This window comes from Streptomyces sp. NBC_00158 (assembly GCF_045160885.1).
In the GTDB taxonomy this organism is placed as follows: Bacteria; Actinomycetota; Actinomycetes; order Streptomycetales; family Streptomycetaceae; genus Streptomyces.
In genome coordinates, this window is sequence record NZ_CP108161.1 from 5,533,463 (window position 1) to 5,590,529 (window position 57,067).

50 protein-coding genes (1 of these 50 only partly in view) are annotated in these 57,067 nt (G+C 73.6%); 32 read left to right on the forward strand and 18 right to left on the reverse strand.

What is annotated here, in order from left to right; genetic code table 11:
- A protein-coding gene (locus OG553_RS25480) for a DUF3068 domain-containing protein (RefSeq protein ID WP_405981210.1) crosses the window boundary here: on the forward strand, positions 1–204 show its end. It extends 768 nt beyond the left edge of the window; only the last 204 of its 972 coding nucleotides appear in the window; the start codon falls outside the window, past its left edge; it ends in the stop codon at positions 202–204.
- On the opposite strand, the gene OG553_RS25485 is transcribed toward OG553_RS25480, so the two are convergent.
- Both OG553_RS25485 and OG553_RS25490 read right to left on the reverse strand, forming a co-directional pair.
- Positions 191–2,950 (reverse strand): ATP-dependent RNA helicase, encoded by a 2,760-nt coding sequence (locus OG553_RS25485; RefSeq protein ID WP_405981211.1) that lies wholly within the window; start codon positions 2,948–2,950, stop codon positions 191–193. The genes OG553_RS25480 and OG553_RS25485 overlap by 14 nt on opposite strands.
- A 4-nt stretch (positions 2,951–2,954) precedes the next feature.
- Positions 2,955–3,785, reverse strand: coding sequence for a class I SAM-dependent methyltransferase (locus tag OG553_RS25490; protein ID WP_405981212.1), 831 nt, complete (start codon positions 3,783–3,785; stop codon positions 2,955–2,957).
- A gap of 373 nt (positions 3,786–4,158) precedes the next feature.
- On the opposite strand from OG553_RS25490, the gene rpsA reads away from it, so the two are divergent.
- The 4 genes from rpsA to OG553_RS25510 all read left to right on the forward strand — a co-directional run bounded on the left by rpsA (position 4,159) and on the right by OG553_RS25510 (position 8,002).
- A complete protein-coding gene (gene rpsA / locus OG553_RS25495) occupies positions 4,159–5,673 on the forward strand; it encodes a 30S ribosomal protein S1 (RefSeq protein ID WP_007263497.1) in 1,515 nt (504 codons plus the stop codon).
- Between the two features lie 232 nt (positions 5,674–5,905).
- On the forward strand, positions 5,906–6,844 hold the full coding sequence (locus OG553_RS25500) for a PAC2 family protein (RefSeq protein ID WP_007263496.1): 939 nt from the start codon (positions 5,906–5,908) through the stop codon (positions 6,842–6,844).
- A 78-nt stretch (positions 6,845–6,922) separates the two neighbouring features.
- Positions 6,923–7,525, forward strand: a complete 603-nt coding sequence (gene coaE, locus OG553_RS25505; protein ID WP_405981213.1) for a dephospho-CoA kinase — start codon at positions 6,923–6,925, stop codon at positions 7,523–7,525.
- A 144-nt stretch (positions 7,526–7,669) separates the two neighbouring features.
- On the forward strand, positions 7,670–8,002 hold the full coding sequence (locus OG553_RS25510; protein ID WP_405983130.1) for a tetratricopeptide repeat protein: 333 nt from the start codon (positions 7,670–7,672) through the stop codon (positions 8,000–8,002).
- Positions 8,003–8,010: 8 nt separating this feature from the next.
- Here OG553_RS25510 and OG553_RS25515 read toward each other — a convergent pair whose 3' ends face one another.
- Positions 8,011–8,283, reverse strand: a complete 273-nt coding sequence (locus OG553_RS25515; RefSeq protein ID WP_405981214.1) for a DUF6343 family protein — start codon at positions 8,281–8,283, stop codon at positions 8,011–8,013.
- Positions 8,284–8,352: 69 nt separating this feature from the next.
- The gene (locus OG553_RS25520) at positions 8,353–8,973 is read right to left on the reverse strand and encodes a hypothetical protein (protein ID WP_405981215.1); all 621 of its coding nucleotides are present in this window, start codon (positions 8,971–8,973) and stop codon (positions 8,353–8,355) included.
- Between the two features lie 195 nt (positions 8,974–9,168).
- Between OG553_RS25520 and OG553_RS25525 the strand changes: the two genes are divergently transcribed.
- The 3 genes from OG553_RS25525 to OG553_RS25535 all read left to right on the forward strand — a co-directional run bounded on the left by OG553_RS25525 (position 9,169) and on the right by OG553_RS25535 (position 14,900).
- Entirely contained in the window at positions 9,169–10,695 is a 1,527-nt protein-coding gene (locus OG553_RS25525) for a helix-turn-helix domain-containing protein (RefSeq protein ID WP_405981216.1), read from the forward strand.
- A gap of 123 nt (positions 10,696–10,818) precedes the next feature.
- Positions 10,819–13,698: an SNF2-related protein gene (locus tag OG553_RS25530; protein ID WP_405981217.1), complete on the forward strand. Its 2,880-nt coding sequence runs from the start codon at positions 10,819–10,821 to the stop codon at positions 13,696–13,698.
- A complete protein-coding gene (locus tag OG553_RS25535; RefSeq protein WP_405981218.1) occupies positions 13,695–14,900 on the forward strand; it encodes a hypothetical protein in 1,206 nt (401 codons plus the stop codon). The genes OG553_RS25530 and OG553_RS25535 overlap by 4 nt, the downstream gene beginning before the upstream one ends.
- Here OG553_RS25535 and OG553_RS25540 read toward each other — a convergent pair.
- A complete protein-coding gene (locus tag OG553_RS25540; protein ID WP_405981219.1) occupies positions 14,881–15,429 on the reverse strand; it encodes a hypothetical protein in 549 nt (182 codons plus the stop codon). The two genes, OG553_RS25535 and OG553_RS25540, sit on opposite strands and share 20 nt — an antisense overlap.
- Before the next feature lie 127 nt (positions 15,430–15,556).
- Here OG553_RS25540 and OG553_RS25545 point away from each other — a divergent pair, with 127 nt between their 5' ends.
- Positions 15,557–16,243, forward strand: a complete 687-nt coding sequence (locus OG553_RS25545) for a chaplin (RefSeq protein WP_405981220.1) — start codon at positions 15,557–15,559, stop codon at positions 16,241–16,243.
- Here the strand turns inward: OG553_RS25545 and OG553_RS25550 are convergent.
- Entirely contained in the window at positions 16,236–16,895 is a 660-nt protein-coding gene (locus OG553_RS25550) for a DUF2293 domain-containing protein (protein ID WP_405981221.1), read from the reverse strand. The genes OG553_RS25545 and OG553_RS25550 overlap by 8 nt on opposite strands.
- Before the next feature lie 123 nt (positions 16,896–17,018).
- Between OG553_RS25550 and OG553_RS25555 the strand changes: the two genes are divergently transcribed.
- Positions 17,019–17,393, forward strand: a complete 375-nt coding sequence (locus OG553_RS25555; protein WP_405981222.1) for a cupin domain-containing protein — start codon at positions 17,019–17,021, stop codon at positions 17,391–17,393.
- Positions 17,394–17,408: 15 nt separating this feature from the next.
- On the opposite strand, the gene OG553_RS25560 is transcribed toward OG553_RS25555, so the two are convergent.
- Complete coding sequence (locus OG553_RS25560) at positions 17,409–18,854, reverse strand: WGR domain-containing protein (protein ID WP_405981223.1); 1,446 nt, start codon at positions 18,852–18,854, stop codon at positions 17,409–17,411.
- Between the two features lie 93 nt (positions 18,855–18,947).
- Here OG553_RS25560 and OG553_RS25565 point away from each other — a divergent pair, with 93 nt between their 5' ends.
- The gene (locus OG553_RS25565) at positions 18,948–19,589 is read left to right on the forward strand and encodes a uridine kinase (protein WP_405981224.1); all 642 of its coding nucleotides are present in this window, start codon (positions 18,948–18,950) and stop codon (positions 19,587–19,589) included.
- Between the two features lie 391 nt (positions 19,590–19,980).
- Here OG553_RS25565 and OG553_RS25570 read toward each other — a convergent pair whose 3' ends face one another.
- Positions 19,981–20,898 carry a carbohydrate kinase family protein gene (locus tag OG553_RS25570; protein WP_405981225.1) on the reverse strand — a complete coding sequence of 306 codons (918 nt, stop codon included), beginning with the start codon at positions 20,896–20,898 and terminating at the stop codon, positions 19,981–19,983.
- On the reverse strand, positions 20,895–21,839 hold the full coding sequence (locus tag OG553_RS25575) for a pseudouridine-5'-phosphate glycosidase (protein WP_405981226.1): 945 nt from the start codon (positions 21,837–21,839) through the stop codon (positions 20,895–20,897). The genes OG553_RS25570 and OG553_RS25575 overlap by 4 nt, the downstream gene beginning before the upstream one ends.
- A gap of 82 nt (positions 21,840–21,921) precedes the next feature.
- On the opposite strand from OG553_RS25575, the gene OG553_RS25580 reads away from it, so the two are divergent.
- Together OG553_RS25580 and OG553_RS25585 are read left to right on the forward strand one after the other, a co-directional pair.
- Positions 21,922–22,707: a class I SAM-dependent methyltransferase gene (locus tag OG553_RS25580; protein ID WP_405981227.1), complete on the forward strand. Its 786-nt coding sequence runs from the start codon at positions 21,922–21,924 to the stop codon at positions 22,705–22,707.
- A 99-nt stretch (positions 22,708–22,806) separates the two neighbouring features.
- Positions 22,807–23,181, forward strand: a complete 375-nt coding sequence (locus tag OG553_RS25585; protein ID WP_405981228.1) for a cupin domain-containing protein — start codon at positions 22,807–22,809, stop codon at positions 23,179–23,181.
- Here OG553_RS25585 and OG553_RS25590 read toward each other — a convergent pair.
- The 3 genes from OG553_RS25590 to OG553_RS25600 form a co-directional block, all read right to left on the reverse strand.
- Entirely contained in the window at positions 23,171–24,382 is a 1,212-nt protein-coding gene (locus OG553_RS25590) for an MFS transporter (RefSeq protein ID WP_405983131.1), read from the reverse strand. The two genes, OG553_RS25585 and OG553_RS25590, sit on opposite strands and share 11 nt — an antisense overlap.
- Positions 24,383–24,656: 274 nt before the next feature.
- On the reverse strand, positions 24,657–25,220 hold the full coding sequence (locus OG553_RS25595; protein WP_405981229.1) for a methylated-DNA--[protein]-cysteine S-methyltransferase: 564 nt from the start codon (positions 25,218–25,220) through the stop codon (positions 24,657–24,659).
- 66 nt (positions 25,221–25,286) lie between these two features.
- Complete coding sequence (locus OG553_RS25600; protein ID WP_405981230.1) at positions 25,287–26,189, reverse strand: glycerophosphodiester phosphodiesterase; 903 nt, start codon at positions 26,187–26,189, stop codon at positions 25,287–25,289.
- Between the two features lie 247 nt (positions 26,190–26,436).
- Between OG553_RS25600 and uvrB the strand changes: the two genes are divergently transcribed.
- From uvrB to OG553_RS25620, 4 genes are all read left to right on the forward strand, one after another.
- Positions 26,437–28,587: an excinuclease ABC subunit UvrB gene (gene uvrB / locus OG553_RS25605; protein WP_405981231.1), complete on the forward strand. Its 2,151-nt coding sequence runs from the start codon at positions 26,437–26,439 to the stop codon at positions 28,585–28,587.
- Between the two features lie 84 nt (positions 28,588–28,671).
- Entirely contained in the window at positions 28,672–29,250 is a 579-nt protein-coding gene (locus OG553_RS25610; RefSeq protein WP_285346779.1) for a TerD family protein, read from the forward strand.
- A 45-nt stretch (positions 29,251–29,295) separates the two neighbouring features.
- Complete coding sequence (locus OG553_RS25615; protein WP_405981232.1) at positions 29,296–31,272, forward strand: TerD family protein; 1,977 nt, start codon at positions 29,296–29,298, stop codon at positions 31,270–31,272.
- A 259-nt stretch (positions 31,273–31,531) separates the two neighbouring features.
- On the forward strand, positions 31,532–32,518 hold the full coding sequence (locus OG553_RS25620; RefSeq protein WP_405981233.1) for a TerC/Alx family metal homeostasis membrane protein: 987 nt from the start codon (positions 31,532–31,534) through the stop codon (positions 32,516–32,518).
- A gap of 73 nt (positions 32,519–32,591) precedes the next feature.
- Here OG553_RS25620 and OG553_RS25625 read toward each other — a convergent pair whose 3' ends face one another.
- The 3 genes from OG553_RS25625 to OG553_RS25635 form a co-directional block, all read right to left on the reverse strand.
- The gene (locus tag OG553_RS25625) at positions 32,592–33,935 is read right to left on the reverse strand and encodes an MFS transporter (protein WP_405981234.1); all 1,344 of its coding nucleotides are present in this window, start codon (positions 33,933–33,935) and stop codon (positions 32,592–32,594) included.
- 127 nt (positions 33,936–34,062) lie between these two features.
- Complete coding sequence (locus OG553_RS25630; RefSeq protein ID WP_405981235.1) at positions 34,063–34,719, reverse strand: MBL fold metallo-hydrolase; 657 nt, start codon at positions 34,717–34,719, stop codon at positions 34,063–34,065.
- 9 nt (positions 34,720–34,728) lie between these two features.
- A complete protein-coding gene (locus tag OG553_RS25635; protein WP_405981236.1) occupies positions 34,729–35,424 on the reverse strand; it encodes a maleylpyruvate isomerase family mycothiol-dependent enzyme in 696 nt (231 codons plus the stop codon).
- A gap of 185 nt (positions 35,425–35,609) precedes the next feature.
- Between OG553_RS25635 and uvrA the strand changes: the two genes are divergently transcribed.
- Positions 35,610–38,561 carry an excinuclease ABC subunit UvrA gene (gene uvrA / locus OG553_RS25640; RefSeq protein WP_405981237.1) on the forward strand — a complete coding sequence of 984 codons (2,952 nt, stop codon included), beginning with the start codon at positions 35,610–35,612 and terminating at the stop codon, positions 38,559–38,561.
- 268 nt (positions 38,562–38,829) lie between these two features.
- Here the strand turns inward: uvrA and OG553_RS25645 are convergent, their stop codons facing one another.
- Positions 38,830–39,480, reverse strand: coding sequence for an NAD(P)-dependent oxidoreductase (locus OG553_RS25645; RefSeq protein WP_405981238.1), 651 nt, complete (start codon positions 39,478–39,480; stop codon positions 38,830–38,832).
- 66 nt (positions 39,481–39,546) lie between these two features.
- On the opposite strand from OG553_RS25645, the gene OG553_RS25650 reads away from it, so the two are divergent.
- Positions 39,547–40,152, forward strand: coding sequence for a TetR/AcrR family transcriptional regulator (locus OG553_RS25650; RefSeq protein ID WP_405981239.1), 606 nt, complete (start codon positions 39,547–39,549; stop codon positions 40,150–40,152).
- Positions 40,153–40,161: 9 nt separating this feature from the next.
- On the opposite strand, the gene OG553_RS25655 is transcribed toward OG553_RS25650, so the two are convergent.
- A complete protein-coding gene (locus tag OG553_RS25655) occupies positions 40,162–41,052 on the reverse strand; it encodes a carbohydrate kinase (protein WP_405981240.1) in 891 nt (296 codons plus the stop codon).
- Positions 41,053–41,143: 91 nt separating this feature from the next.
- Between OG553_RS25655 and OG553_RS25660 the strand changes: the two genes are divergently transcribed.
- Entirely contained in the window at positions 41,144–41,575 is a 432-nt protein-coding gene (locus OG553_RS25660) for a Rieske (2Fe-2S) protein (protein WP_405981241.1), read from the forward strand.
- Positions 41,576–41,587: 12 nt separating this feature from the next.
- Here the strand turns inward: OG553_RS25660 and OG553_RS25665 are convergent, their stop codons facing one another.
- Complete coding sequence (locus OG553_RS25665; RefSeq protein ID WP_405981242.1) at positions 41,588–42,529, reverse strand: hypothetical protein; 942 nt, start codon at positions 42,527–42,529, stop codon at positions 41,588–41,590.
- Positions 42,530–42,778: 249 nt separating this feature from the next.
- On the opposite strand from OG553_RS25665, the gene OG553_RS25670 reads away from it, so the two are divergent.
- The 12 genes from OG553_RS25670 (at position 42,779) to OG553_RS25725 (ending at position 56,985) form a co-directional block, all read left to right on the forward strand.
- Positions 42,779–43,408 carry a papain-like cysteine protease family protein gene (locus OG553_RS25670; RefSeq protein ID WP_405981243.1) on the forward strand — a complete coding sequence of 210 codons (630 nt, stop codon included), beginning with the start codon at positions 42,779–42,781 and terminating at the stop codon, positions 43,406–43,408.
- Positions 43,405–44,202: a hypothetical protein gene (locus OG553_RS25675; RefSeq protein ID WP_405981244.1), complete on the forward strand. Its 798-nt coding sequence runs from the start codon at positions 43,405–43,407 to the stop codon at positions 44,200–44,202. The genes OG553_RS25670 and OG553_RS25675 overlap by 4 nt, the downstream gene beginning before the upstream one ends.
- 367 nt (positions 44,203–44,569) lie before the next feature.
- Positions 44,570–46,573, forward strand: coding sequence for an excinuclease ABC subunit UvrC (uvrC, locus tag OG553_RS25680; protein ID WP_405981245.1), 2,004 nt, complete (start codon positions 44,570–44,572; stop codon positions 46,571–46,573).
- A complete protein-coding gene (gene rapZ, locus OG553_RS25685) occupies positions 46,570–47,550 on the forward strand; it encodes an RNase adapter RapZ (RefSeq protein ID WP_125817125.1) in 981 nt (326 codons plus the stop codon). The genes uvrC and rapZ overlap by 4 nt, the downstream gene beginning before the upstream one ends.
- Positions 47,547–48,611, forward strand: a complete 1,065-nt coding sequence (gene yvcK, locus OG553_RS25690; RefSeq protein ID WP_405981246.1) for a uridine diphosphate-N-acetylglucosamine-binding protein YvcK — start codon at positions 47,547–47,549, stop codon at positions 48,609–48,611. Before rapZ ends, yvcK begins: the two co-directional genes overlap by 4 nt.
- Complete coding sequence (whiA, locus tag OG553_RS25695) at positions 48,602–49,597, forward strand: DNA-binding protein WhiA (protein ID WP_030237199.1); 996 nt, start codon at positions 48,602–48,604, stop codon at positions 49,595–49,597. The genes yvcK and whiA overlap by 10 nt, the downstream gene beginning before the upstream one ends.
- A 170-nt stretch (positions 49,598–49,767) precedes the next feature.
- Positions 49,768–52,740 (forward strand): M14 family zinc carboxypeptidase, encoded by a 2,973-nt coding sequence (locus OG553_RS25700; protein WP_405981247.1) that lies wholly within the window; start codon positions 49,768–49,770, stop codon positions 52,738–52,740.
- 232 nt (positions 52,741–52,972) lie between these two features.
- Positions 52,973–53,977, forward strand: a complete 1,005-nt coding sequence (gap, locus tag OG553_RS25705; RefSeq protein WP_405981248.1) for a type I glyceraldehyde-3-phosphate dehydrogenase — start codon at positions 52,973–52,975, stop codon at positions 53,975–53,977.
- 141 nt (positions 53,978–54,118) lie between these two features.
- The gene (locus OG553_RS25710) at positions 54,119–55,330 is read left to right on the forward strand and encodes a phosphoglycerate kinase (protein ID WP_405981249.1); all 1,212 of its coding nucleotides are present in this window, start codon (positions 54,119–54,121) and stop codon (positions 55,328–55,330) included.
- Between the two features lie 6 nt (positions 55,331–55,336).
- Positions 55,337–56,122, forward strand: a complete 786-nt coding sequence (gene tpiA, locus OG553_RS25715) for a triose-phosphate isomerase (protein WP_405981250.1) — start codon at positions 55,337–55,339, stop codon at positions 56,120–56,122.
- 115 nt (positions 56,123–56,237) lie between these two features.
- Entirely contained in the window at positions 56,238–56,471 is a 234-nt protein-coding gene (gene secG / locus OG553_RS25720) for a preprotein translocase subunit SecG (protein WP_125594341.1), read from the forward strand.
- A gap of 178 nt (positions 56,472–56,649) precedes the next feature.
- Positions 56,650–56,985, forward strand: a complete 336-nt coding sequence (locus tag OG553_RS25725; RefSeq protein ID WP_007263454.1) for an RNA polymerase-binding protein RbpA — start codon at positions 56,650–56,652, stop codon at positions 56,983–56,985.
- Positions 56,986–57,067: the final 82 nt, after the last annotated feature.

The following is a 57,067-nucleotide window of genomic DNA, read 5'->3' on the forward strand; positions in this document are numbered from 1 at the left end:
CTGACCGCCTTCGCCGGACACGTCACCATGCGCGAGGACTACGCCAAGCACACCCTCGACCTCGTCGCCGCCAACCGTACGAAGGTCCTCGCGCTCCACACCTACGCCCCGGCCGGCCTCGCCCTGGCCGGCCTGGCACTGCTCGCCGCCGCCCTCTGGCTGGAGGCCCGGGGGCGGCGGACCCCCGGGGTCACCGCCCCCTGAGGCGGGTGTTGGTGTGCCGGGTGGGCTCGGCCGTCGCCGGGTCCTCGGGCCACGGGTGCTTCGGGTAGCGGCCGCGCAGCTCCGCCCGCACCGCGCGGTAGCCGCCCTGCCAGAAGGAGGCCAGGTCGGCGGTGACGGCCGCCGGCCGCCCGGCCGGCGACAGCAGGTGGACGAGTACGGGAACCCCCGCCACCCGGGGCGTCTCGGCCAGCCCGAACAGCTCCTGGAGCTTCACCGCCAGCACCGGCTGCTCGGTCGCGTAGTCCACCCGGATCCGGGACCCGCTGGGCACCTCGATCCGCTCGGGCGCCAGCTCGTCGAGCCGGGCCGCCTCACCGGTGGCCCAGGGCAGCAGCCGGTTCAGGGCCTGCCCCGCGTCGATCCGCCCCAGGTCGGCGCGGCGGCGGGCGCGCGACAGCTCGGGCTCCAGCCAGTCCCCGGCCCGCTCCAGCAGCGCCGCGTCGTCCGCCACGTCCGGCCAGGCGCCGCCGAGCCTACGGTGCAGGAACCCGAGCCGGGCCCGCAGCGCCAGCGCGTCCGGGGACCAGCGCAGCAGGCCCAGCCCCTCGGCACGCAGCCCGTCCAGCAGGGCCGCCCGCACCGGCTCCGGGGCCGGGTCGCGCAGCGGGCGGGCGACCAGCTCGACCGCCCCGAGCCGCTCGACGGCGCGGGCGAGCACGTCGCCGTCCTCCCAGCGAACCTCCTCGCCCTCGGTGCGCAGGTGGGCGGCGGCGGCCCGGGCGGTGTCCTCGTCGAGCACCGCCGCCAGCCGGACGCGGGCGGACGCCGCATGCGGGGCCCGGTCGGCGACCGCGACCGCCAGCCAGGGCGCGTTGCGCAGCGCCGAGCCCTCCCCGACCTCGGCCGCGGTCCCGGAGGCCATGAGGAAGGCCCCCGAGCCCTTGGCCCGTGCGACCCGCTCCGGGAACGCGAGCGCGGCCACGAGCGCGGCGGCGGCGTCATCGGCGGGGTGCCCGCCGGGGGAGAGCTCCCCTACCCGCCCTGCGCCCGTTCCCCGGGCTGCGCCCGGACCCCTCCCGGGGGCTCCGCCCCCAGACCCTCCCCCGGCTACCGCTGGGGGGACCCCCAGCGCCTCAAACGCCGGCGGGGCTGGATTCTCCAGCCCGTCCGGCGTTTGAGGACCGGGGTCCGGGGCGGAGCCCCGGGAGGGGGTCCGGGGCACAGCCCCGGTTTCGGGAAGGGGCGGGGTGGGGGAGAGGCCCCGCGCAGCGGACCCGGCACCCGCGGAGCCCACCGCCCGCTCCAGCCGGGCCGTCTCCGCGCGCCAGCGCCCCGCGTACGGATCGCCCCCGCGGCGCGCGCGCCGCCACGCGGCGGCCAGGTCGTCCCCGTACTCCCGCGGCGGCTCCTCGCTCAGCAGCGCCACCACCTCCGCGGCCCGGCGGGCACCCACCGCGGCGGACCCGTCCAGCAGGGCCCGGCCCAGCCGCGGGTGCAGCCCCAGCCGGGCCATCCGCAGCCCGCGCGGCGTCGGCCGCCCGGCCGCGTCCACCGCGCCCACCGCCACCAGCACCTCCCGCGCCGCGGCCATCGCCCCGGCCGGCGGCGGGTCCAGCAGCGCCAGCCCGGCCGCGCCCGGATCGCCCCAGCAGGCCGCCTGGAGGGCGAACGGCGCCAGGTCCGCGATCCGGATCTCCGGCGCGGGGAACGCGGGCAGCCGGACGTCCTCCGCCTCCGCCCAGCACCGGTACACCACGCCCGGCGCCTCCCGCCCGGCCCGGCCCGCACGCTGGCGGCCCGCCGCGCGCGAGGCCCGTACCGTCGCCAGCGCGCCCAGCCCCCGGGCATGGTCCACCCGGGGCTCGCGGGCCAGCCCCGAGTCCACGACCACCCGTACGCCCGGAACGGTCAGGCTCGACTCCGCGACGGCCGTCGACAGGATCACCCGGCGGTGTTCCGAGGCGGTCAGCGCCGCGTCCTGCACCGCGGCCGGAGCACGGCCGTGGACCTGGAGCACCTCCGCGTCCACCCCGGCCAGCTGCCCGGCCACCCGGGCGATCTCACCGACGCCGGGCAGGAAGCACAGCACGTCGCCGGAACGTTCCGCCAGGGCCCGCCGGACCACCGCCGCCACGTGCGCCAACTGCGCCGGATCCACCCGCATCCCGTGCGGCGGCCGCACCGGCCGGGCCGGCGGCGCCCACACCGTCTCCACCGGGTACGCCACCCCGGCGGCCTCCACCACCGGAGCGTCCCCCAGCAGCCGGGCCCAGCCCGCCGCGTCGGTCGTCGCAGAGGCCGCCAGCAGGCGCAGCTCAGGGCGCAGGGTCTCGCGTACGTCCAGCAGGAACGCGGCGACCGTGTCCGCGTCCAGGTGCCGCTCGTGGCACTCGTCCAGGACCACCACGTCGACCCCGGCCAGCTCCTGGTCCCGCTGGAGGCGCTGGAGCAGCACGCCGGTGGTCACCACCTCCACGGCCGTGTCCCGGCCCGCGACGCGCTCCCCGCGCACCGTGAAGCCCACCGAACCGCCGACCGCCTCGCCCAGCAGCCACGCCATCCGCCGCGCCGCCGCCCGGGCGGCGATCCGCCGGGGCTCGGCGACGACCACCCGGCGCCGCGGGCCCCCGCCCACCAGCCCGGCCAGCACGAGCGGCACGAGCGTGGTCTTGCCGGTGCCGGGCGGCGCGCACAGCACCGCGGTGCCGTGGCCGTCCAGCGCCGAGACGAGGGCGGGCACGGCCTCCCGTACGGGGAGGGAGTCGAGGGCGGCCTGGCGGATCAAGCGATCAGTCCCTCTCGCACACGAAGATCGCGGTACCCGGGATCAGGTTGCCGCGCAGCGGGGACCAGCCGCCCCACTCCTGGCCGTTCCACGCCGGCCACTCCGGCTCCACCAGGTCCAGCAGCCGGAAGCCGCCCGCGACCACGTCGCGGACCCGGTCGCCGATGGTGCGGTGGTGCTCGACGTAGACGGCGCGGCCCTGCTCGTCCTGCTCCACGTACGGGGTCCGGTCGAAGTAGGACGCGGAGACGGAGAGCCCCTCGGCGCCCGGCTCGTCGGGGAAGGCCCAGCGGATCGGGTGGGTGACGGAGAAGACCCAGCGGCCGCCGGGGCGCAGCACGCGGCGCACCTCCCGCATCACGTTCACCGGGTCGGCGACGAAGGGGACCGCCCCGTACGCGGAGCAGGCGAGGTCGAAGGAGCCGTCGCGGAAGGGCAGCCGGCCGGCGTCGGCCTCGACGAGCGGGACGTCCCCGCCGATGCGCAGCGCGTGCTGGAGCTGGCGGTGGGAGAGGTCCAGGGCGACGGGGCGGGCGCCCCGCGCGGCCAGCCAGCGCGAGCACTGGGCGGCGCCGGCGCCGATCTCCAGGACGTCCTTGCCCTTGAGGGAGGCGGCCGGGCCCAGCAGCGCGGCGTCGGCCTCGTCCAGGCCTTCGGGGCCCCAGACGAAGCGGTCGTCGCCGAGGAAGGCGCCGTGCTCGCTCTGGTACTCGTCGGCGTTGCGGTCCCACCAGCCGCGGCTGGCCCGGCTGCTCTCCGCCTCGCCCGCGTCGCGCCGGGTGGCCTCGGCGTCGTCCTCGGCGTCGGTTTCGGGGGCGTAGTCCTCTTGGTTCATGGGGCCCGTCGTCGTAGTCTGCGGATGGCTCGGTGGTTCCGGTGGCCGGAAAACTCGTGCGGAGCGCTCATCACCGCGTCCCCGCCCACGAATTGTGCCGGTTATGCGGTGATCTGCCCGCGGTGTGCGCCTTCGCGCATTGACCCTGTCCGGCTGCCCCCGTATGCTACAAGTTGCGCTGCGAGCCTGTGCTCCTCAGACCTAGCAGGCTGCGCTTGCATCTGTTGAATGTCCCCTCGGTTTTCGAGGCCCTCCCCCTTTCAGGGGATCTTGGGGCTTCTTTGGCTGTCCGGCTTCTTCGGCAGGTGCCGATAAGGGCTCCCGGCGTAGCAGTACCTACGACTTTCTGTCCGTAACCGGAGCCCTTTCCCACATGACGAGCAGCACCGAGACCACCGCCACCACCCCTCCGCAGGTAGCGGTCAACGACATCGGTAACGCGGAAGCCTTCCTGGCCGCGATCGACGAGACGATCAAGTACTTCAACGACGGCGACATCGTCGACGGCGTCATCGTGAAGGTCGACCGGGACGAGGTCCTGCTCGACATCGGTTACAAGACCGAAGGCGTGATCCCGAGCCGCGAGCTCTCGATCAAGCACGACGTCGACCCGAACGAGGTCGTCAAGGTCGGCGACGAGATCGAGGCCCTGGTTCTCCAGAAGGAGGACAAGGAAGGCCGCCTGATCCTGTCCAAGAAGCGCGCTCAGTACGAGCGTGCCTGGGGCACGATCGAGAAGATCAAGGAAGAAGACGGCATCGTCACCGGTACCGTCATCGAGGTCGTCAAGGGTGGTCTCATCCTCGACATCGGCCTCCGTGGCTTCCTGCCGGCCTCCCTCGTCGAGATGCGCCGCGTCCGCGACCTCCAGCCCTACGTGGGCAAGGAGCTCGAGGCGAAGATCATCGAGCTGGACAAGAACCGCAACAACGTGGTCCTGTCCCGCCGCGCCTGGCTCGAGCAGACCCAGTCCGAGGTTCGCCAGACGTTCCTCACCACCCTGCAGAAGGGTCAGGTCCGCTCCGGCGTCGTTTCCTCGATCGTCAACTTCGGTGCCTTCGTGGACCTGGGCGGCGTCGACGGTCTCGTCCACGTCTCCGAGCTGTCCTGGAAGCACATCGACCACCCGTCCGAGGTCGTCGAGGTCGGTCAGGAAGTCACCGTCGAGGTCCTCGACGTCGACATGGACCGCGAGCGTGTCTCCCTGTCGCTGAAGGCGACGCAGGAAGACCCGTGGCAGCAGTTCGCCCGGACCCACCAGATCGGCCAGGTCGTCCCGGGTAAGGTCACCAAGCTGGTTCCGTTCGGTGCGTTCGTCCGCGTGGACGAGGGCATCGAGGGTCTGGTCCACATCTCCGAGCTGGCCGAGCGCCACGTGGAGATCCCGGAGCAGGTCGTCCAGGTCAACGACGAGATCTTCGTCAAGGTCATCGACATCGACCTCGAGCGTCGCCGGATCTCGCTGTCCCTCAAGCAGGCCAACGAGTCCTTCGGTGCCGACCCGGCGTCGGTCGAGTTCGACCCGACCCTGTACGGCATGGCCGCGTCCTACGACGACCAGGGCAACTACATCTACCCCGAGGGCTTCGACCCCGAGACCAACGACTGGCTCGAGGGCTACGAGACCCAGCGCGAGACGTGGGAGCGCCAGTACGCCGAGGCGCAGGTCCGCTTCGAGCAGCACCAGGCCCAGGTCATCAAGAGCCGCGAGGCCGACGAGGCCGCCGCTGCCGAGGGCGCTGCCGCCCCGGCCGCCGGTGGCAACGCCGGTGCGGGCGTCTCCGGTGGTTCGTACTCCTCCGAGGGTGCGGACGAGACCTCCGGCGCCCTGGCGTCGGACGAGGCCCTGGCCGCGCTCCGCGAGAAGCTGGCCGGCGGCCAGAGCTGATCGCAGCGCGATCACACTCCGGTGTGAGCTGAGCTGAGCTGAACGACGAGGCCCGTCCCCTTCGGGGGGCGGGCCTCGCCGCGTTCCCGGGAGCCGTCCGAGGGGCGCGCACCGGCACCGTGGGTCCGCCCGCGGTCGCGTTGCGTTTGTGTTAATGCCGCCCACCTGGGAATGGCCGCGCGGCCCCGGACGTTCTTCGCAGGGAACACGGCGCGAGGGAGGAGTGGTGACGGTGCTTGATCCACAGGGTCTGTACGAATGGGATGCCAAGGGTCTGGCGGTGGCGGACCTGGCGCTGACCCAGGACTCGGCCGGACTGGTCATGCTGTACCACTTCGAGGGGTACATCGACGCGGGCGAGACCGGCGAGCAGATCGTCGAACGCCTCCTCGACACCCTGCCGCACCAGGTGGTGGCCCGCTTCGACGCGGACCGGCTGGTGGACTACCGGGCCCGCCGCCCGCTGCTGACCTTCCAGCGCGACCACTGGACCGAGTTCGAGGAGCCCCGGCTGGAGGTCCGCCTGGTCCAGGACGCCACCGGAGCGCCGTTCCTGCTGCTCTCCGGCCCCGAGCCGGACGTGGAATGGGAGCGCTTCGCCGTCGCCGTCCGGCAGATCGTGGAGCGCCTCGGGGTCCGTCTCTCGGTCAACTTCCACGGCATCCCCATGGGCGTCCCGCACACCCGGCCCGTCGGCATCACCCCGCACGGCAACCGGACCGACCTGATGCCCGGCCACCGCAGCCCCTTCGACGAGGCCCAGGTGCCCGGCAGCGCGGAGTCGCTGGTCGAGTTCCGCCTCGCCCAGGCCGGACACGACGTGCTCGGCGTCGCCGCCCACGTCCCGCACTACGTCGCCCGCTCCCCGTACCCGGACGCGGCACTGACCGCCCTGGAGGCCATCACGGCCGCCACCGGGCTGGTCCTGCCCGCCGTCGCGCACGCCCTGCGCACCGAGGCGCACCGCACGCAGACGGAGATCGACCGGCAGATCCGCGAGGGCGACGAGGAGCTCGTCAGCCTCGTCCAGGGGCTGGAGCACCAGTACGACGCCGCCGCCGGGGCCGAGACCCGGGGCAACATGATCGCCGAGCCGGCCGAGATCCCGTCGGCGGACGAGATCGGCCGCGAGTTCGAGCGGTTCCTGGCGGAGCGCGAGGGCGAGGGCTAGGGCCGGGGCGAGGGCTGGGGCCACGGCGTCCGGCGGGCGGTGTTCCTCGGGAGGGGGACACCGCCTAGGGTGCTGACCATGCTGAAAGTGGGCCTGACAGGCGGAATCGGTGCCGGCAAGAGCGAGGTCTCGCGGCTGCTGGCCGGGTACGGGGCGGTCGTCGTCGACGCCGACCGGATCGCGCGGGAGGTCGTGGAGCCGGGTACCCCCGGGCTCGCGGCCGTGGTGGAGGCCTTCGGGGACTCCGTGCTCACCGCCGACGGGCGGCTGGACCGCCCCAAGCTGGGGGCGATCGTCTTCGCCGACCCGGTGAAGCTCCAGACCCTCAACGCCATCGTGCACCCGCTCGTCGGGGCCCGGTCCGCCGAGCTGGAGGGGGCGGCGGGACCCGACGCGATCGTGGTGCACGACGTACCGCTCCTCACGGAGAACGGCCTCGCGCCCCTGTACGACCTCGTCGTGGTCGTGGACGCGGCCCCCGGCACGCAGCTGGCCCGGCTGACCGCACTGCGCGGGATGACCGAGGAGGAGGCCCGCGCCCGGATGGCCGCCCAGGCCACGCGGGAGCAGCGGCTGGCCGTGGCCACGCTCGTGATCGACAACGACGGGCCGTTGGAGGCGCTGGAGCCCCAGGTGCGCAAGGTCTGGGAGGAACTGACCACGCGCGCCGCGGCGGAATAGCCGCAGCGGCGGAGGGCGTTGAACGCGCCCGTAGAGGGAAGGAAAGACATCGTGTCCGAAACCACGCCCCCGCCGCCGCCGTCCACCGGACCCGGATCCGGACCCGTCGGGCCGTCGGGTTCCGCGAGCCCCGAGACGCACGTCATCGACTACCGGGCCGCCGAGCAGCTCCTCGCCGCCCGCGACCCGCGCGGCGCGGTCCGGCTGCTCGACTCCGTCATAGCCGCGCACCCCGAGAACACAGCGGCCCGGCTGCTGCGCGCCCGCGCCTTCTTCGCGGCCGCGCAGCTGCGGCCCGCCCAGCTGGAGTTCGAGCTCGTGCTGGAGCGGGAGCCGGACAACGCGTACGCCCACTTCGCGCTCGCCCGCACCCACGAGCGGGCCGGCCGCCCCGAGCAGGCCCGCCGGCACTTCAGGCTCGCCGCCGCGCTCGACCCGCAGCCCGAGTACCTGCAAGCGGCCCGCTTCCAGAACTAGGCCACGGTCTAGCGCCGGCGCGGGGGCTCGTACGGGGGCTCGTACGGGGGGACGTCCGGGCCCGGCTGGTAGTGCGGGCCCTGGTGGATGTGCCGGGCCACGACGGCCAGGTCGACGGCGGCCACCAGCGCGAGCGCCGCGCAGGCGGCCGCCCATCCGGGACGGCCGGCCAGCGAGAACGCGGCCGCCCCGGCGGCGGCCCAGACCAGCCCCCACAGGCTCAGCCAGAACCGCAGCCGCAGCGGACTGCGGGCGGTGACCGGCTCGTTTCCGGTACGCATGACCATCGCCTCACCTCGGGTGGAGGCCTCGGTTCCATGGTCCCACCCGGGGGCCGGTCCCGGGGGGCGTCAGGGGTTGAGCTTGTTCACGGCCGTCGTGGTCGTCTTCTTGAAGGCGGCCACGGGGGCGTCCGGCAGGTTGCCCATCTGGCCCCACTTCACGACGGTCACGGTGGAGCCGTCGAGTCCGATCCCGTACAGGTGCACGCCCGGCTCGGACTCCGGGATGGAGGCGCCGACGCCGTAGACGTGCGCGCCCTCCTCGACGGACAGCTTCCCGTAGTCCTGCCAGGAGGCCGTGCCGCCCGGGTTCGCGCGCAGCCAGTCCGCCGCGCAGGCGGCGACCTTGCGCTCCAGGGCGGTGGCGAGCTTCGCGGCGGCGCTGTCGGAGGCGGCGCGCACGGAGATCTGGACGGCGCCGGTGTCGAACTCGGTGCCGAACGCGCGGTGCCAGCTGCCGGCCGCCGGAAGCACTCCGTCCAGGCAGAAGGGGGCGTCCTCGGGCAGCCCCTTGGTGACCTTGCCGGGGAACCAGGGGGAGGAGGGGTGCGGGGGCAGGTCGGTGCCGTTCAGGAACCCGGGGGCGGTGGCGGCGGTGGCGGTGCCGGAGGCGGTGAGGGCCAGGGCGGCCGCCGCCGCGAGGGCGGTGGCCACGAGGGCCGGGGTGCGGTGGCTGGTGCGTCGGAACACGGTGTCTCCCCGTCAGAGATGTGCTTGCGGTCGTGGTTGCGGTGCGGTCGGTCTGCGACTGCCCCAACAGCCTGCCCCGCTCCGGGGCGTTGGAGCGCGGTTCGCCGCGGAACCGGGACACTGGAACGGCTGGATGCACTGTCACCTGGGGGAACACCCCCGGGGTGGAACGGAGTCACGGGACGGGGGAGCGGCGTGGCCGAGCCGGAGACCGAGGAATTCGCGCGTCTGATGCGGGAGCTGAAGGAGCGCGCCGGACTGAGTTACGGGGTGCTCGCGAAGCGGCTGCACACGAGTACGTCGACGCTGCACCGGTACTGCGCGGGGGAGGCGGTGCCGGCGGAGTTCGCCGTGCTGGACCGCTTCGCCAGGGCCTGCGGGGCGGCACGGGAGGAGGCGGTGGCCCTGCACCGCGCCTGGCTCCTGGCGGACGCCCGCCGCCGGGCCCCGGGCCGGGGCCCGGCGGGGACCGTTGCCGAGCCGGCGGTCGGCCCGGGAACCGCTGCGGCGGCCGTGGCGGAGGCGGGCGCCGCCGGGCCTGGCGCCGAGGCCGGGAGCGCGGCGCGGTCCGGTGAGGGGGCCGGGGCGGCGGTCGCCGGGGCGGGAGGGGGAACCGTGGACCGGGACGGTGCCGAGGCGGGGGCCGGTGCCGGTGCCGGGACGGCCGGGGTCGGTGACGCGGCACGGTCCGGGGCGGGATCCGGTTCCGGGGGCGGGGCCCCGGCCGGGGTTCCGGCGGGGCCGGGGACGGTGGCCGGGTCCGGGTCCGGGCCGGGGGCCCGCGACGGGGCCGGGGCTGTGGCACCGGTGTGGCGTGGGGCTTGGTACCGGCGGCGGGCGGTGGGGGTGGGGGCCGTCGGGGTGGTGGTGGCCGGCGTGGCCGCCGCCGCGCTCGCGGCGGCCGGGCCCGGGCAGCGGACTCCGCAGGCGGGGCCCGTGGCGCCCGTCGGGTCGGCGCCCGCCGGCCGTTCGGCCGCCGCCCCGGCGCCGGCAGCCACCCCCGGCGGCCCCACCGGCTCGGTGAGCGCGGGGCCGTGGGAGACCCCGACCGCCGCCCCGACCCCCTCGGGAAGCCAGGGCACCGGTACGGCCGCACCTTCTCCCGTGCCCCCGGCCGGGCTCAAGGCGGCGGTCCGGTCCCACGTGTGGGCCGCCGGCTGCGACCACGCCTACCTCTCCGAGCGGGCCCCGGAGTCCGTCCCCGCGCCGCCCGTGGAGGCGGACGCCCCCGCCTGGGCGCGGGCGCAGCGGGCCGTGCACGCCGGGACCCAGACCGTCGAGGTCACCCTGCACGGCACCGGGGACCGGGCCGTGGTGCTCCAGGGGATGGAGGTGCGCGTCACCGGGCGCCGGACCCCGCCGGCCTGGAACGTCTACCAGATGTCCCCCGGCTGCGGCGGCGGCCTCACCCCGGCCGGGTTCGCAGTGAACCTGGACGCGCCGCGGCCGCTGGCCCGGCCCGTCGCGGGCAACGACTCCGGGACCAGGCTCCCCGCGCCGGCCTTCCCGCTGCGCGTCTCGGAGACCGATCCGGCCGTGCTCCGGGTGACGGCGGCCGCCACGGGCTGCGACTGCGACTGGTACCTCGAACTGCGCTGGAGCGGGCCCGGCGGGTCCGGCACCCTCCGCCTGGACGACGACGGCGTCCCCTGGCGGACCAGTGCCGCGACGGGCCGGCCCGAGTACGGCTTCGCGGGCGAACTCGGCCGCTGGTCACGCTGACCACGCCCCCCGGCGGCCCGGCGTATCCGCAGGTCAGCGCCGGTTGTCAGTGGGCCCGCCTAGACTCGGCGGCAGTGGATCCGCCATGACCGGGCGGAGCCGAGCAGGAGGGAGGGGGACCCCGTGACCGCGCAGCAGCCGCAGCCGTCGTTGCTGCGCCGCGCCGCCGTGTTCCTCCCCGCCGCCGTGCCCCGGGAGGGACGGGTGGCGTTCTGGTGCCCCGAGGGGGACCCGCTGCCCGAGCGGGGGACCCCGCAGCCGCTGAAGGTGGTCCGGCCGCACGGGGACGGCGTCCGCACGCGCACGGTGCCCGCGGTGGCGCTGTCGGTGGCCGCCGCCCTGCCCGTGCTCGTGCGGGCCGCCCGCAGCCCCGCCGCGCATCCCGCCACCCGCGCCTGGGGCACCGCCGCCACGCAGGCCCTGTCCCTCGCCGCGCGGGGCCGGCTGCTGCCGGGGCTGACCGCCGAGGGGGTCGACGCCTGGCGTGCCGGGCCGCTGGACGCCGAGGACGTCGGGTACCTGCGCGCCGTCGCGGCCGCCCTGCCGTACGAGGGGTATGCCACCCCGCTCGCCGGACGCCGCCCGACGGCCCTGCCCGAGCCCGAAGCCCTGGTCCGGGCCTTCCTCGACGCCGTCGCCGACGTGCTGCCGCGCACGCCCGCCGCGCCCCACGCCTCCGGGCGGCCGTTCGCGGCCCGGGAGCCGCAGCGGGTGCCGGGGATACGGGAGTGGGCGGCGCAGGTCGCGGCCGGCGCCGACGCCGGGGTGGGCGTCTCGCTCCGGCTCGACCTGTCCTCCTTCCGCCTGTTCGACGAGGCCGAGCCGGAGGACGTCCGCCGCGCCGGGGCGGCCGTGGTCCAGGTGCACAGCCTGGCCGATCCGACCCTGGTCACCGACGCGGGGCTGCTGTGGGCCGGGGCGGCGGCCGCCGGATTCGGCCCGCGCGCCCGGATCGACGCCGTGCTCGCGCTGCGCCGGGCTGCCAGGGTCTGGCCGCCGCTGCTGCGCCTGCTCGACCAGCCGGTGCCGGACGCCCTGCCGCTGTCGGACCCGGAGCTGGAGGACCTGCTGGGCACCGCCGCGACCCGGCTGGCGGCGGCCGGAGTACTGGTCCACTGGCCGCGCGAGCTGGCCCGTACGCTCTCGGCGACCGCCGTCGTACGGCCCGCCGCGCCCGGTTCCGCGACCGACGGCACGGCCTTCTTCGACGCGGCCGCCCTGTTCGCCTTCTCCTGGGAGCTGGCCCTCGGCGGGGACCGGCTCACCCCGGGGGAGATGGACGCGCTCGCGCAGGCCCACCGGCCCGTGGTGCGGCTGCGTGACCAGTGGGTGCGCGTCGACCCCGAGCTCGTCCGCAGGGCGCGCAAGCGGGAGCTGGGCCTGCTGGACCCGGTCGACGCGCTGGCCACCGTGCTCACGGGCGAGGCCGAGGTCGGCGGGGAGGCCGTGCCGGTGGTTCCCGTGGGCGCGCTCGCCGCCCTGCGGGACCGGCTCACCGGGGAACTGCCCCCGGTCGCGCCGCCCGCCGCCCTGAAGGCCACCCTGCGGGACTACCAGCTGCGCGGGCTGGCCTGGCTGGACCTGATGACCTCCCTCGGGCTGGGCGGCTGCCTCGCCGACGACATGGGCCTCGGCAAGACGGTCACCCTGATCGCCCTGCACCTGCACCGGGACCGCCCCGAGCCCACCCTCGTGGTCTGCCCGGCTTCGCTGCTGGGCAACTGGCAGCGGGAGATCGAGAAGTTCGCCCCCGGCACCCCCGTACGCCGCTTCCACGGCGCCGGCCGCAGCCTCGACGGACTGGCCGGGGGCTTCGTCCTCACCACGTACGGCACCATGCGCGCGGCGGCCGCCCGGCTGGCCGAGCAGAGCTGGGGCCTGGTCGTCGCGGACGAGGCCCAGCACGTCAAGAACCCGCACTCGGCGACGGCGAAGGCGCTGCGCACCATCCCGTCCCCGGCCCGGGTGGCCCTCACCGGCACCCCCGTCGAGAACAACCTCTCCGAGCTGTGGGCGCTCCTCGACTGGACGACACCGGGACTGCTGGGCCCGCTCACCACCTTCCGGGCCCGGCACGCCCGCCCGGTCGAGCACCAGCAGGAGGAGGACGGGGGCAACGAGGCGGCGGTGGCCCGGCTGGCCGCGCTCGTCCGGCCGTTCCTGCTGCGCCGCAAGAAGTCCGACCCCGGCATCGCCCCCGAGCTGCCCCCGAAGACGGAGACGGACCATCCGGTGTCCCTGACCCGCGAGCAGGTCTCCCTCTACCAGGCGGCGGTGGACGAGGCGATGGCCGTGATCGAGGGCAGCGAGGGCATCGAGCGGCGCGGCATGATCATGAAGCTGCTGGCCTCGCTCAAGCAGATCTGCAACCACCCCGCCCAGTTCTTGAAGGAGTACGGCTCGAAGGAGCACGGCCTGAAGGAGCAGGGCCTGAAGGAGCAGGGCCTGACCGGGGCGGCGCCCCGCCTCGCGCACCGCTCGGGCAAACTCGCCCTGCTGGACGAGCTGCTGGACACCATCCTGGCCGAGGACGGCTCGGTCCTGGTCTTCACCCAGTACGTGACCATGGCCCGGATCCTGGAGCGGCACCTCGCCGCCCGTGGCATCCCCTCGCAGCTCCTGCACGGCGGCACCCCCGTGCCGCGCCGCGAGGAGCTCGTCGACCGCTTCCAGTCCGGTGAGGTCCCCGTCTTCCTGCTGTCGCTCAAGGCCGCGGGGACGGGCCTCAACCTCACCCGTGCCGGACACGTGATCCACTACGACCGCTGGTGGAACCCGGCCGTCGAGGAGCAGGCCACCGACCGCGCCTACCGCATCGGCCAGACCCAGCCCGTGCAGGTCCACCGGATCATCGCCGAGGGCACCGTCGAGGACCGCATCGCCGAACTGCTGGAGGCCAAGCGGGCGCTGGCCGATGCCGTGCTCGGCTCCGGCGAGGCCGCCCTGACCGAGCTGACGGACCGCGAGCTGGCCGACCTCGTCTCCCTGCGGAGGCCCTCGTGATCACCGCGCGGGACGACCGCCGCCGCACCTTCGAGACCGTGCCCGCCGGGGTCGAGGCCGCGACCTGGTGGGGCCGGGCCTGGGTGGCCGCGCTGGAGGAGCGCGCGCAGGACGCGGCCCGGCTCCGGCGCGGGCACGCGTACGCCGCCGAAGGCCACGTCGACGCGGTCACGGTCACGCCCGGCCGGATCGTGGCCTACGTCCGCGGCAGCCGCGCCCGCCCCTACCGCACCGAGCTGACCCTGCCCGCCTTCGCGGACGCCGAGTGGTCGGCGCTGCTGGAGGCGCTGGCCGCAGACCCCACGGCCCTCGCCGCGCTGCTGGAGCGGGAGGTCCCGCAATCCCTCGCGGAGACCGTGCTGCCCGGCGCGGGCGAGCTCGCCGCGCGCTGTTCCTGCCCGGACAGCGCCCTGCCGCCCTGCAAGCACTCCGCGGCCCTCTGCTACCGGGCGGCCCGGCTGCTGGACACCGACCCCTTCGTCCTGCTGCTCCTGCGCGGCCGCGGTGAGCGCGAGCTCCTCGACGAGCTGGGCCGGCGCAGCGCCGCCCACGCGGCGCGCGAACAGCCCGACGCCGCGCCGGACTTCCCCGGCGTCCCGGCCCGGGCCGCGCTCGCCCGGACCCGCCTGCCCCTGCTGCCGGCCCCGCTCACCGCACCCGCCGTCGCGGGCCCGCCGCCCGCCTACCCCGCCGATCCGGCCGCGCCCGACCCGCTGGCGCTGGAGCAGCTCGCCGGGGACGCGGCCGCCCGCGCGCTGGCCCTGCTCGCCACGGCCGAGGACCCCGTCGGCGGGCTGACCCTCTGGCAGGACGCCGTCCGGCTGGCCTCGGCACACCCGACCTCGGGACTCACCGGAACCGCCCGCACCCTGTACCGGGACCTGGCACGCGCCACCGGCCGCAGCACCACGGACCTCGCCCGCGCCGCCGCGGCCTGGCGGCAGGGGGGCCTGCCCGGGCTCACGGTGCTCGACGAGCCCTGGGACCCCCCGGCCGGGCCCTTCGACCGGGCCCGGCCCGCGCTGCTCGCCGCCGGCCAGGGCTCCTTCCGCCCCGAGCGCAACCGGCTCACCGCCCGCACCCGCCAGCTGCGCCTGAGCCGCGAGGGCCTCTGGTACGCCTACGAGTCCCGCCCGGACGCCGACGACTGGTGGCCCACCGCGACCCCGTCCCCGGATCCGGTCACCGCCCTGCTGCGCTGACCTCGTCCGCCCAGGAGGACAGGGCCGCGAAGTCCCGGTCGCGCAGGCCGTGGCGGGGGTGGATGCGCAGCAGGAGGCTCGGCGCCGGGTGGTGGGCGGAGACCCAGGCCCGGTCCTGCGGGGTGATCATGTCGTCGACCCAGGCGAAGGGCCGCCCGGCCGCCCAGTCCAGCAGCGGTCGGGTCTTCCAGAACAGGCCGTCGGGGTCCTCGGCGAAGAGCTTCGGCCACTCCACCACGGGCAGGTCGGCGGGGAGCCCGATGTGCGGGGAGATCAGGGTGTTGGCCTGGTGCGTCCAGGCCGTGGCCCAGGCCAGTTCGAAGGGCAGGGCCTGCAGCCGGGCGCCGTGGGAGGGGTGGAGGCGCACCCGGACACCGCGCCGGGCCTTGCGGGACTCCGGGTCGCGGTAGGAGAGCCAGACGTCGGGGCGCATCCGGTGGCTCGTGTAGCCGCGAAGCCCTGCGAAGAGGGCCCGGAACGGGTTGAGCGGGCCGTCCACGTCGAGCAGCAGGAGCGGTCGTTCAGTCATGAAGTAGGGACTACCCAGTACACGATGGAGTGAAATGCCTACCGGCTCTATAACCCGAACGGGTTTACCGCGTTGTTTCCGGTGCGGGCGCGATGCCCCTGAATCCCTCCGGAAGGCAGGAAATCTGATGCGTCACAGTCGTCGGAATGGCTTGATCGCGGCGATGGTCGCGGGTGGCGGACTGGCGGTCGCGGGGGTGGGCGGCTTCGCGTACGCCGACGCCGAAGCGGGCGGGCAGACCGAGCGCTCCCCGGGGCTGCTGTCCGGGAACCTGGTGCAGCTGCCGGTGCACACCCCGGTGAACGTGTGCGGGAACACCGTGAGCGTGGTCGGCGTCCTCAACTCCGCCGCCGGCAACAGCTGTACCAACACCTCGGCGGGCCGGGGCAATCCCGACCCCGGGCCCTCCCATCCGTCGAAACCGGGGTCCGGCGGCCATGGGGGAGGGGCGAGCGCCGAGGGACGCGGAAAGGATTCCCCGGGGCTGCTGTCCGGCAACGGCGTCCAGCTTCCCGTGGACCTCCCGCTGAACGTCAGCGGCAACTCGGTGAACGTCATCGGCGTCGGCAACGGCTCCCACGGGAACACCTCCGTGAACGGCGAGCCCCCGACCGGCGGCAAGCCGGCGCAGCCGCCCGCCGTGCAGCCGCCGGTCTCCCAGCGGCCGGTGACCCCGCCCGCCCCGCCGGCGCCGCCGCGCGACCCCTCGGCCCTGGCCCGCACCGGCTCCGACGGGCTCGGCTACCTGGTGCCCGGCAGCGGCGCGCTGCTGCTCGGCGGGGCGCTGCTCTACCGCCGCTTCCGCCTCAGCTGACGGCCCCCGCGCGCCAGCCGTCGAGGATCGCGTCGATCCGCGCCGCCAGCCGGGCCCGGGCCGCGAACCGGGGCACGCCCGCCATCAGCAGGGCGTCGTACTCGGTGTCGGTGTGCCGCACCGCGGCCCGCACCGCGAACGACACCGCCTGTTCGTCGAGCGCCCGCCCGGCGGCGGTGCGCCCGACCCGGCCGCTGCCGCGCACCGAGGCGTGGGCGGCCATCGCCCGGGCGCGCTCGGCCGGGCAGCCGGGGAACAGCCGCAGTATCTCGGCCGCGAAGGCCGCGGTGAACCGGACGTCCTCGGCCGCGCGGCGCAGCCGGTCCCGCTCGCGGCGGCGGGCCCGGGCATCGGCGTCGGCGAGGCATGCGCGCTCGGCGCGGGCCAGCGCGGCGTCCTCGACCAGCAGCCCCTGGCGCTCGTAGCGCCGGCGGCCCCGGTGCCGGCGCACCACGACGGCGTGCAGGGAACTGCCTTCCCGGGCCCGGCGGGTGAGCGCCGCGTCACCGCGCGGCAGGTAGACGAGATGGCCCAGGTCGGCGCAGTAGAGGCAGCGGGGCACCCCGGATTCGCGGACGAGGTGCCGCAACGGCCCCCGCCTGCACGTGGCGCAGTGGATCGGCTTCTGTGACTCGAAGACGACGAGACTCATGCCGTTGTGATACCGCCCGCCGGCCCCTATATCACCTGCTGCGCAAGGGTTGTTGGTCTTTCATAAAATCCGACTGGATGTCATGAGGTCTGTCTACCGTGAGCCCCTGGCAAGGAGGAGCACATGGGTGGACGACAGGCGACGGTACGGCGCCCCACAACCGCGGGAGCGGCGAGGCGGACGGCGCCCTCGGGCCTCACGGGCCGGGAGGTCGTCATAGCCCCCGGCGGCTGCACGGGATGGCACTACCACCACGTCCCCCTGATGGCGGTGGTCAAGTCCGGGACCCTGACCCGCTTCCTGGCCGACGGCACCGTGGAGGTCCACCCGGCCGGGGCCACCTTCGTCGAACCGGCCGGCGCCGGCAACGTACACCTCGGCCGCAACCTCGGGACCCGGCCCGTCGTCCTCCAGATCACCTGCTCCCTCACCGAGGACGACCCCTGGTCGGTCCCCGCCCCCGCCCCGCGGGGCGCCGAGCCCTGCCGCTGCGCCTAGAGGGTGCCCCGTGGCTCAGACCAGCCGGCGTATCTCCCCGCGCACCCGGTAGAAGCCCCCGCTCGCCGCGTGCAGGCCGTCCACCACGTACCGGGCCCCCACCTCCCGGATCCCCCGCGGGAACTGCACGTTCCAGCCGTGATCGAAGCCCTGCGAGACCACCTGCACCCGCATCCGCCCGCCCTGCTGGACGCATTCCACCACCACACCGCCGGCCGGGACCGAGGCCACGGAGACCGTCGCCACCGCCGAGGCGGAAGCCGCCGGGGTGAACACCGGCAGCGCGGCCGCCGACTTCACGTCCACCGCCGTCGGCACGGAACCCTGCTGGGCCGCGGCGATCGCCGCCTCGCTCGCGTCCACGCACACCAGCGACCCGTCCGTGGTCACCAGGTACAGGCGCTCGTCCAGGTACTGCATCGACAGGGCGGAACCCCCGCCGGTACCCAGCTTCCACAGCCGGCGCCCGTCCGCGTCGAAGCAGTACACCGAGGAGGAGGAGTCGCCGGCGAACACGTGCCGCCCGTCCGGGGAGGTCGCGCAGGAGTACACCGCCGAGTCGCACGGGTACGAGGCCTCGACCCGCCCCGTCGCCTTCGACAGGCGCTGCACGGTGTTGCGCACCGTGCCCGCGTACACCGCGTGCTCCTCCTGCCAGCCGAACAGCACCCCGCCGGGCGTCGCGGTGTGCCACAACTGCCCCGTGCCGTCGGCCGCGTAGGCCGTCACACCGGCACTGTGCCCGTGGTAGACGGCCCGCTCGTCCGCCCGGACCATCCAGGCGCCCGTACCGGAGGACTTCCGCGACCACTGGTGCTCGTCCTCGTGGTCGATGACCGTCAGGCCGCCGCCCGCGTCGGAGACGTTCAGCACGCCCTCGTGGATGTCGAGCCAGTAGATGTCCACGTCCGCGGCGATCCCGTACGCCCCGAACGGCACCTTCGAGGACAGGTCGTACACCGTGCCGTCGTCGCAGCCCGCGTATATCCAGAACTCGTCCGCCACCAGGCACTTCACCCCGTCCGGCAGGGAGTAGCGGGCCAGCACCTCGCCGCCGTGGCTCACCGTGTAGACGTCCCCCGCCTGGTTGCCCACCCAGCAGCGGTCCTCGTCCACGTGGATGCCGAAGGCCGAGGAGCCGGTGCGGAACCGCCACAGCACCGGCGCCACCGCACGGGCCGTCGACGGCGCCGAGGCCACCTGCCGGCGCGTCACCGAACGGGCCGCGCGGGCCCCCCGCACCGCCGGCGCGTACCCCTTGCGGACCTTCTCGCCGACCTTCTTGGCGGCGGCCGCGCGGGCCTTCTCGGCCGTCGGGAACGAGGAGCTCTGCAACTGGCCGGCCGCGCCGATGCGGCCGTAGCGCACCGAGACGACGGTGCCGTCCAGGGTCACCTCGTAGAACTTGTGCGCCGCGCCGTCCTCCTGCGACAGCTCCAGATACGTCGTCTCCCGAGCCATGACAGACCCCTCCCCAAAGAGCAGGGCCGCCGGCTCCTTTCCACCGGTGATCCCTCGTGAAAGACGTTAGGGCGCACCACTGACAATGGGTCCGTGAAGCTGGAGTCGATCACCTGGCAGCGGATGGCCGAGCGGCTCGCCGGCCACCTCGACGCGCGGGCGGAGGACGGCACCTGGCAGCGGGTGGGCATCGACGGCGCGCCGGCGGCCGACACCGGGGTCCTAGCGGAGGAACTGGCCGGGGCGCTGCGGGGCTCGCGCGGGCGGGCGGTGCTCGTCGTGGCGGCCGGGGGGTTCCTGAGGCCCGCCTCGCTGCGGTTCGAGTACGGGCGCGAGGACGTGGACGCGTACCTCTCGGGCTGGTACGACACGGGCGCGCTGTGGCGCGAGGTGTTCGGCCCGACGGACCCCGGCGGCAGCGGTCGGGTGCTGCCCGACCTGTGGGATCCGGTCACCGACCGGGCCACGCGCAGCCCGTACACCGAACTCCCGCCGGGCGGGGTGGTGATCGTGCACGGGCCGCTGCTGCTGGGGCACTGGTTCCCGTTCGACCTGAGCGTGCACGTCAGCCTCTCCGCGGGGGCGCTGGGGCGGCGGACGCCGGAGGCCGAGCGGTGGACCCTGCCGGCGTTCGCCCGCTACGCGCGGGACACGGATCCGGCCTCGTCGGCCGATGTCCTGGTCCGCGCCGACGACCCCCGCCACCCCGCCTGGACCGGCCTCCCGCCGGGCTAGCCCCGTGCGCTGCCGCGCGGGGCCGGTGAGGCAGGGCGGAGCCACCGCTGCGCGGGGCCGTCTCCCCTACCCTCCCCCAGACTCCGTCCGGGGGGACCCCCACTTCGCCCGTTCCCTGGAGCTCCGCCCCAGACCCCGCGCCTCAAACGCCGGCGGGGCTGGAAGTTGCCGCTGCGCGGCAAATCCAGCCCGCGCGGCGTTTGAGCGCACCGGGCGCGGAGCGTCCGGTACCGGGGTCAGGGGCGGAGCCCCTGGGAACGGTGGAAGTGGGGGTCCCCCCGGACGGAGTCTGGGGGAGGGTAGGGGACCGGCCCCGCGCAGCGGCGCGAAGCCGGTGAGGCGCCCCGGCGCCGCACCGCGCGAACGGCGCGTCAAGAAGGGGTGCGGCGCGTCAAGAAGGGGGCCGCCCCCCCAGGCGGGTCACCGCGGCGGCAGCCGCCCGGCAGCCGGCGCGGGCGGAGTCCGCGGGGGTCGCCCCCGCGAGGCGGGCCGCCAGGAAGCCGCCCGCGAAGGCGTCCCCGGCCCCCGTGGTGTCCACCGCCTCGGCCGGCTCCGCCTCGACCTCGGCGGTGATCCGGCCGCCCTCGGCGACGAGCGCCCCGCCCGCGCCCCGGGTGACCACCACCAGCGGCACCCGCCGGCTGAGCTCCTCCGCCGCCCGGGCCGGCTCCCGCGCGCCCGCCAGCAGCCGGGCCTCGTCCTCGTTCGGCAGGAGCACGCCGACCCCCGCCACGGCGGACAGGAAGCGTTCGGGGCCCAGTTCGGCCAGGAACCCAGCCGAGGCCGGGTCGACGCTGACGGGCACCCCGCGCGTCCGGGCGGCCCGCAGCGCGACCAGGGCCAGCTCCCGGCTGCACTCCGAGAAGAACAGGTACCCCGACAGGTGCAGGTGCCCGGCGCCGTCCAGCAGCGCGGGCACCCAGTCGGCGGGGCACAGCCGCAGCGAGGCCCCGCTGTCGGTCAGGAAGGTGCGCTCCGCGTCCTCGCCGACCAGTGCCACCACCGTCCCGGTCGGCTCCGCCGGGTCCACCACCAGCCGCGGCCGCACCCCCGCGTCGACCAGCGCCCGCTCGTGCCAGCGGGCCGACTCCGAGCCCACCCGGGCGAGCAGGCGCACCTCGGCGGTGCCCGTACGGGCCGCCCAGCAGGCGGCGTTGGCTCCGGCCCCGCCGGGGAGGGTGCGGATGCGGGCGGCGGTGTCGGTGGCCGGGGCCAGCGGCTCGCGGTGCACCGCCACCACGTCCGTCACCACGTCGCCGACCACCAACAACGCCCCCGCCCCGGCCCCGGCCGCCGGCACCGCCGTCATGCGCGGGCCGCCCAGGCCCGCGCGATCCGCGCGCCGAGCCGCACGTTGCCGCGTACCGCCGCCAGGTTCGCCTCCAGCGAGGCGCCGCCCGTCGCGCGCACCAGGAAGTCCAGCAGGAACGGCGTCACCGCCTGCCCCGTGACGCCCCGTTCCCGGCACTCGGCCAGGGCCTGGGACAGGACCCGGTCGTGCAGCGCCGGATCCAGCTGCTCCGCCTCCGCCACCGGGTTGGCGACCAGCAGCGCCGACTCCGGTCCACCGACGGCGTCCTGAGCGGCCATCACCGCCGCCACCTCCTCCGGCCGCTCCACCGTCCAGTCGACCGGCTCTCCCGAGTCGGCCAGGTAGAAGCCGGGGAACCGCTTCGTCCGGTAGCCGAGGACGCCGACCCCGAGCGTTTCCAGGCGCTGGAGCGTGGCCGGCACGTCCAGGATCGACTTCACCCCCGCGCACACGACCGTGATCCGGGTCCGGGCGAGCAGCGACAGGTCCGCCGACTCGTCCTGGGAGAGCGTCCACTCCCGGTGCACGCCGCCCAGCCCGCCCGTGGCGAACACCCGCAGCCCCGCCCGTGCGGCCAGGAAGGCCGTCGCCGACACCGTCGTCGCCCCGGTCGCCCCCGCCGCGAGGGCGGGCGCGAGGTCCCGGTGGCCCAGCTTGCGGACGTCCTCGCCGGTGGCGATCCGCTCCAGCGCGGCCTTGTCCAGGCCCGCCCGGGGGACCCCGTCCACCACGGCGACGGTCGCCGGGACCGCGCCCTCCGCCCGGACCAGTTCCTCCAGTTCCAGACCCACCTCCAGATTGCGGGGGCGCGGCAGGCCGTGCGCGATGATCGTCGACTCCAGGGCGACGATGGGCCGGCGCGCGGCGAGCGCCTCGCGCACCTCTTCCGACAGGACCGGTCCACCGGACAAGGGTGCTGTTGCTCTGTGCTGTGGCATGTCCCCATCCCTGGCACGGGATTCACGCCCCCAAACACGCCCCCCGCGCTCCGGCGCGAACCTGTCCGAGTAGCGTGCCCCGATGGACACCCGGAGCTTCTACGACGAACTCGCCCCGCGCTACGACCTCATGTACGCGGACTGGGACGCGAGCATCGGCCGCCAGGGCCGTGCCCTGGACGCCCTGCTCAACGCCTCGCTCGGCCCCGGGCCGCACAAGGTGCTCGACAGCGCCTGCGGCATCGGGACCCAGGCACTGGGCCTGGCGGGCCTGGGCCACCGGGTCACCGGCACGGACCTCAGCCCCCTCGCCGCCGCCCGCGCCGCGCGCGAGGCGGCCGCCCGCGGTCTGGCGCTGCCGGTCGCGGCCGCCGACATGCGCGCGCTGCCCTTCCCCGACGCCTCGTTCGACGCCGTCGTGTGCGCCGACAACGCCCTCCCGCACCTGCTGACCGCCGAGGACGTGGGCGCCGCACTGGCCGAAAGCCGCCGGGTGCTGCGCCCCGGCGGGCTGCTGCTGCTCTCCACCCGCCCGTACGGCGAGCTGCGCCGGACCCGCCCCGAGAGCCAGGCCCCGTACGTGCGGACCGGCCCGGACGGGCGGACCGTCACCTTCCAGCTGTGGCACTGGCACGCCGACGGCGAGCGCTACGACGTGGAGCTGTTCCAGCTGCTGCCGTCCGGCGGTACCTGGAGCACGACGACGTCGACCGCCACGTACTGGGCGCTGCCCGAGGAGGAGACGGCGCGGTACGTGCGGCGGGCGGGCTTCGGAGAGCCCGTCTGGCACCCCGCCGCGGACACCGGCTTCCACCAGCCCGTTCTCGGCGCGCGCCGGCCGGTGATGCGGACGCGCTCGACGGAATGACGCGTCGGACCCGCTCGACGGAATGACGCGTCGGACGCGCCCGCGCTGGACGCTCTGGTGACCCCCCGGGCAGGGGCGGCGGCCCTAGGCTGACGCCCCATGAGCACCAGTGATCACACCGCCCCCGCCTCCTTCGCCGTGTCCGTCGCGGACGTCCCCGACAGCGAGCTGGAAGCCGACGAGCTCGATCCCGCGCAGATCGTCTCCGGCACCCCCGTCGTGACCGGCAAGGTGCTGTGGGAGTCGGCGGACGGTTCGCAGATCCGGGGGATCTGGCAGATCACCCCGGGCGTGGTCACCGACACCGAGGCCGACGAACTGTTCGTGGTGGTCAGCGGCCGCGCCACCATCGAGGTCGAGGGCGGCGCGACGTTCGAGGTGGGCCCCGGCTCGGCCTGTGTGCTGCGCGAGGGCGACCGGACCACCTGGACGGTCCACGAGACGCTGCGCAAGGCCTACCACATCAACTGCTGAGGCCCCCCGGCTCCGCCCGCTCCGGATGGCGGCGGGCGGTGAACAGGGCGAGGGCCGCCATCGGCAGCAGCAGCGCGGCCCCGATCGCGTTGAGCCAGCCGTAGCCGGCCTGGGACATGACCAGCCCGGCGGCGGCCCCGCCGACACCGGCGGCGGTGTTCATCGTCAGATCGCCCAGGCCCTGTACGGCGGCCCGTGCGGCCTGGGGCACCGAGTCGGTCAGCAGCGCCGAGCCGGAGACCATGCCGGCGGACCAGCCGAGCCCGAGCAGGAAGAGGCCCGCCGCGCTCTGGGCGTGGTTCCCGTGGGCCGTGCCGGCGAGCAGGGCGGCGACGGAGAGCAGCCCGGCCGCGAGCCCGATCACGGACAGCCGGCCGAGGCGGTCGGCGAGCCAGCCCATGACGGGTGAGAAGGCGAACATGCCCGCGATGTGGCCGCTGATCACCAGGCCGACGAGGCGCAGGCCGGCGCCGTGGTGGCTGAGGTCCATCGGGGTCATCACCATGATCGAGACCATGGCGGTGTGTGACACGGCGACGGTGAGCAGCGCGAGCCTGGCCCGCGGCGAGGCCTTGACGGCCGCCATGCCCGCGCGCAGCGAGCCGGCCTGACGGGACTGGTCGCCGGCCCCGGCGAGGGCGCGGGCGGTCAGCAGCGGGTCGGGCCGCAGGAACACGGCGATCAGCGTGCCGGTGAGGACGAAGACGGCGCCGGCCCATACGAAGGGTCCCGCCGTCTGGGGTATGGAGGTGCCGGCGAAGCTGTCGCTGGCGGGGGCGGAGAGGTTGGGCCCGAGCACCGCGCCCAGGGTGGAGGACCAGACGACGAGCGAGATCGCGCGGGCCCGCCGGTCGGGCGCGGCGAGGTCGGCGGCGGCGAAGCGGGCCTGGAGGTTGGCGGAGGAGGCCGCGCCGAAGGCGGCCATGCCGAGCATCAGCAGGGGGAAGCTCTTGACCGAGGCGGCCAGGACGACCAGGGCCGCGCCGACCGTGCCGATCGCGTACGCCACCACCAGGCCCGGCCTGCGGCCGCGTGCGGTCATCAGGGCGGCGAGCGGCAGCGAGACCAGGGCGGTGCCGATCACGGCGGCGGTGGAGGCGAAGCCGGACAGGGCCTCGGTGCCGCTGATCTCGGTGGCCAGTACGGGGGCCAGGGCGATGCTGATCGGCACGCCCAGGCCGCCCAGGATCTGGCTGGCCATCAGCACCGCGGACGTCCGCCGCTGGAGCCGTGGCAGGTCGGCGGCGTCCACCGGCGCGGCCGCGCCGGCGCCCGTGCCGGGGGCGGCTTCGTGGGAGGTGCTCACGCCGGACACCCCCGTCGCGGGGGTTCGGCGGGACCGGACGGGACGGGGCCTGGTGCGGCAGGAGTGGTCACGGCGGCAGTTTCCCACCGTCGGCCGCACGGGGGAACCGGGTATCGCCGCCCGGGGTCCCGCGGCCACCCGCTGTCACCGCCGTGACGGAATCCCCAGCTCAGAAGAGGGGCTGCGGGAGCACGCCCTCCAGCGCGAGCAGGATCCGCTTGGTCTCCACCCCGCCGCCGAAACCCCCGATCCCACCGTCGTTCTCCACCACGCGGTGGCAGGCGACGACCACGGGCAGCGGGTTCGAGCCCATGGCGTTCCCCACGGCCTGGGCCGCCCCCGGCTGCCCGACGCGCGCGGCCAGCTCCCCGTACCCGACGACCGACCCGTACGGGACCGTTCGGTCGAGCTCCAGCAGCACCTGCTTGTTGAAACCGGAGCTGAGCCGCCAGTCCAGCGGCAGCTCGAAGCGCCGCAGCGAACCGGCGAAGTACGCCCCCAGCTGGCGTATCGGCTCGGCGAGCAGCACCTCTGCGCCCGGGTCCGGCCGCCACGCGTCGGCGCCGAGCCGGGAGACCAGCGAGCCGATCATCCGGCCGGCCCGGTCCGGGCGCGCGTGGAACTCGACCCGGACCAGACCCTCGGGGGTCGCGGCCAGGAGCAGGGGCCCGATGTCACTGGGGACGACGGTCCATTCGAGGTGCGGCCCGCGGGGCCGCTCGGTGCTGTCCACGCCTCCACGGTACGGCCCGCCACCGACAGCGAGGACGGCTTCCGGCCCCGGGAGGGCGCTCCCGCCTCAGAAGCCGATCACGGCGCCCTGCACCACGTCCGGCGCGTTCGTGATGATCCCGTCCACGCCCATGTCCCGGACCTTGCGGGCGGTGGCGGCGTCGTCCACGATCCAGGTGTCCACCTCCATGGCCTTGCCGTGGGCCCCCAGCAGGCCGTGCACCGCGCTCACCCAGTCCGCCGAGATCGTCGTGTGCCACGGGTTGATCCGGTCCGTGAACTCCGCGTAGCGGGGCAGGTCGGCCACGGCCGGTGTGCCCAGGAAGGCCGTCACCAGGTCGGGGCGCAGGCCGTGCACGATCCGTACGGAGTCGGCGCTGAAGCTCTGCACCACCAGGCGGCGCGCGACGTGGTCCGCGTCGAGCCAGCCCAGCCGGTCCAGGAGGTCCAGCGTCTCCTCCTCGATCCCGGGGTACAGCTCCGGCTTCTTGATCTCCAGCAGCAGCTTCTGCCGGTTCTCCTGGACCCGCTCCATGTACTCGCGCAGCGTCGGCACCCGGGCGCCCGCGAAGCGCGGCGAGAACCAGCTGCCCGCGTCCAGCCGGGCGATCTCCGCCGCCGTGAAGTCCCTGACCCTCCAGGGTGCCCGGCCGGGGAAGACCTGCTCCACGTCGGTGGTGCGGGCGAGGGTGTCGTCGTGGACGACCACCAGCTCGCCGTCCTTGGTCCGCTGGACGTCGTTCTCCACCCAGTCGAAGCCCAGCCGCCGGGCCAGGTCGATCGCCTCCAGGGTGTTCTCCGGGGCGTACGCGGAAGCCCCCCGGTGGGCGTACACGACGGGGCCCAGGACCCCGCTCGTGCCGTCGGGGGAACCGGGGCCGGTGGCGGCCGGGGCGGCCGTCCCGCCCAGCACGGTGAGGGCGAAACCCAGGATCGCGGCGGCTGCCGCGGTGGCGGGTCGGACGTACATGTGGTCTCTCCTCGGGTCGTGAGCCCTGGTCCTGCGTCAGACGGGTGCGGAGCGGGAGCCGTTGCGGCGGTGCACTTCACGGCGGAGCGTTCACGGCGATCATCGGCGCGAAGATCACCGGGACGCCACCGAACTACGACAAACAGACCGGAAAGGAGGAGATCCGCTCCGCCCGCCGGACCTGTGGCGGGGCCCCGCGGGCCCGTGGAAGGGCGTGAGTGTCAGTGCGGGGTCGTACGGTGGACCCATGCGGCCCGTATCGAAGATCGAACGCACGGTGGCACCCTTTGAGGTCGTCAGCCCGTACCAGCCCAGCGGTGACCAGCCGGCGGCCATCGCCGAGCTGGAGAAGCGCATCCGCGCAGGTGAGAAGGACGTCGTACTGCTCGGCGCGACCGGCACGGGCAAGTCCGCCACCACGGCGTGGATGATCGAGAAGCTCCAGCGCCCCACGCTGGTGATGGCGCCGAACAAGACGTTGGCCGCCCAGCTGGCCAACGAGTTCCGCGAGCTCCTGCCGAACAACGCCGTCGAGTACTTCGTCTCGTACTACGACTACTACCAGCCCGAGGCCTACGTACCGCAGTCCGACACCTACATCGAGAAGGACTCCTCGATCAACGAGGAGGTGGAGCGGCTGCGCCACTCCGCGACCAACTCGCTGCTGACCCGGCGCGACGTGATCGTCGTCGCCTCCGTGTCCTGCATCTACGGCCTCGGCACCCCGCAGGAGTACGTGGACCGGATGGTCCCCCTCAAGGTGGGCGAGGAGATCGACCGGGACCAGCTGCTGCGCCGCTTCGTCGACATCCAGTACACGCGCAACGACCTGGCCTTCACCCGCGGCACCTTCCGGGTACGCGGCGACACCATCGAGATCTTCCCGGTCTACGAGGAACTGGCCGTCCGCATCGAGATGTTCGGCGACGAGATCGAGGCCCTGTCCACCCTGCACCCGCTGACCGGCGAGGTCATCAGCGAGGACCGCGAGCTCTACGTCTTCCCCGCCAGCCACTACGTCGCCGGCCCCGAGCGCATGGAGAAGGCGATCGCCGGCATCGAGGCCGAGCTCGCCGAGCGGCTCGCGGAGCTGGAGAAGCAGGGCAAGATGCTGGAGGCCCAGCGGCTGCGCATGCGCACCACCTACGACCTGGAGATGATGCGCCAGATCGGCTCCTGCTCCGGCATCGAGAACTACTCGCTGCACATGGACGACCGCGAGCGGGGCTCGGCGCCCAACACCCTCATCGACTACTTCCCCGAGGACTTCCTCCTCGTCATCGACGAGTCGCACGTGACCGTGCCGCAGATCGGCGCCATGTACGAGGGCGACGCCTCGCGCAAGCGGACCCTGGTCGACCACGGCTTCCGGCTGCCGTCCGCGCTCGACAACCGCCCGCTGAAGTGGGAGGAGTTCCAGGAGCGGATCGGCCAGACCGTCTACCTGTCCGCCACCCCCGGCAAGTACGAGCTCTCCCGCGGCGACGGCTTCGTCGAGCAGATCATCCGCCCCACCGGCCTCGTCGACCCCGAGGTCGTGGTCAAGCCCACCGAGGGCCAGATCGACGACCTCGTGCACGAGATCCGCGACCGCGTGGAGAAGGACGAGCGGGTCCTGGTCACCACCCTCACCAAGAAGATGGCCGAGGACCTCACCGACTACTTCCTGGAGCTGGGCATCCAGGTCCGCTACCTGCACAGCGACGTCGACACGCTGCGCCGCATCGAGCTGCTGCGCGAGCTGCGGGCCGGCGAGTACGACGTCCTGGTCGGCATCAACCTGCTGCGCGAGGGCCTCGACCTGCCCGAGGTGTCGCTCGTGGCGATCCTCGACGCCGACAAGGAGGGCTTCCTGCGCTCGGGGACCTCCCTCATCCAGACCATCGGCCGCGCCGCCCGCAACGTCTCCGGCCAGGTCCACATGTACGCGGACAAGATGACCCCGGCGATGGAGAAGGCCATCGAGGAGACCAACCGGCGCCGCGAGAAGCAGATCGCCTACAACACGGCCAACGGGATCGACCCGCAGCCGCTGCGCAAGAAGATCAACGACATCGTCGCCACCATCGCCCGTGAGGAGCTGGACACCGAGGAGCTCCTCGGCACCGGCTACCGGCAGGCCAAGGAGGGCAAGGGCGCCAAGGCGCCGGTCCCCGCGCTCGGCGGCAAGGCCGCGGCCCCGGCCAAGGGGAAGGGCGGCAAGGCGGCCAAGGGTGCGGCGGCCGCCGCGCCGACCGACCGGCCCGCCGCCGAACTCGCCGCGCTCATCGAGCAGATGACCGAGCGGATGCGGGGAGCGGCCGCCGAGCTCCAGTTCGAGGTGGCCGCACGGATCAGGGACGAGGTGGGAGAGCTGAAGAAGGAGCTCCGTCAGATGAGGGAAGCGGGCCTCGCCTGACCCGGGGGCTGTCAGTAGGGTGTGGAAACGCCGCAGGTGCACGCTGCGGGCCTTTAGGGGCGGGCTATGGAGAGGGGAACGCGCGTGACGGTCAACATGACCAAGGGTCAGGCGATCAGTCTGCAGAAGCAGGACGGCGGCACGCTGACCGCGGTCCGGATGGGCCTCGGCTGGCAGGCGGCCAAGCGCCGCGGGCTGTTCGGCTCGCGGACGCGGGAGATCGACCTCGACGCGTCGGCGGTGCTCTTCGCCGACAAGCAGCCGGTCGACGTGGTGTTCTTCCGCCACCTGCAGAGCGACGACGGCTCGGTCCGCCACACCGGCGACAACCTGGTCGGCGGCGTGGGCCAGGGCGGGGACGACGAGGCCATCCTCGTGGACCTCCAGCGGGTCCCGGTCCACATCGACACGATCGTCTTCACGGTGAACTCGTTCACCGGCCAGACCTTCCAGGAAGTGCAGAACGCGTTCTGCCGCATCGTCGACGAGACCAACGGCCAGGAGCTGGCCCGCTACACCCTCGACGGCGGCGGCCAGTACACCGCGCAGATCATGGCGAAGGTGTCCCGGTCCGGCAGCGGCTGGCAGATGACGGCCCTCGGCAACCCGGCCAACGGCCGGACCTTCCAGGACCTGATGCCGGCGATCCTGCCGCACCTGTAAGAGCAGTACCGACAAGAGAAGAAGGCACGGGGGAGGGGCTGCACGATGACGGCCGAACTGGTCCGGGGGCAGAACCACCCCGTGCCCCACGACAGGGTCGAGGTCAGGGTCTCGGCGGGCACACCCGTGCTCGCCCTGGCGTCCCTGGCCGACGAGGAGGGCCGCCTCGCGGGCCCCGGCGCGCTGGCCCGCCCGGGCACCCCGGCCCCCGGCTGGCTCCGGCTGCCGCAGGAGGCCGCCGACCGGCACACGCTGGCCGTGGACCTCGCAGCCGTCGCCGCGGAGGTCCACCGGATCGGCCTGCTCCTCGTGCTGCCGCCCGGCGGGCCGCTGAGCTTCGGCTCCGTGCCCGCCCCGCACGCGGCGGTGGCCCCGGCGGACGGGCCCGAGTTCGCCGGCTTCACCCTCACCGGGCTGGACGCCGAGACCGCCGTCGTGGCCCTGGAGCTCTACCGGCGCCAGGGCGCCTGGAAGGTCCGGGCCGTCGGCCAGGGGTACGCCGAGGGCCTCGGCGCCCTGCTCGCCGACGGCGGCCTGCCCGCGCCGCAGGCCGCCGAGCTGGCCGCGGAAGCCCTGCGCGGGCCCGCGGGGACCGCCGGGGGCGACCGCGCCCTCGCCTCCCTGCCCCCGCAGGCCCAGGGCGCCCCGAACCCCGACCGGCAGGCGGCCCCGGCTCCGGCCCCCGCCCCCGAACCGCCGGATCCGGTCCCGGTCTCCGGCGTGCCCTACCCCGGCACTCCCGGACCCGCCCCCTCCGCCCCGGGGGACACCCCGGCGGTGCCGGGCCCGCCCACCATCGACTACGCCCACCCGCGCCGCCGTCGCACCAGCACCGAAGCCCCCGAGCCCGCCCCCGGGCCCGCGCCCGCCGCCGAGCCCGGCCGGCCCCCGGCCCCGGTCGCCGGCGACGCCAGTGGCTGGTCCATGGACGAGCGGCTCTACAACCAGGTCTGGGGCATGTTCGAGGACCTGGCCCGTACCGTCGCCGCCTACCGCAGCGCCGTCGACTTCGCCGACTCGCGGCAGGACCGCGAACTGGACGAGGCCCTGTCCGACCCGCGCCACCGCATCGGCGGCGCCGGGGACGCCGCCCGCGCGACCGCGCGGGCCCGCCGGGACGACCTGGTCGCGCAGGCCCGGGCCGTCCTCGACCGGGACCTCGCCCAGCTGGTCGCCGAGTCCGAGGTGGTCGAGCCCGCGCTGCCGGCCGCGTACGCCCGCTGGGACAACCCCGTCTGGCACGGCGGCGGCGTGCCAGAGGAGGCCCCGCTCGCGCTGCGCCTGGGCAACCTGAGCCTGCCCGAGATGCCGGGCCTGCGGATCCCGATGCTGATGCGGGTCCCGCTGGAGCGCGGCCTGTGGATCGACAACGGCCGAACCGGCTCCGAGGCCGCCATGGCCATGGACACCGACCGGCTGCGCCGCGCCGCCATGGACATGGCCGTCGCGCACGCCGTGCGGCTGCTCGCCGTGCACCCCGCCGACCGGTTCTCCGTCCACGTCATCGACGCCGCCGGGGCGGGCGCCGCCTCCCTGGCCCCGCTGGTGCGGGCCGGGGTGCTCGCCGCGCCGCCCGCCGCGGGTGCCGAGGGGGTGGGGCGGACCCTGGCGAAGCTGACGCGGCGCGTGGACCTCGTACAGATGGCACTGCGCGCCGGCGCCCCCGAGGAGCTGCCCGAGGACGTGGACCGGGCCGAACAGCTGCTGATCGTGCACGACTTCCCGCACGGCTTCGACGACCGGGCGGTCACCCAGCTGCGCTACCTGGCCGACGAGGGCCCGGCGGTCGGGGTGCACCTGCTGATGGTCGCGGACCGGGACGAGGCCTCCGCGTACGGGCCGCTGCTGGACCCGCTGTGGCGCTCGCTGATGCGGCTGTCCCCGGTGCCGGACGGCCACCTCGCCGACCCCTGGGTGCAGCACGCCTGGACCTTCGAGCCGGACCTTCCCCCGCAAGGCAGCAGCGTGCTCGAACGGGCTCTGGACCGGGTGAGGGAGGCGCGGCGCACGGCCCGCCCGTGACCCCTCCATGACCGACGGGTGACCCCTTCTTGGGGAGCCCTTTACCTTTCGCCCCCTCCACGGGTACCCTTGGACCCGCGGAGGGGAGTATTCCTGCTATTTCCTGCGCGGCGTGCCCGTCAATACGGACCACTGTGGTGACCTGACGCAGTGGGTCCCGGGGCGCCGGCCCGCGGCCCGATGGCCGCCGGGTGGAAGAGACCTCCGGCAGCGATGACGCTGACCATGTGCTGAGCCATCCGCCGGAGGCGTGAATACTGTGGACGTTTCGTTGACCCTGTGGGTGCTGACCGTTGCCGGTCTGTGCATCCTCATCGGCGCCGATTTCCTCATCGGCCGCAAACCGCACGACGTTTCGATCAAGGAAGCGGGCATCTGGACGGTCGTCTGGATCGTCCTCGCCGTCCTCTTCGGCCTCGGCCTGCTGTTCTTCGGCAACGGCCAGGCCTCCCAGGAGTTCTTCGCCGGCTTCATCACCGAGAAGTCGCTGAGCGTGGACAACCTCTTCGTCTTCGTCCTGATCATGGCGAAGTTCTCCGTACCCTCCCACCTCCAGCAGCGCGTCCTGCTGGTGGGCGTACTGATCGCCCTCGTCCTGCGCGCGATCTTCATCGCGGCGGGCGCCGCGATCATCACCACGTTCTCGTGGGTCTTCTACATCTTCGGCGCCTTCCTGATCTACACCGCCTGGAAGCTCATCCAGGAAGCCCGCAAGGACGAGGACGAGGAGGAGTTCGAGGAGAACCGCCTCCTGAAGTCGATCGAGAAGAAGTTCGGCGTCGCCGACCGCTACCACGGCACCAAGCTCTTCATCCAGAACAACGGCAAGCGCGTCCTGACCCCGCTGATGGTCGTCATGCTCGCCATCGGCACCACCGACGTGCTCTTCGCCCTGGACTCGATCCCCGCGATCTTCGGCCTCACCCAGGACCCGTACATCGTCTTCACCGCCAACGCCTTCGCCCTCATGGGTCTGCGCCAGCTGTACTTCCTGATCGGCGGCCTGCTCAAGAAGCTGGTCCACCTCAGCTACGGCCTGTCGGTGATCCTCGGCTTCATCGGTGTCAAGCTCGTGCTGCACGCCCTGCACGAGTCCGGGGTGCACGTCCCGCAGATCTCCATCCCGGTCTCCCTGGGCGTCATCTGCGGTGTCCTGGTCATCACCACCATCACCAGCCTGATCGCCTCGAAGAAGCAGGCCGCGGCCGAGGCCGCCGCCGCGGAGACGAAGAGCGTCGACGCCTGACCGGCGGACCGTGCGGGGAAGGGCCCGGGAGCAGCGGCTCCCGGGCCCTTCCCCCTTTCGCGGCACCCCCGCCTCATGCCACCGCGGGCTCGCTCCGCGCCGCCCGCGCCAGGGCCGGCCGGGTCTCCGGGAGCAGGGCGAAGCAGCCCAGGCTGACCAGCGAGACCCCCGTCAGGTACACCGCCACGCCCCACGGCGGGCCCGCGCCGTCCGCCAGGGCCGTCGCCACGACCGGGGTCAGCGCACCGCCCAGCACACCGCCCAGGTTGTAGCCGACGGCCGCGCCCGTGCAGCGCAGGCGCGGGGCGTACAGCTCCGGCAGGTAGGCGCCGACCACGGCGAACATCAGCACCATCGCCAGCAGCGCGCCCGCGCAGCCCACCGTCATCAGCAGCGGATCCGCCGTGTCCAGCAGCGCGACGAAGGGGAACATCCACAGCGCGCAGGCGGCGCTGCCGGCCAGGCACAGCGGCCGCCGCCCCCAGCGGTCGCCGAGCACCGCCAGCGGAGGGGTGACCAGCCCCTTGAGCAGGACCGCCGCCATCACGATGGACAGCATCACGGTGCGGTCCACCCCGTGCCGGGCGGTGGCGTACGCGAGGGACCAGGTGGTGACCGTGTAGAAGACGGCGTACCCGACCGCCATCGCCCCGCCGGTCAGCAGGAGCAGCCGCCAGTGGCCGCGCACCACCTCGGCGAGCGGGGCGTCGGCCTGCCGGCCGGCCTCGGCGAGGGAGCGGAACTCCGGGGTCTCCTCGACGGACCGGCGCAGCCACAGCCCGGCCAGCGCCAGCAGACCGGCCGCCCAGAACGGCACCCGCCAGCCCCAGGCGGCGAACTCGGCCTCGCTCAGCGCCCCGGACAGCCCCAGCGTCAGGCCGTTGGCCAGCAGGAAGCCCGCCGCGGGGCCCATCTGAGGGAAGCTCGACCACAGCCCGCGCCGCCGCTCCGGGGCGTGCTCCGCGGTCATCAGGACCGCCCCGCCCCATTCGCCGCCCAGGCCCAGCCCCTGGAGGAAGCGCAGCAGGAGCAGCAGTACCGGCGCGGCGATGCCGATGGAGGCGAAGGTGGGCACGCAGCCGACGGCCACCGTGGCGAGGCCGGTCAGGAGCAGCGAGCCGAGCAGCACGGGGCGGCGCCCGTAGCGGTCGCCGATGTGGCCGAAGAGGGCCGAGCCGAGCGGGCGGGCGAGGAAGCCGACGCCGAACGTGCCGAAGGCGGCGAGGGTCCCGGCGAGCGGAGAGAAGGAGGGGAAGAAGAGCGGGCCGAGCACCAGGGCGGCGGCCGTGCCGTAGACGAAGAAGTCGTAGAACTCGATGGCGGTGCCGACCAGGGAGGCCGTGGCGAGCCGCAGCATCGAGGGGGAGGCCGGGGGAGCCGGGGAATCGGCGGGGGACGGGGAGGGGTGTTGTTGCATGGTGCAGCAACTACCCCAACCCGCACCCCCAGGACATGCGTTCGGTCAAGGTCGACCGGAAGGAGTGCACGGCCCCGGGGGGTTGACCGCGGTCGTCGCCGAGCACGGTCCCCGGGGGCCGGCTGCGCTACCAGCCGCGCTCGCGCCACTCCGCGAGGTGCGGGCGCTCGGTACCGAGCGTGGTGTCGTTCCCGTGGCCCGGGTAGACCCAGGTCTCGTCCGGCAGCTGCCCGAACAGCTTGGTCTCGACGTCGTCGATGAGGCTGGCGAAGTTCTTCGCGTCGCCCGACGTGTTGCCAACGCCGCCCGGGAAGAGGCAGTCGCCGGTGAACACGTGCGGGTGCCCGTGCGGGTCGTCGTAGACCAGCGCGATCGAGCCGGGGGTGTGCCCGACCAGGTGGCGGGCGGTCAGGGAGACCCGCCCGACGGTGATGGTGTCGCCGTCCTGGACCGGGACGTCCGTGGGGACGGGGATGCCCTCGGCGTCGTACGCGCCCGCGTAGGTGCGCGCGCCGGTGGCGTCGACGACCTCCCGGAGCGCACTCCAGTGGTCGCCGTGCTGGTGGGTGGTGACGACGGACTCGATGCCGTCGTCGCCGATCAGGTTCAGCAGCGTGTCCGCCTCGGCCGCCGCGTCGATCAGCAGCTGCGCGCCGGTGGTCCGGCAGCGCAGCAGGTACGCGTTGTTGTTCATGGAACCCACCGCGACCTTGGAAATCATCAGGTCCGCGAGTTCGTGCACGTCGGCCGGACCGCCGACCTTGACCGCTCCGCTGTACGTCATGTCGGAATCCTAGAGCGCGGGGAGTTCGGGCACGGCGTCCCCGGCCTCGATGGCGAGGTGGGCGCCCTTGATGCCCCGGCCGGCCAGCCAGCCGAGCAGGTCGTCCCGGGCGCCGCTGAGGGTCACCGGGGTGCCCTCGGTGCCGCCGGTGCGGGCGACGAAGGTGCCGTCCGAGAACTGGAGGGTGACCGGCGGGACGTCGGGGCGGCCGGACCAGCGGTCGGCGAGGAAGGCGATCTCCCGGTCGGTGAACTCGTCGGAGAGGTCGTGGAGCTCGTAGCCGATGTTCAGGTCGACGTGGTGGAGCTCGACCTCGATCAGGCGGCGGAAGGGCACGTTGGCGGCAAGGTCGGTGACGCCGTTGCGCAGCTCGACGGTGCGCTGCCAGTCCTGGGCGGGCTCGCCGGTGGCGAGGAAGCCGGCCCCGGAATCACGGAGGTCCGCCAGGTGTTCTTCCAGGGGCCGCCCGGCGTCGCGCTCGATGTCCGCGTCGCGGGCGGTGGCGCTCTCGTACATGGGGCGGCCCTCGAGGACGTTCACGAGGGCGTCGGCGTTGCGCGCCAGGTGGGCCAGGATGTGGCCGCGGGTCCATCCCGGGAGGTGTGACTCCTCGGAGAGGGAGGCGTTGTCCAGTTTCGCGACCGCGGTCAGCAGCCGGTCCGTGGCTTCACGTACAGAGGCCAGGTCGTGCACATGATCAGTCATGGTTCCGAGCCTAGTGCTCACGGGGTCCCGCCACACGATCGGGTGAAGCGGTCTCGGGAGTGCCGTAAATCGAATGTGCGTGCTATACGCTCGGAAGTCAGACTCCATCCCATCGCAGAGGCGCCCCCCATACCCTGGACAGTCGGGGCCCGTGCCCCCGCTCACTCAAGAAAGGTGCGACCGGCGTGACCGACCGTCTCATCGTTCGTGGCGCTCGCGAGCACAACCTGAAGAACGTCTCGCTCGACCTGCCCCGCGACTCGCTCATCGTCTTCACCGGCCTCTCCGGCTCGGGCAAGTCCTCCCTGGCCTTCGACACGATCTTCGCCGAGGGTCAGCGCCGATACGTCGAGTCGCTGTCCTCCTACGCCCGGCAGTTCCTGGGGCAGATGGACAAGCCCGACGTCGACTTCATCGAGGGCCTCTCCCCGGCCGTCTCGATCGACCAGAAGTCGACCTCGCGCAACCCCCGCTCCACCGTCGGCACGATCACCGAGGTCTACGACTACCTCCGCCTGCTCTTCGCCCGCATCGGCAAGCCGCACTGCCCCGAGTGCCGCCGCCCGATCTCCCGGCAGTCGCCGCAGGCGATCGTCGACAAGGTCCTCGCGCTCCCCGAGGGCAGCCGCTTCCAGGTGCTGTCCCCGCTGGTCCGCGAGCGCAAGGGCGAGTTCGTCGACCTCTTCGCCGACCTCCAGACCAAGGGCTACAGCCGGGCGCGGGTGGACGGGGAGACCATCCAGCTCTCCGAGCCGCCCACGCTGAAGAAGCAGGAGAAGCACACCATCGAGGTGGTCGTCGACCGCCTCACGGTCAAGGACAGCGCCAAGCGCCGGCTCACCGACTCCGTCGAGACCGCGCTCGGCCTCTCCGGCGGCATGGTGATCCTCGACTTCGTCGACCTCGCCGAGGACGACCCCGAGCGCGAGCGGATGTACTCGGAGCACCTCTACTGCCCCTACGACGACCTCTCCTTCGAGGAGCTGGAGCCCCGCTCCTTCTCCTTCAACTCGCCCTTCGGAGCCTGCCCCGAGTGCACCGGCATCGGCACGCGGATGGAGGTCGACCCGGAGCTGATCGTCCCGGACGAGGACAAGTCCCTGGACGAGGGCGCGGTCTCGCCGTGGGCGCTCGGCCACACCAAGGACTACTTCCAGAGGCTGATCGGCGCCCTCGCCGGGGAGCTGGGCTTCCGGACCGACATCCCGTGGGCCGGGCTGCCGCAGCGGGCGAAGAAGGCCCTGCTCCACGGCCACAAGACCCAGATCGAGGTGCGCTACCGCAACCGGTACGGGCGCGAGCGGGCGTACACGACGGCCTTCGAGGGCGCCGTGCCGTTCGTCAAGCGCAGGCACGCCGAGTCCGAGAGCGACGCGAGCCGCGAGCGCTTCGAGGGCTACATGCGCGAGGTGCCCTGCCCGACCTGCGAGGGCACCAGGCTCAAGCCGATCGTGCTCGCGGTGACGGTGATGGAGCGCTCCATCGCCGAGGTCGCCGCCATGTCGATCAGCGAGTGCGCCGACTTCCTCGGGCAGATGAAGCTCGACGCCCGCGACAAGAAGATCGCCGAGCGGGTCCTCAAGGAGGTCAACGAACGCCTCCGCTTCCTCGTTGACGTGGGCCTGGACTACCTCTCGCTGAACCGCGCCGCGGGCACCCTGTCGGGCGGCGAGGCCCAGCGCATCCGGCTGGCCACGCAGATCGGATCCGGCCTGGTCGGCGTGCTGTACGTACTGGACGAGCCGTCCATCGGCCTGCACCAGCGCGACAACCACCGGCTGATCGAGACCCTGGTACGGCTGCGGGACATGGGCAACACGCTCATCGTCGTCGAGCACGACGAGGACACCATCAAGGTGGCCGACTGGGTCGTGGACATCGGCCCCGGCGCCGGCGAGCACGGCGGCAAGGTGGTGCACAGCGGCTCGCTGAAGGAGCTGCTGAAGAACACCGAGTCGATGACCGGCCAGTACCTGTCCGGCAAGAAGTCGATCCCGGTACCGGACGTACGCCGCCCCGTGAACGGCGAGCGCAGGCTGACGGTGCACGGCGCCAAGGAGAACAACCTGCGGGACATCGACGTGTCCTTCCCGCTGGGCGTGCTCACGGCGGTCACCGGCGTCTCCGGCTCCGGCAAGTCGACGCTGGTCAACGACATCCTGTACACCCACCTGGCGCGCGAGCTGAACGGCGCCCGGTCGGTGCCCGGCCGCCACACGCGCGTGGACGGCGACGACCTCGTCGACAAGGTCGTGCACGTGGACCAGTCGCCGATCGGCCGGACCCCGCGGTCCAACCCGGCGACGTACACGGGCGTCTTCGACCACGTCCGCAAGCTCTTCGCGGAGACGATGGAGGCCAAGGTCCGCGGCTACCTGCCGGGCCGCTTCTCCTTCAACGTCAAGGGCGGCCGGTGCGAGAACTGCTCCGGCGACGGCACGATCAAGATCGAGATGAACTTCCTGCCGGACGTGTACGTCCCGTGCGAGGTGTGCCACGGCGACCGGTACAACCGGGAGACGCTGGAGGTCCACTACAAGGGCAAGTCCATCGCCGAGGTCCTGAACATGCCGATCGAGGAGGCGCTGGACTTCTTCGAGGCCGTGCCGACCATCGCCCGGCACCTGCGCACGCTGAACGAGGTCGGGCTCGGCTACGTCCGCCTCGGCCAGTCCGCGCCGACCCTGTCGGGCGGTGAGGCTCAGCGCGTGAAGCTGGCGTCGGAGCTGCAGAAGCGGTCGACGGGCCGGACGGTGTACGTACTGGACGAGCCGACGACGGGCCTGCACTTCGAGGACATCTCGAAGCTGATCAAGGTGCTGTCCGGGCTGGTGGACAAGGGGAACTCGGTGATCGTCATCGAGCACAACCTCGACGTCATCAAGACCGCGGACTGGGTCGTCGACATGGGCCCCGAGGGCGGCTACGGCGGCGGCCTGGTGGTCGCCGAGGGCACCCCGGAGCAGGTCGCGTCGGTGGGCGCGAGCCACACCGGCAAGTTCCTGCGGGACATCCTGGGGGCGGAGCGGATCTCCGACGCCGGGGCGCCTCCGGCTGCGGTTCCGGCGAGGAAGCGGGCGGCGGCCAAGAAGGCGGCCCCGGCCAAGAAGGCCGCGGCCCGCACCCGCAAGGCGTAGCCGCTGGCCGGGGGGGGGGTGCCGCTGCGCGGGCTGCTCCCCGCCCCGCCCTTCGCCCGTTCCCTGGGGGCTCCGCCCCCAGACCCCCGCGCCTCAAACGCCGGCGGGGCTGGATACATCCAGCCCGTGCTGGGGGCACCTCCCAGCGGTAGCTGGGGGAGTTTGAGCGCACCGGGCGCGGAGCGCACGGAACGGGTCCGGGCGGAGCCCGGGGAACGGTGGAAGGGCGGGTAGGGGACGAGCCCCGCGCAGCGGCCCGGTCCCAGCCTCAGGCGGCGACGCCCACCGCGTGGCGCGCCATCGAGGGGTCACCCAGCACGCTGAGCAGCGCGTCCGCGACGTCCGCGCGGGCGATCACCTTCCCGCCCGGCACATTGGCGTCGAGCGCCCGCCGGTACGCCCCCGTCCGCGGCCGGTTCAGCAGCCGCGGCGGGCGGACCACCGTCCAGTCGGCCCGGCTCGCGCCGATCGCCGCCTCCATGACCGCCAGGTCGGCGTACAGGTCCCGCAGCAGCCTCCGCAGCAGCGGGTAGACCACCAGCCGCGTCAGCGCCCCGTCCTGCGGCAGCTCCGGCGCCAGCGGTGCCGCGCTGACCGCCGACAGCCGGCTCACCCCGGCCCGGTCCATCGCGGAGACGATCGCCCGCAGCGCCGGTCCGGCGATGGGGGTCAGCCGGGCCTGCTTGTTGTTCGCGGGGCCGAGCGCCGAGACCACCGCCTCCCGCCCCGCGAGGACCGGCAGCAGCGCCTCCTCGTCCGTCAGGTCCGCCACCACCGCCACCCGCAGCCGGTCGTGCGCCGGCACGTCCAGCCGGGCCGGGTCGCGGACCACGGCCGTCACCTCGTGCCCCGCGTCCAGCGCCTGCAGGACCACCTCGCGGCCGACGCCGCCCGTCGCTCCGAACACCGTGATCTTCATCGTGGGACCCCCGTCCGGGATGGTGGGTGAGTATTCACTCACCCCTGTGTCCACTAGGGTGAGTGAATGCCCACCCCGACGTCAAGCCGTCCCACCCCCGAGCGCCTGCTGGACGCCGCCGAGAGCCTCATGCGCACCATCGGCCTCGCCAACACCACCACCAAGGCCATCGCCCGCGAGGCCGGCTGCTCGGAGGCCGCGCTCTACAAGCACTTCACCAACAAGGAAGAGCTGTTCGTGCGCGTGCTGGTGGAACGCACCCCGAACGCCGCCCCGCTGATGGCCGCCCTCGCGGCCGACCCGCAGGAGGGCGGGGGAGAAGAGGCGCTCGCAGGCATCGCCCGGCTCGCCGCGCTCTTCTACGCCGAGGCCATGCCCATGGCCGCCTCCCTCTTCGCCGAACCCGCCCTGCTCAGCCGCCACCGCGAGGGGGTCCGGGAGATCGGCGCCGGCCCGCACGTGGTGCTCGACGCCCTGGAGGGGCGGCTGCGCCGCGAGCTCGCCGCCGGCCGGCTCCGCGAGGACGCCGACCCCCGGGCCGCCGCCGCGCTGCTGCTCGGCGCGTGCTTCCAGCGGGCCTTCTTCCTGCACTTCTCCGGCGCCGACGTGGTCCAGCCGGTGGAGGAGTTCGCCGCGGCGGTCGCCCGCACCCTGTGGGCGGCCGTCGGCTGAGCCGCCGGGCTAGGGGGTGCCCGCCTGAAACTCCGCCGCGTACGGGGGCTCGGCGCCCGCCCGGGTGCAGGTCAGGGCGGCCGCGCGGGCCGCGTACGCCAGCACGTCCGGCCAGTCGGCGGCGCCGACGTCCGGGATCCCGGCGAGCCGGTGCAGCAGCGCCGCGTTCACGGTGTCGCCCGCGCCGATGGTGTCCACCACCTCGACCGGGAGGGCCGCCGCGCTGTGCTCCGCGCCGTCCCCGGTCCACACGGTCAGGCCCGCCGCGCCCCGGGTGAGCACCACCGCCGACGGCCCGGCCGCCAGCCAGTCCCCGGCCCGGCCGCCCAGCCAGGCCGCGTCCTCCTCGGAGAGCTTGAGCACCGACACGTACGGCAGCCACCCCAGGAACCGCTCCCGGTACGCCTCCGGGTCCGCGATCAGCGCCGGGCGGACGTTGGGGTCCAGCAGGGTCAGCAGCCCGCGCCGCGACTCCCGGCGCAGCAGCGTCTCGTACGCGGACGCGCCCGGCTCCAGCACCAGCGAGCAGGTGCCGAGCGCGAGGGCCCGGGCGCCCACGGGCAGCGCGGGCGGCAGGGTGAACAGCCGGTCGGCGGTCCCCTCGACGTAGAAGCCGTAGACGGCCGAGCCGTCCGGGCCCAGCGAGGGCACGGCCAGCGTGGTCGGCTCGGGCCCGCGCTGCACCAGCGACAGGTCCACCCCGGCGGCCCGCAGCCCGGCCAGCAGGCTCTCGCCGAAGCCGTCCGCCGACACCCGGGAGCAGAAGGCGACCTCCGCCCCGAGCCGGCCCAGCGCCAGGGCGGTGTTGTAGGGCCCGCCGCCGGGCCGGGGCAGCAGGGCGCCCGCCGGCCGCTCGACGGGCACGAGGTCGATCAGGGCTTCTCCACCGACGACGATCACGCGGGGGAAGGTATCCCATCGGACGCCGGTATCGTCGGGTCGACCCGTGGACCCCGCATCCGGGGCCCGCCACTCGTGCCAGGAGAACCGCATGCCCGCGCAGCAGCCCGCCGCCCGCCGTACCGTCCTCAAGGGCGCCGCCGCGCTCGCCGGGGCCGTGGGCGCGGGGACGGCGCTCACCGCGTGCTCCACCGAGACCAACAGCGGCGCGGGCAGCCCGGCCGTTCCGAAGGAGCCGGTCGAGCTGGGCGGCGCGGCCGACGTCCCGGTCGGCGGCGCGAAGCTGTTCCGCGAGCGCAAGGTCGTCGTCAGCTGCCAGGCGGAGGGCCAGTACAAGGCGTTCAGCGCCCAGTGCACGCACGCCGGCTGCGTCCTGGACAAGGTCGTCGAGGGTGAGGGCAACTGCCCCTGCCACGGCAGCCGTTTCGACGTCACCACCGGCAAGGTCCTGCGCGGCCCGGCCACCGACCCGCTCCCGGCGGTCCCGGTCAAGGTGGAGAACGGCAAGCTGATCGCGGGCTAGGGCGCGTCCCGGCTACTCCCAGTCCCAGGTGATGCCCAGGATCCCGCGGCGGACGCCCTGTTCCAGCAGGTGGACCGCGCGGTGGCGGCCGCTCGGGGTGAGGTCGCCGAGGGCGGTGCGGGGGGCTTCGGGGCCCGTGCGGGCGAAGCGGCGGCAGCGGACCGGGAGGGCCGCCTCGTCGAAGGAGACCTGGAGCATGTACTGCCCGCCCGCGTAGCTGAAGCCGCGCACGTACTCCGTGCTGCGGCCGCCCGTGCCGTCCCGGAGGCCGTAGCCGAAGACGTACGTGTCCCCGCGCCGCAGCCGCGCGTCGAAGAGCAGCTCCGCCACCACCACCCCGGCCTCCGGGTGGCGGCGCACGCGGCCCGTGCGGCAGTTCTCGTAGGCCGTCACCTCCACCCGCGCCGCGTCGCACCCCGGATCGCCGTGGTGCACGGCGAGGTAGCGGTCGACGCCGTCGCGGTGGGCCCGGACGATCTGCTGCGAATCCCGCGTGCGCAGCTCGCCGCCCGGGCCGATGCGGACCCGCTCGTGGTGGCCGACCGTGTGCAGGCCGCCGTCCGCCGGCAGCTCCAGCCCGGCCAGCAGCCCCTCCACCGCCGCGCCCACGCTGACCAGCGCCCGGTAGGAGCGGGCGGCCGGGCGGGGCGGGACGGCGGCGGGGAGGGGATCGGCCAGCAGGCGCAGCAGGGAGCCGCCGGGCAGCCCCAGGATCTCCTCCAGGGCGGAGACCGCCCGCAGGGACTCGGGGTGCCGGGGCCGCCGGGCGCCCTGCTGCCAGTAACTGAGGCTGGTCACACCGAGCTTGATGCCGCGGGCCGCGAGCCGGTGCTGGACGCGTTGCAGGGGCAGGCCCCGGGCGGCGATGGCGGCGCGCAGGGCGGCGTGGAAGGGGCCCGCGTGGAGCAGCGGGCCGAGCTGCGGCGCGTCTGACGGGTCGCCGGTGGGCCGCATGGCGACTCCTCTGTGAACGTTCACACGCGCCGGGTGGGGGGCCGGGCCGGTGGTGCCGGGGGAGCTGGTGGAACGGCAGCAACCGTTCACACCACAGCCCCACCGTTCACACTGCAATGTCACGGCGTATTGAAGCGTGTTGACCTGATCGCGACAACACCCTGATGCTCCTCCACAGCGTCCGGACGCGCTCCTCCACCCCCACACACCCCGAGTCCCCACCTCGGGTCCCCATTCGGGAGGAACGCGATGCGCAACAGAAGAGGGCGGCCGTCCCTGGCCGCCTCCCTGCTCCCCGCCCTTGTCTCCGCCCTGCTCCTCGTCCTGATGCCCGTCGGCATCGGCGCCGGTACCGCCACCGCCGCCGACACGGGCGCGGAGGCCCCGAGCGCCGCCCTGGCCTCCAAGCGGCTGAACATCACCATGCAGGCCCAGCAGAAGAACAACTGGTGCTGGGCCGCGGGCGGCAACACCATCGCCACCTGGTTCGGCCGCAACTACAGCCAGAACCAGTTCTGCAACGCCGCCTTCAACCGCCAGCAGGGCACCGAGTGCCCCAACAACCAGGCCACCCTCGGCAACGTCCAGACGGCACTGCGCTGGGCCGGCATCAACTCCGGCAGCTACGTGACCGGCTGGCTCCAGTACTCCACCGTGCAGACCGAGATCAACGCCAACCGCCCGGTCGAGACCCGCATCCAGTGGTCCAACGGCGGCGGCCACATGCACGTCCTCTACGGCTACGACACCGCGAGCAACTGGGTCTACTGGGGTGACCCCTGGCCCTCCAGCGACCGCTACAACTGGGCCTCCCACGCCTGGTACGTGGACAACAGCACCTTCTCCTGGACCCACTCCCTCTACCGGATCGGGGCGTGACCGCCATGACGCTCCGCGCCTCCGCGGCCGCGGCCCTCGCCGCCGTCGTAGTCGTACTGGTCACGGGCGGGCAGGCCGCCGCCGCTCCCGTACCGCAGCCGCAGACCGCCACCGCCGAGAACCGGGCCGCCGCCCACGAGGCCGCCGCCGCGCCCGACACCCTGGCGACGCTCTCCCGGTTCTTCGCCCGCGAGGGCAAGGTGTCGGTGGCCGCCGCGCAGCCCAGGGTCGAGGACGGGGTCACCCCGGTGAGCTACCTGTCGCCCGACTTCGTCGCCGGGAAGGCCGGGGCGCCGGTGGCGCGGCTGGAGTTCCTGGCGAGCGCGGCCGTCTCCTCGGACGGCCAGAAGGCCGCCCTGTGGACCGCGAAGACCGGCGCGGGCTGGCAGGTGGTGAACATCGCCACCGGCGACGACGAGTTCCGCTACGCCCGGCTCGGCGCGGAGAAACTGCCCGGCGGGACCGTGTTCCGCGAGCCGCAGATCGACGCCTGGTACGTGGCACGGGGCGACCGGGTGCTGCCGCTGGACGAGGACGCGGCGCGGGCCGTGGGGGACCGGGGGACGACGCTGGCCGGGTACCGGGCCCGGGTCACGGGACTGTACGGGGACAAGCTGCCGGGGTCCGCGTACGCCGAGGGGGGCCGGGCCGGGGGCTTCGCCGAGGGCTCCTCCGGCCCGGAGGCCGGGTCCGGCGGGGTGCCGGTGGCGGTCGGGGCCGGAGCCGGGGCGCTGGCGCTGGGTGCGGGCGGGGCGGTCGTGCTGCTCCGGCGGCGCCGGGCCCTCGGGGCGTAGCCCCCGGTTCCGCGGGGTCCGGCCGCCCGTCAGGTGGCCGGGCCCTGCCGTTGCCCTGGCCGGGCGGTGGGGCGGGGTGGGGGCGTGCCCTGCGGGGCGAGGTCCCCTACCCGCCCTTCGCCCGTTCCTCCCCCAGCTACCGCTGGGAGGTACCCCCAGGGGCGTTGCCCCGGACCCCCCGGGGGCTCCGCCCCCAGACCCTCCCCCAGCTACCGCTGGGAGGTGCCCCCAGCGCCTCAAACGCCGGCGGGGCTGGAGAATGCGGCGGGGCTGGATTGTGCCGACGGGGCTGGATGGTGTCGCGCCGGGGCCGAGTATGGCGCCGGGGTGCGGGGGGTTGTCGGCCCCCGCCAGTAGGGTGGTTGGCATGGCCGACCCTTCCAGCTACCGTCCCGAGCCCGGGCAGGTCCCCGACTCCCCGGGGGTCTACAAGTTCCGCGACGACCACCGCCGGGTGATCTACGTCGGGAAGGCCAAGAGCCTGCGCCAGCGCCTGGCGAACTACTTCCAGGACATCGCCGGCCTGCACCCCCGTACCGCGACCATGGTCACCACGGCCGCCTCCGTCGAGTGGACCGTCGTGTCCACCGAGGTCGAGGCGCTCCAGCTCGAGTACTCCTGGATCAAGGAGTTCGACCCCCGGTTCAACGTCAAGTACCGGGACGACAAGAGCTACCCCTCCCTCGCCGTGACGATGAACGAGGAGTACCCCCGCGTCCAGGTCATGCGCGGGCCCAAGAAGAAGGGCGTGCGCTACTTCGGCCCGTACGGGCACGCCTGGGCGATCCGCGAGACCGTCGACCTGATGCTGCGCGTCTTCCCGGTGCGGACCTGCTCCGCCGGGGTGTTCAAGCGGTCCGCGCAGATCGGCCGCCCCTGCCTGCTCGGCTACATCGGCAAGTGCTCCGCGCCCTGCGTCGGCCGGGTCACCCCCGAGGAGCACCGGGAACTCGCCGAGGACTTCTGCGACTTCATGGCGGGCCGCACCGGCACCTACCTCTCCCGGCTGGAGAAGCAGATGCACGAGGCCGCCGAGGAGATGGAGTACGAGAAGGCCGCCCGCCTCCGCGACGACATAGGCGCCCTGCGCCGCGCGATGGAGAAGAACGCCGTCGTCCTCGCCGACGCCACCGACGCCGACCTCGTCGCGGTCGCCGAGGACGAGCTGGAGGCGGCCGTGCAGATCTTCCACGTCCGCGGCGGCCGGGTCCGCGGCCAGCGCGGCTGGGTCACCGACAAGGTCGAGGCCGTGGACACCGCCGGGCTCGTCGAGCACGCCCTCCAGCAGCTGTACGGGGAGGAGAAGGGCGAAGCCGTCCCCAAGGAGGTGCTCGTACCGGCGCTGCCCGAGGACGCGCCCGCCCTCGGCCAGTGGCTCGCCGACCGGCGCGGGTCCGGGGTCAGCCTGCGCATCCCCCAGCGCGGGGACAAGAAGGCGCTGATGGAGACCGTCCACCGCAACGCCCAGCAGTCCCTCGCCCTGCACAAGACCAAGCGCGCCAGCGACCTCACCACCCGCTCCCGGGCCCTGGAGGAGATCGCCGAGGCCCTGGAGCTGGACGGCGCGCCGCTGCGCATCGAGTGCTTCGACATCTCCCACCTCCAGGGCGACGACGTCGTGGCGTCCATGGTCGTCTTCGAGGACGGGCTCGCCAGGAAGAGCGAGTACCGCAGGTTCCAGGTCAAGAGCTTCGAGGGGCAGGACGACGTCCGGTCCATGCACGAGGTCGTCTCCCGGCGCTTCCGCCGCTACCTCCAGGAGAAGCTCAAGACGGGGGAGTGGGACGCGGAGGACGGGGAGGTCCCCGAGGACGACGGACGCCCCAAGCGCTTCGCGTACCCGCCGCAGCTCGTCGTCGTCGACGGCGGGCAGCCCCAGGTGGCGGCCGCCAAGCGGGCCCTGGAAGAGCTCGGGATCGACGACGTGGCCGTGTGCGGCCTCGCCAAGCGGCTGGAGGAGGTCTGGCTGCCCGGCGAGGACGACCCCGTCGTGCTGCCCCGCACCAGCGAGGGCCTCTACCTGCTCCAGCGGGTACGTGACGAAGCCCACCGCTTCGCCATCCAGTACCAGCGCAACAAGCGCGGAAAGCGCCTGAAGGCGGGCCCGCTGGACGAGGTCCCGGGCCTCGGCGAGAGCCGCAAGGTGGCCCTGCTGAAGCACTTCGGTTCGGTGAAGAAGCTGAGACAGGCGACAATCGACCAGATCTGCGAGGTCCCGGGCATAGGCCGCAAGACGGCGGAGACCGTGGCCGCCGCCCTCGCCGGGGCGGTTCCCGCCGGTCCTGCCGTCAACACGGCGACAGGAGAGATCATTGAGGACGAGGCCTCCGCACCTGCGGAGACATCGTCCGAACGGGGGACCGCGCCATGACCGAGCACGCGACCGCACAGACCGCACAGACGACCGAGCACACGACCGAGCACGACCGAGACGGAGCACAGGTGAGTACGGGCACGACCGTGGAGCCCGGCGACAACGCCGAGACCGCCATCCCCGAGCTGGTGATCATCTCCGGGATGTCCGGAGCCGGCCGCAGTACGGCGGCCAAGTGTCTGGAGGACCTCGGCTGGTTCGTCGTCGACAACCTCCCGCCCGCGCTGATCCCCACCATGGTGGAGCTCGGCGCCCGCTCGCAGGGCAACGTGGCGCGGATCGCCGTCGTCGTCGACGTCCGCGGCCGCCAGTTCTTCGACGCCCTGCGCGAGTCCCTCTCCGACCTGGAGGCCCGCGGGGTCACCCGGCGCATCGTCTTCCTGGAGTCCTCCGACGACGCGCTGGTCCGCCGCTTCGAGTCGGTCCGCCGCCCGCACCCCCTCCAGGGCGACGGCCGCATCGTCGACGGCATCGCCGCCGAGCGCGACCTGCTGCGCGAGCTGCGCGGTGACGCCGACCTGGTCATCGACACCTCCAGCCTGAACGTGCACGAGCTGCGCGCCAAGATGGACGCCCAGTTCGCCGGCGACGAGGAGCCCGAGCTGCGGGCCACCGTCATGTCCTTCGGCTTCAAGTACGGCCTGCCCGTCGACGCCGACCTCGTCGTCGACTGCCGCTTCATCCCCAACCCGCACTGGGTCCCCGAGCTGCGCCCCTTCACCGGGCTCAACGAGGAGGTGTCGGGCTACGTCTTCAGCCAGCCCGGCGCCAAGGAGTTCCTCGACCGCTACACCGAGCTGCTCCAGCTCATCGCCGCCGGCTACCGCCGCGAGGGCAAGCGGTACGTGACCATCGCCGTCGGCTGCACCGGCGGCAAGCACCGCAGCGTGGCCATGTCCGAGAAGCTCGCCGCCCGCCTCGCCTCCGAGGGAGTCGAGACCGTCGTCGTCCACCGGGACATGGGGCGCGAGTGACCGGACGCACCCTGCGGCTGCGCCGCCTGCGCCGCCTCACCCCCGGACGGGGCGAGGAGGGCGCGGGCCGCGCCGGCCGCCGCGCGGCGTCGAAGGTGGCCGCGCCCAAGGTCGTCGCCCTCGGCGGCGGCATGGGCCTGTCGGCCTCCCTCGCCGCGCTGCGCCGGATCACCGGCGAGCTCACCGCCGTGGTCACCGTCGCCGACGACGGCGGCTCCAGCGGACGGCTCCGGGAGGAGCTGAGCGTGCTGCCGCCCGGCGACCTGCGCAAGGCGCTGGCCGCGCTGTGCGGCGACGACGACTGGGGCCAGACCTGGGCCCGGGTCATCCAGCACCGCTTCCAGTCCGAGGGCGACCTGCACGGGCACGCGGTCGGCAACCTGCTGATCGTCGCCCTGTGGGAGCAGCTCGGCGACCCGGTCCAGGCCCTCGACCTGGTCGGGAAGCTGCTGGGCGCGCAGGGCCGGGTGCTGCCCATGTCGGCGGTGCCGCTGGAGCTCCAGGCCCTGGTCAGGGGCCACGACCCGGCGCGCCCGGGCGAGGTCGACACCGTCCGGGGACAGGCCACGGTCGCCCTCACCCCCGGCGAGGTGCTCTCCGTGCAGGTCGTGCCGACGGACCCGCCCGCGGTGCCGGAGGCCGTCGCAGCCGTGCTCGACGCCGACTGGGTGGTGCTCGGCCCGGGATCCTGGTTCTCGTCCGTGATCCCGCACCTGCTCGTGCCGGAGCTGCTGGACGCGCTGGTGCAGACCAAGGCCCGGCGGGTGCTGTCGCTGAACCTGGCGCCGCAGCCCGGTGAAACCGAGGGCTTCTCTCCGCAGCGTCATTTGGAGGTTTTGGCCCGACACGCCCCTAAACTCGCCCTGGACGTGGTGCTGGCCGACGAGGCCGCCGTGCCCGACCGCGAATCCCTCGCCGATGCCGCCAAACGGTTCGGTGCCGCGGTCGAGCTGGCGCCCGTGGCCAGGCAGGACGGCTCTCCGAAGCACGATCCGGAGCTGCTGGCCGCCGCGTACGACCGTATTTTTCGGATGCATGGAAGGATCGGCCCATGGCGATGACGCCCGCGGTGAAGGATGAGATCTCACGCCTCCCCGTCACCCGGACCTGCTGCAGGAAGGCGGAGGTGTCGGCGATCCTGCGGTTCGCGGGCGGCCTGCACCTGGTGAGCGGCCGCATCGTCATCGAGGCGGAGCTGGACACCGGGATCGCCGCCCGGCGGCTGCGCAAGGACATCCTGGAGATCTTCGGCCACTCCTCCGACCTGGTGGTCATGGCCCCGGGCGGACTGCGCCGCGGCAGCCGCTTCGTCGTGCGCGTCGTGGCGGGCGGGGACCAGCTGGCCCGCCAGACGGGCCTCGTGGACGGCCGCGGCCGCCCCATCCGGGGCCTTCCCCCGCAGGTGGTCTCCGGCGCCACCTGTGACGCGGAGGCGGCCTGGCGCGGTGCCTTCCTGGCCCACGGCTCCCTCACCGAACCCGGGCGCTCCTCCTCCCTGGAGGTCACCTGCCCCGGCCCGGAGGCGGCCCTGGCCCTGGTGGGCGCCGCCCGCAGGCTCTCCATCGCCGCCAAGGCGCGCGAGGTGCGCGGAGTGGACCGGGTCGTGGTCCGCGACGGCGACGCGATCGGCGCCCTGCTGACCCGCCTCGGCGCCCACGAGTCGGTGCTGGCCTGGGAGGAGCGGCGGATGCGGCGCGAGGTGCGCGCCACCGCCAACCGCCTCGCCAACTTCGACGACGCCAACCTGCGCCGCTCGGCGCGGGCCGCGGTGGCCGCCGGAGCCCGCGTGCAGCGCGCGCTGGAGATCCTCGGCGAGGAGGTCCCCGAGCACCTCGCCGCGGCCGGCCGGCTGCGCATGGAGCACAAGCAGGCCTCCCTGGAGGAGCTGGGCGCGCTCGCCGACCCGCCGCTGACCAAGGACGCCGTCGCCGGCCGGATCCGCCGCCTGCTGGCCATGGCCGACAAGCGGGCCCAGGACCTGGGCATTCCGGGCACCGAGTCGAACCTGGACCTCAGCGAGGAGCTGGCCGACAACATGGCCGGCTGACCGGGCCCGCCCCGGACGCCCGACGGGCCCGCACGCCCACCGCGTGCGGGCCCGTTCCGTTACCCCGTTCCGTTCCCGGTCCGCACCCTTTTGTCCCGTTGACATGTGCATCTTCGGATCGTGAGCCTTGCGTCCGAAGCTTTCGTGGCAGACGACGCCCAGGGGGGCACATGAGGCACCGCGCGAGTTCGATCCTCGCCGCAAGCGCACTCGTATTCGGAACCACACTGGCCGCGGTACCCGCCGTGGCCCAGGCCCGGGCCCAGCCCAAGCCCGCGTCCGGCACGGCGTCCGGTGCCGACGAGGTACGGGTCTACGACGCCGACATCACCCGCGAGCAGGTCCCGCTCGTCCTCGCCGCCGGCCAGGACGCCCACGAGCTCTCCGAGCGCGCCCCGGAGACGGGCACCGCCCGCGTCGAGCTCTTCCTCACCGGGGAGCAGGCCGGGCAGCTCACCGCCCAGGGGGTCGAGCTCGCCGAGCGCAAGGTCCCCGCCCAGGGCCTGGCCCGGGCCAAGGCCGCCGGGGACGGCGTCTTCCGCCCGTACAGCGGCAAGGGCGGCCTCCAGGAGGAGATCCTGCGGACCGCGCAGGAGCACCCCGGGCTCACCAAGGTCGTCTCCATCGGCAAGAGCGTCCAGGGCAAGGACATCCTCGCCCTCAAGGTCACCAAGGACGCCAAGCGGACCAAGGACGGCGACAAGCCGTCCGTGCTCTACATGTCCAACCAGCACGCCCGCGAGTGGATCACCCCCGAGATGACCCGGCGGCTGATGCACCACACCCTCGACAACTACGGCAAGGACCAGCGGATCACCAAGCTGGTGGACTCCGCCGAGCTGTGGTTCCTGCTCTCAGCCAACCCCGACGGCTACGACTACACGTTCACCTCCGACAGCACCCGGCTGTGGCGCAAGAACCTCCGCGACAACGACGGCGACGGCAAGATCACCGCGGTGGACGGCGTCGACCTCAACCGCAACTTCGCCCACAAGTGGGGCTACGACAACGAGGGTTCCTCCCCGAGCCCCTCCAGCGAGACCTTCCGCGGCCCCAAGGCGCAGTCCGAGCCGGAGACCACCGCCCTCGACGGCTTCGAGAAGCGCATCGGCTTCGAGTACGCCATCAACTACCACTCGGCGTCCGAGCTGATCCTGTACGGCGTGGGCTGGCAGGTCGCCACCCCCACCCCCGACGACGTCGCCTACAAGGCGCTGGCCGGCACCCCCGAGAACCCGGCCGTGCCCGGCTACTACCCGCAGATCTCCTCCGAGCTGTACACGACCAACGGCGAGGCGGACGGCCACGCGGCCAACGTCAACGGCGTCATGATGTTCACGCCGGAGATGACCACCTGCCAGACGGCGTCCGCGATCGACCCGAACGACGCTTGGAAGCCCGAGGACTGCGCCTCCGGGTTCAACTTCCCGGACGACGAGAAGCTGATCCAGCAGGAGTTCGCCAAGAACGTCCCCTTCGCGCTGAGCGTCGGCGAGAGCGCCGCACACCCCGACCGGCCCTCCTCCGCCGTCGGGCTGAGCGCCGCCGACTTCACCCCCGACCCCTTCACCACCTCCTACGCGGCCAGGGGCGAGGACCAGACCGTCGCCGTCACCGCCCGCAAGGCGCTGAAGGACAAGGAGCTCAACTTCCGCATCAACGGCGGCCGTACGCACGACGAGGGACTCAAGGCCTGGAAGGGCGGCGACGTCTACGGCGGCGAGGACAACAACTGGTTCGACGAGTACCGCGCCAAGGTCGACGGCGCGAAGCCCGGGGACAAGGTCGAGGTCTGGTTCACCGGCCGCGACCGCTCCGGCGAGAAGGTCTCCAGCGAGCACTTCACGTACACCGTGGCCGAGCGGCCGCGCGCGGACGTCCTGGTGATCGCCGAGGAGGGCGCCACGGCGCAGCACGCCCGGAGCTACGTGGACGCGCTGCGGGCCAACGGGAAGTCGGCCGCCGTGTGGGACGTGGCCGCCCAGGGCGTCCCGCACCACCTCGGCGTGCTCTCCCACTTCCGCACGGCCGTCCACTACACCGGCGCCGGCGCCCCCGGCGGCCCCACCCAGCTGGCGGTCCGCGACTTCCTGAACGAGGGCGGCAAGCTCGTCGAGGCCGGTGAACTCGCCGGCGGCCGGGCCCAGGTCGGCCGCGCCCTGACCGACGACTTCAGCCAGTACTACCTCGGCGCCTACGGCCGCGCCTCGGTCAAGGGCCCGACCGGCTTCGCCGGCGCGGGCTCCCTCACCGGCGCCAAGGGTGCCCTCGGCGACGCGACGGGCAACCCGCTCAACGCCCCCGGCGCCTACACCGTCACCTCCGACACGCTCCCGGCGGCACAGTTCCCGCAGTTCAGGAGCGCACAGGCGGGCCAGTACGCCGGAGTGACCAACCCGTACGCCCCGTACGCGGGCACCGGGATGGCGTCGGCGACCCATGACGACGACGACTGGAAGCGGCTCACGCGCACCATCGACCTCACCAAGGTCACCGCCGCCGACCAGCCGAAGCTGAAGATGGCCCTCAACTGGAACACCGAGGAGGGCTACGACCACGCCGTCCTGGAGGCCCGTACGGCCGGCGGGGACGACTGGACCACACTCCCGGACGCGGGCGGGCAGAGCTCCGCCACAGTCCCGGCGGAGTGCGGGGCCGGGTTCTTCGTCAACGGCCACCCGTTCCTGCGCCGCTACCTCACGCTCGCCGCCGGCGGCTGCACCGCGTCCGGCAGTAGCGGAGCGTGGAACAGCTTCACCGGCTCCTCCGGCGGCTGGAAGCAGGTCTCCTTCGACCTGAGCGCCTACGCGGGGAAGACGGTCGAGGTCTCCCTCTCCTCCATCACCGACCCCGCCTCGGGCGGCCGGGGCGTCTTCGCCGACGAGGCGCGGGTGTCCGTCGGCGGAGCCGACCAGCCCGCCGAGGGCTTCGAGACCTCCCTCGGGACGTGGACCGCGCAGCCGGCTCCCGCCGGAAGTCCCGACGTTCCGGGAGATTGGTCCAGGACCGGGGAGCTGTTCAAGTCCTATGCGGCGGTCACTACGCGTGACACGGTCCTCCTCGGGTTCGGGCTGGAGCACGTCACGACCCCGGCCGACCGCGCCGCAGTGCTCGGCAAGGCACTCAGGTCCCTGGACCACTGATCCGCAACCCCGTTCCCGTTCACTCTCGGTGACGGGGGCCAAAGTCCCCGGGGTCCCGTGCCGCGGCCACTGGTACAGGGCCCCGGGCATGTCCCCCGCACAGAGCGGGGAGTGTCAGGCTCCGACCGATGTCACTCAAAAGCTCACAGAGAGGTAGGGTCGTAAGCGGTCGGGGACATCCCATACAGCTCGCCGGCGGGACAGGCCGGCGCACCAACGAGGAGATCGGTTCGTGACGATCCGCGTAGGCATCAATGGTTTTGGCCGAATTGGCCGTAACTACTTCCGGGCTCTTCTCGAGCAGGGAGCGGACATCGAGATCGTCGGTGTCAACGACCTGACGGACAACGCCACCCTGGTGCACCTGCTCAAGTACGACACCATCCTGGGCCGCCTTAAGCAGGAGGTCTCCCACACCGACGACACCATCACCGTCGGTGGCAACACCTTCAAGACCTTCGCCGAGCGCGACCCCGCGAACCTCCCCTGGGGCGAGCTGGGTGCCGACATCGTCATCGAGTCCACCGGCATCTTCACGAAGAAGGCCGACGCCGCCAAGCACATCGCGGCCGGCGCGAAGAAGGTCCTCATCTCGGCTCCGGCCAAGGACGAGGACATCACCATCGTGATGGGCGTCAACCAGGACAAGTACGACGCGGCCAACCACCACGTCATCTCCAACGCCTCCTGCACCACCAACTGCGTGGCGCCGATGGCGAAGGTCCTCGACGAGAACTTCGGCATCGTCAAGGGCATGATGACGACGGTCCACGCGTACACCAACGACCAGCGCATCCTGGACTTCCCGCACTCGGACCTGCGCCGCGCCCGCGCCGCCGCCGAGAACATCATCCCGACCTCCACCGGTGCCGCCAAGGCCACCGCGCTGGTCCTGCCGCAGCTCAAGGGCAAGCTCGACGGCATCGCCATGCGCGTCCCGGTCCCGACCGGCTCGGTCACCGACCTCGTCCTGGAGCTCGACCGCGAGGTCACCAAGGACGAGATCAACGCCGCCTTCCAGAAGGCCGCGGAGGGCCAGCTCAAGGGCATCCTCGACTACACCGAGGACGCGATCGTCTCCTCCGACATCGTGAACTGGCCGGCCTCCTGCACCTTCGACTCCTCCCTGACCATGGTCCAGGGCAAGCAGGTCAAGGTCGTCGGCTGGTACGACAACGAGTGGGGCTACTCCAACCGACTCGTCGACCTGACCACCTTCGTCGGCGGTCAGCTCTAAGAACGTAGGGCAAGGCAATAGGCAACACGATGTGAGCACAGGGTCCGCTCGGCGCGATGAGGCGCCGTTCGGGCCCTGTTGCTTGCCTGGCCCTCCCCTTCTCGCCCACCGGGCGAAGGTCTCCCAAGGAGTAGGAAACACATGAAGACGATCGACGAACTGCTCGCCGAGGGCGTCGCCGGCAAGCGGGTCTTCGTCCGCGCGGACCTCAACGTTCCGCTGGCGAGCGGTGAGATCACCGACGACGGCCGCATCCGCGCCGTCCTGCCGACCATCGCGAAGCTCGCCGAGGCCGGCGCCCGCGTGGTCGTCGCCTCGCACCTGGGCCGCCCCAAGGGCGCCCCGGACCCGGCGTTCTCGCTGGCCCCGGCCGCCAAGCGGCTCGGCGAACTGCTCGGCGCGGAGGTGGCCTTCGCCACCGACACCGTCGGCGCCTCCGCCAAGGAGACCGTCGCGGCCCTCGCCGACGGCCGGGTCGCCGTCATCGAGAACCTGCGCTTCAACGCCGGCGAGACCTCGAAGGACGACGCCGAGCGCGGCGCCTTCGCGGACCAGCTCGCCGAGCTGGCCGACGTCTACGTCGGCGACGGCTTCGGCGCCGTCCACCGCAAGCACGCCTCGGTCTTCGACCTGCCCGCGCGCCTCCCGCACGCGGCCGGTTACCTCATCGCGACCGAGGTCGGCGTCCTGCAGAAGCTGACCGCCGACGTCAAGCGCCCGTACGTCGTCGTCCTCGGCGGCGCCAAGGTCTCCGACAAGCTCGCCGTCATCGACGAGCTCCTCGGCAAGGCCGACCGCATCCTCATCGGCGGCGGCATGGCCTACACCTTCCTCAAGGCCAAGGGCCACGAGGTCGGCATCTCCCTGCTCCAGGAAGACCAGCTGCCCAAGGTCACGGAGTACATGGAGCGCGCCGAGAAGACCGGCGTCGAGCTGGTCCTCCCCGTCGACGTCCTGGTCTCGGCCGACTTCCCGGACCTCAAGGGCAAGACCCCGGCCGTCTTCGAGACGGTCGACGCGGACGGGATCCCCGCGGACAAGGAGGGCCTGGACATCGGCCCCAAGACCCGTGAGCTGTACGCTTCGAAGATCGCCGACGCCGCGACCGTCTTCTGGAACGGCCCGGTCGGCGTCTTCGAGCACCCCGACTACGCGGGCGGTACCACCGCCATCGCGCAGGCCCTCGTCGACAGCCAGGCCTTCACCGTGGTCGGCGGTGGCGACAGCGCCGCCGCGGTCCGCATCCTCGGCTTCGACGAGAACGCCTTCGGTCACATTTCCACCGGTGGTGGCGCCAGCCTCGAATACCTCGAGGGCAAGACGCTCCCCGGCCTCGCCGCCCTGGAGGGCTGAACCCCTATGACCACGCTCAACGGCCGCACCCCGCTGATGGCGGGCAACTGGAAGATGAACCTCAACCACCTCGAGGCCATCGCCCACGTCCAGAAGCTCGCCTTCGCCCTCGCCGACAAGGACTACGACGCCGTCGAGGTCGCGGTGCTCCCGCCCTTCACCGACCTGCGCTCGGTGCAGACCCTGGTCGACGGCGACAAGCTGAAGATCAAGTACGGCGCCCAGGACATCTCGGCGCAGGACTCCGGCGCCTACACCGGCGAGATCTCCGGCCCGATGCTGTCGAAGCTGAGCTGCACCTTCGTCGCCGTCGGCCACAGCGAGCGCCGCCAGTACCACGGCGAGACCGACGAGGTCTGCAACGCCAAGGTCAAGGCCGCCTACCGCAACGGGATCACCCCGATCCTCTGCGTCGGCGAGGGCCTGGACGTCCGCAAGGCCGGCAACCAGGTCGCGCACACCCTGGCCCAGGTCGACGGCGGCCTGGCCGAGGTCCCGGCCGAGCAGGTCGAGTCCATCGTGATCGCGTACGAGCCCGTCTGGGCGATCGGCACCGGCGAGGTCGCCACCCCCGAGGACGCGCAGGAGGTCTGCGGGGCGATCCGCGGCCGCCTCGCGGAGCTGTACTCCCAGGAGCTGGCCGACAAGGTCCGCATCCAGTACGGCGGCTCGGTCAAGTCCGGCAACATCGCCGCGATCATGGCCCAGCCCGACGTGGACGGCGCCCTGATCGGCGGCGCGGCGCTCGACGTGGACGAGTTCGTCAAGATCGTCCGCTTCCGCGACCAGTGAGTATGCGGTAGGGCCGATCCGTCGTACCCTTGCGGGGGCCGGAGGCCGCGTACGCGCGGCCTGCCGGCCCCCGCTTCCTCCCAGCAAGCCCAGAAAGTAGGAATCAGCCGTGGTTATGGGGTTCTCGGTCGCCCTGATCGTCTTCAGCGCTCTGCTGATGCTGCTCGTGCTGATGCACAAGGGCAAGGGTGGCGGCCTTTCCGACATGTTCGGCGGCGGCATGCAGTCCTCGGTCGGCGGTTCGTCCGTCGCCGAGCGCAACCTCGACCGCATCACGGTCGTCGTCGGCCTGCTGTGGTTCGCCTGCATCGTCGCGCTCGGCCTGCTCATGAAGTCGAACGGCTCCTGACGGTTCTGGCCATTCGGGCCGTCCCGCCGGCTGTGCCCGGCCTATCATGAGTCCCTGCGTCCGCGGCTGGAGCGAGTAACTCCGGTTGCTGGACGCGCGTTGGGCCTTACGTAGACTGGGGCGCCCGCAGCGGACATCCCGCACGCTCCGCGGCACCATCACGCAGGGAGTTACGACCGTGGCAAGTGGCAACGCGATTCGTGGAAGTCGGGTCGGAGCCGGGCCGATGGGCGAGGCCGAGCGCGGTGAATCCGCGCCGCGCCTGCGCATCTCCTTCTGGTGCTCGAACGGGCACGAGACGCAGCCGAGCTTCGCCAGCGACGCGCAGGTGCCGGACACCTGGGACTGCCCGCGCTGCGGGTTCCCGGCCGGCCAGGACCGGGACAACCCGCCCGCGCCGCCGCGCACGGAGCCGTACAAGACGCACCTCGCGTACGTCCGCGAGCGCCGCACGGACGCCGACGGCGAGGCGATCCTCGCCGAGGCGCTCGCCAAGCTCCGCGGCGAGATCTGAGCCGGTCCGTCCGAGCCGGACGGCGCCGCGCTCAAGAGCGGCTCAGGGCCCGGCCCGTGGGAGAACGAATCCCGCGGGCCGG

Excerpts from the sequence above, each read along its gene's own strand:
- OG553_RS25490 (WP_405981212.1), bottom strand. The coding sequence starts at position 3,785 with ATGAACCAAGAGGACTACGCCCCCGAAACCGACGCCGAGGACGACGCC.
- OG553_RS25555 (WP_405981222.1), top strand. The coding sequence starts at position 17,019 with ATGGGTGGACGACAGGCGACGGTACGGCGCCCCACAACCGCGGGAGCG.
- OG553_RS25580 (WP_405981227.1), top strand. The coding sequence starts at position 21,922 with ATGGACACCCGGAGCTTCTACGACGAACTCGCCCCGCGCTACGACCTC.
- tpiA (WP_405981250.1), top strand. The coding sequence starts at position 55,337 with ATGACCACGCTCAACGGCCGCACCCCGCTGATGGCGGGCAACTGGAAG.
- uvrB (WP_405981231.1), top strand. The coding sequence starts at position 26,437 with ATGCGGCCCGTATCGAAGATCGAACGCACGGTGGCACCCTTTGAGGTC.
- OG553_RS25545 (WP_405981220.1), top strand. The coding sequence starts at position 15,557 with ATGCGTCACAGTCGTCGGAATGGCTTGATCGCGGCGATGGTCGCGGGT.
- OG553_RS25570 (WP_405981225.1), bottom strand. The coding sequence starts at position 20,898 with ATGACGGCGGTGCCGGCGGCCGGGGCCGGGGCGGGGGCGTTGTTGGTG.
- OG553_RS25515 (WP_405981214.1), bottom strand. The coding sequence starts at position 8,283 with ATGCGTACCGGAAACGAGCCGGTCACCGCCCGCAGTCCGCTGCGGCTG.
- OG553_RS25540 (WP_405981219.1), bottom strand. The coding sequence starts at position 15,429 with ATGACTGAACGACCGCTCCTGCTGCTCGACGTGGACGGCCCGCTCAAC.
- uvrC (WP_405981245.1), top strand. The coding sequence starts at position 44,570 with ATGGCCGACCCTTCCAGCTACCGTCCCGAGCCCGGGCAGGTCCCCGAC.
- OG553_RS25550 (WP_405981221.1), bottom strand. The coding sequence starts at position 16,895 with ATGAGTCTCGTCGTCTTCGAGTCACAGAAGCCGATCCACTGCGCCACG.
- OG553_RS25625 (WP_405981234.1), bottom strand. The coding sequence starts at position 33,935 with ATGCAACAACACCCCTCCCCGTCCCCCGCCGATTCCCCGGCTCCCCCG.
- coaE (WP_405981213.1), top strand. The coding sequence starts at position 6,923 with ATGCTGAAAGTGGGCCTGACAGGCGGAATCGGTGCCGGCAAGAGCGAG.
- OG553_RS25600 (WP_405981230.1), bottom strand. The coding sequence starts at position 26,189 with ATGTACGTCCGACCCGCCACCGCGGCAGCCGCCGCGATCCTGGGTTTC.
- OG553_RS25660 (WP_405981241.1), top strand. The coding sequence starts at position 41,144 with ATGCCCGCGCAGCAGCCCGCCGCCCGCCGTACCGTCCTCAAGGGCGCC.
- whiA (WP_030237199.1), top strand. The coding sequence starts at position 48,602 with ATGGCGATGACGCCCGCGGTGAAGGATGAGATCTCACGCCTCCCCGTC.
- OG553_RS25650 (WP_405981239.1), top strand. The coding sequence starts at position 39,547 with ATGCCCACCCCGACGTCAAGCCGTCCCACCCCCGAGCGCCTGCTGGAC.
- OG553_RS25665 (WP_405981242.1), bottom strand. The coding sequence starts at position 42,529 with ATGCGGCCCACCGGCGACCCGTCAGACGCGCCGCAGCTCGGCCCGCTG.
- OG553_RS25700 (WP_405981247.1), top strand. The coding sequence starts at position 49,768 with ATGAGGCACCGCGCGAGTTCGATCCTCGCCGCAAGCGCACTCGTATTC.
- rapZ (WP_125817125.1), top strand. The coding sequence starts at position 46,570 with ATGACCGAGCACGCGACCGCACAGACCGCACAGACGACCGAGCACACG.
- OG553_RS25710 (WP_405981249.1), top strand. The coding sequence starts at position 54,119 with ATGAAGACGATCGACGAACTGCTCGCCGAGGGCGTCGCCGGCAAGCGG.
- OG553_RS25575 (WP_405981226.1), bottom strand. The coding sequence starts at position 21,839 with ATGCCACAGCACAGAGCAACAGCACCCTTGTCCGGTGGACCGGTCCTG.
- rpsA (WP_007263497.1), top strand. The coding sequence starts at position 4,159 with ATGACGAGCAGCACCGAGACCACCGCCACCACCCCTCCGCAGGTAGCG.
- OG553_RS25670 (WP_405981243.1), top strand. The coding sequence starts at position 42,779 with ATGCGCAACAGAAGAGGGCGGCCGTCCCTGGCCGCCTCCCTGCTCCCC.
- OG553_RS25585 (WP_405981228.1), top strand. The coding sequence starts at position 22,807 with ATGAGCACCAGTGATCACACCGCCCCCGCCTCCTTCGCCGTGTCCGTC.
- OG553_RS25590 (WP_405983131.1), bottom strand. The coding sequence starts at position 24,382 with ATGGCCAGCCAGATCCTGGGCGGCCTGGGCGTGCCGATCAGCATCGCC.
- OG553_RS25615 (WP_405981232.1), top strand. The coding sequence starts at position 29,296 with ATGACGGCCGAACTGGTCCGGGGGCAGAACCACCCCGTGCCCCACGAC.
- OG553_RS25635 (WP_405981236.1), bottom strand. The coding sequence starts at position 35,424 with ATGACTGATCATGTGCACGACCTGGCCTCTGTACGTGAAGCCACGGAC.
- OG553_RS25560 (WP_405981223.1), bottom strand. The coding sequence starts at position 18,854 with ATGGCTCGGGAGACGACGTATCTGGAGCTGTCGCAGGAGGACGGCGCG.
- OG553_RS25645 (WP_405981238.1), bottom strand. The coding sequence starts at position 39,480 with ATGAAGATCACGGTGTTCGGAGCGACGGGCGGCGTCGGCCGCGAGGTG.
- OG553_RS25630 (WP_405981235.1), bottom strand. The coding sequence starts at position 34,719 with ATGACGTACAGCGGAGCGGTCAAGGTCGGCGGTCCGGCCGACGTGCAC.
- secG (WP_125594341.1), top strand. The coding sequence starts at position 56,238 with ATGGGGTTCTCGGTCGCCCTGATCGTCTTCAGCGCTCTGCTGATGCTG.